Below are 56,965 nucleotides of genomic sequence, written 5' to 3' on the forward strand. Positions count from 1 at the left end.
CAGCCCGTACATGCCTTGCGGATTGTTCGGATCACCATGTGCGTGGGCAGCGATGTCCGCCGCGACCGAAGTGCCGTGGTATTCGTTCGACCTGTCGTTAGTGTCCGAAGTCGGATTGCTTGGGCTTGAGAAATTGAGTCCAGATAACAGCGAACCCTGAAGGTCCGGCTGCGTCGGGTCGACACCAGAGTCGACGACCGCAACAGTCACACCATTGCCACGCGCTTGGAACTGGCTCCGGATTTGCGTGACTTGGAACTGGCTCAGCGCCCATTCCTTGTCATACACGGGGTTCGTGGTCGCGTACGCTGGAACGGCGCTCAACCCGATGAGGCCTAGCGCACTGGCCGCCGCGAGCGCCGCAACCGTCCTACGACGCAAGCTGCGGCGCCTGTCCCGTACCATGCACAACTCCCCACGTTCGCCCAACTCAGAGCCGCTATGTACCCGTGACAGGCTACAGACAGCCGCCGGTCAATGACACCTTGGGACAGCGACCGCTACTCGATGACGCCGCCGGGAGGCGCGGCCTGCTTATCGCCATACCAATAATCCGTGTCCTGACGCAGGAAACCGGCCCGGTTTCCGCGCTCGTCACCCTTTCCGCCAGCACCTCGAGCCCCAGCGCCGCCGCCCATCATTCCCTGCTGGCCTTGCGCTCCTGCGCCTCCAGCGCCAGCTGCGCCCTCACCTGCGGCTCCAGCAGCTCCCGTGCCATATCGACCGCCGGCACCAGCCGCTCCGGCTCCACCTTCGCCGCTACCGATACCAGCGCTCTCACCTGCGCCGAGTGTCGTGCCGCCTTTCTTGGCAGAGCCGTATCCTCCAGCGCCGTATCCACCAGCAGCACCGCCACCGCCACCGAATCCTTCTTCAGCGCCGCCGCCGAATCCGCCTGCCGCACCACCACCGCCGAGACCCGCAAGGCCGGCAGCACCCAATCCAGCGCCGCCGATGCCCCCGCCCGCGCCACCGCCAGCACCACCACCGACGCCGCCGAATTCGCCAGGGACTCCGCTCGCACCGCCGGCTCCTACGCCGCCGGGACTGTACGGGTTACCGCCGCCGTAGTCGCCGCCGGTACCTCCAGCACCGCCAAGGCCCTGCGTCACTGTCGCGCCTCCAGGATCTGTGTAGGCGGGAACCTTCACGCCCGAGCCACTGCCTCCGCCTGCGGCGCTGCCTCCGCCACCGTAGCCGCCTCCATATCCACCACCCGAGCCAGCTCCGCCGCCACCCCCATAACCACCGCCGCCGTAGCCGCCGCCGGTGCCTCCCCCGCCACCGCCGCCGGTACCGCCTATCGGATAGACCGGGACCGGCATGACTGGGGGATTACCACCGTTACTGGTGCCGTTTCCGTTTCCGTTTCCGTTCGTCGGATCGTCGTGATAGCTAGTCGAGGTTGGCAATTGCTGCTGTGCGGAGGTGTACGCGCTCGCGAGCTGCGTCATCGTGCTGATGGCCTGCTGGTGCTTCTGCGCGATGTCGTGTTTCGCGATCTCCGAGGCGATGTTCGCCTCACCGCCGGTCAGCAGGCCCGCGGCCAGGCCGGTGCCCCAGCTCGAGTCGATGTTCGCCGCCTGCTGTTCCAGCCACGTCGGCGGGCTCGGCATGTTGCCGCGAGCCCAGCTCAGCGCGCTCGCCGTGTTCGTGACCGCGACGCTCGTGTTCGCCGCGTTGTCCGCGTGCGTCTGCATCTTGTTCGCGACCGTCTGCGACTGCTGGAAATACGCGTCGGCCGCCGCTCCCTGCCACTGCGACTGAATGGCCGTCAGGTTCGTCTGAAGCTGCTGCGTGGCATCCTGCAGCTGCGTCGAATGCGTCTGCCACGCCAGCGCAGTGTCGTGCATCGCGTTCGGATCGCCCGACTGCACGTAGTTGTACAGCGTCTGGTGGTCCGCGCTGTTGTAGTCGTTCATGTCCGCTCCCCCCTCGCTACGCTGCGCCGGCCGACGTGTTCGAGCCCGTAGGCGTCGGAGTCGGAGTCGGGGTGGGCGTAGCTGTCGGTGCAGGCGTGGTCGTAGGTGTTGGCGTAGGTGTCGGTGTCGTCGTACCCGAATTCGTACCCGAATTTGTATTCGTAGTAGTAGTCGTACCAGTGCCGTTGTTCGGCATCGCGTACGTGCTCGTACCGCTGCTCTGCGGGTAATACGTCGTACTAGTGCTGCCGGTCGTCGAGGCCGGTGACGTCGGGGTGTCGCCGTACTGCTGCAGGATCGAGTTGAACTTGTTCGTGATGTCCTGCTCGGTCTGCTTGTACTTGTTCGCGCTCGTGCCGACCACGTTGATCATCGTGTTGACCAACTGGGTGACCTCGTTGAAGGAGTTGATGAGGTCTTGCTTGGTCTGCTCATATGCCGTAGAGAACGCTTGCGCCTCGGGGAAGTCACCGAAGCTGTTCGTGCCGTCGTTCATGCTCATGACGCTGTTGTCCTGCTCCAGGCTCTGCAGGATCGAGGTCAGTTTCTGCTGGAAGGTCTCCAGCGACTCGATCTGCACCGCGTACATGGAGCCCCCGCCGCCACTGCCGTCCAGCATGGCCGTGTCACCCCGCTTTCCCGTTCGTTCGCCATCCGCGCGCTCGCCCTGCGCCGGCCCGCGCCCGCGCTCCATCTCGCCGATCGGCGTGCCGAAAGGCCTCGCGCGCGCGAGGGTTTCTCAGGGCACTCTAGCGAAAAACGGCGCCGCGCAGGAGGCTGCGCGGCGCCGTGAGGACGTCTTTCGTACGTCTTCGCCAGGGTCAGACACCCATGGCGTGCACGCCGCCGTCGACGTGGATGACCTCGCCGGTGGTCTTCGGGAACCAGTCCGACAACAGGCCGATCACACCGCGCGCGGCCGGCTCCGGGTCGTTCATGTCCCAGCCAATCGGGGCCCGCTCGTCCCAGACCCCTTCGAACAGCTCGAAGCCGGGGATGGATTTTGCCGCCATGGTCTTGACCGGACCAGCCGAGATCAGGTTGCTGCGGATGCCCTTTGGGCCGAGGTCGCGGGCCAGGTAGCGGCTGGTCGACTCCAGCGCGGCCTTCGCGACGCCCATCCAGTCGTAGCCGGGCCAGGCGACCTGCGCGTCGAAGTCCATGCCGACGATCGAGCCGCCGTTCTCGCCGAACAGCGGGGCGACCGCCATGGCGAGGGACTTGTACGAGAACGCCGACACGTTGACCGCGGTGGCGACCGACTCCCATGGGGTGTTGAGGAAGTTACCGCCGAGCGCGTCAATCGGACCGAAGGCGATGGAGTGCACGACGCCGTCGAGCCCGTCGACGTGCTCGCGGACGTTGTCGGGCAGGGCGGCCAGATGCTCGGCGTTGGTGACGTCGAGCTCGATGACCGGCGCCGGCTTGGGCAGTCGTGAGGCGATCCGGTTGACCAGCGAGAGCCGGCCGTAGCCGGTGAGCACGACGTCGGCGCCTTCCTCCTGCGCCAGGCGGGCGACGCTGAACGCGATCGAGGCATCGGTGATGATGCCGGTGACGAGGACGCGCTTGCCGTCCAGGATTCCCATCGGGTCAGTGCCCCATTCCCAGTCCGCCATCCACGGGGATGACGGCTCCATTGATGTACCCCGCGTCGGGCGAGGCCAAGAATTTCACGACCCCGGCGATCTCGTCCACGCTGGCGTAACGGCCCAGCGGCACCTGCGAGACGATCTCTGCCCTGCGCTCGTCGGTGAGCACGGCGGTCATCTCGGTGTCGACGAATCCCGGGGCGACCACGTTGGCGGTGATCGAACGCGAGCCCAGTTCCCGGGCCAGCGAGCGGGCCATGCCGACCAGTCCGGCCTTGGACGCGGCGTAGTTCACCTGTCCGGCTGAGCCGGACAGGCCTACGACCGAGGAGATGAAGATGATCCGGCCGCGGCGCAGCCGCAGCATGCCCTTGGCGGCGAGCTTGGCGACGCGGAAGGAGCCCTTGAGGTTGGTGTCGACGACGGCGTCGAAGTCCTCCTCGCTCATCCGCAGTACCAGGGTGTCGCGGGTGATTCCGGCGTTGGCGACCAGGATCTCCACCGGGCCGTGCGCCGCCGCGACCTCTTGGAACGCCCGCTCGACGTCCTCGGGCACCGTGATGTCGCACCGTACGGCGAGGAACGAGCCCTCGCCCTTGACCGGCACGATCGGCGGTTCGCCAGACCGGTAGGTCACGGCGACCTTGTCGCCTTGCTCGGCGAAGGCCCGGGCGATGGCCAGTCCGATCCCACGGTTGCCGCCGGTGACAAGCACCGACCTGGCCGCGCTGCTTTCCGCCACGCGTGCGTCCTTCCCTCGTCGCGATTCGCTGGTAGGTCCCCCTCGGGAACGCTATCGCTCTTGAACTTGAGCGCCCCTTGCGGGGGACTACAAAAGCGCCAGGACAGGGTCGTGGAGTTCAGCTAGGTTCGGTGACAGGTGTCGCGGAGTGGACGCGCGGCGCGGTGTGAGCCACGGGAGGGCAGTTGTGAGTCAGGAGCAGCACGGCGACGGGAGTTCCGGCGGTGCTCAGAGTGCGGAGGGCGGCGACGGCGAGCGGATCGATCCCGCGTTCCTGGCGCTGCCGCTGCGGGAAATGGCGCAAGCGGCGCTGATCCGGGCGCGGGAGCTGGGCGCGGAGCACGCGGATTTCCGCTCCGAACGCATTCGCGAGCAGATGATCCGACTGCGCGATGGTCAGCTGGACGGGGTGAATGACAACGCCGAGGCGGGGATCTCGGTGCGGGTCGTGCACGAGGGCACCTGGGGTTTCGCGGCCGGCGTCGTGCAGACCGCGCAGGCCGCGGCGCGATTGGCGGAGCAGGCGGTGCAGGTGGCTCGGGTTTCGCGGCCGGTCAACGTCGAGCCGGTGGTGCTCGCGGCGGAACCGTCCTACGGCGAGCGGTTCTGGGTGTCGGCGTATGAGATCGACCCCTTCGACGTGCCGGACGCGGAGAAGATCGCGCTGCTGACGCAGTGGTCGCGCCGTCTGCTCGACGCCGAGGGCGTGGATCACGTGGACGCCTCGCTGCACGCGGTGCGGGAGAACAAGTTCTACGCCGACACCAACGGCACGGTCACCATCCAGCAGCGGGTGCGGGTGCATCCGGTGCTCGAGGCGGTGGCGATCGACGTCGAGGGCAAGTACGGCACGCCCGGGGCGTTCGAGTCGATGCGCACGCTGGCCCCGCCGGCGGGACGCGGCTGGGAGTACCTGACCGGTACCGGTTGGGACTGGGACGCGGAGCTGGCCGAGCTGCCCGCTTTGCTGGCGGAGAAGCTGGCCGCGCCGTCGATCGAGGCGGGCGTCTACGACCTGGTGATCGCTCCCTCGAACCTGTGGCTGACGATCCATGAGTCGATCGGGCACGCGACGGAGCTGGACCGCGCGCTCGGCTACGAGGCGGCGTACGCGGGGACGTCGTTCGCGACGCTCGATCAGTTGGGGACGTTGAAGTACGGGTCCGCGGTGATGAACGTCACTGGCGACCGCGTGGTGGAGCACGGCTTGGCGACGATCGGCTTCGACGACGAGGGCGTGCAGACGCAGCGCTGGGACATCGTCAAGGACGGGATTCTGGCGGGCTATCAGCTCGACCGCAGGATCGCGCAGCTCAAGGGCCTGCACGGGTCGCGCTCGAACGGCTGCGCGTTCGCGGATTCGCCGGGTCACGTGCCGATCCAGCGGATGGCGAACGTGTCGCTGCAACCGGCTGCCGACGGTCCGTCGACCGAGGAGCTGATCGGGCGGGTCAAGCGCGGGCTGTTCATCGCCGGGGACAAGTCCTGGTCGATCGACATGCAGCGCTACAACTTCCAGTTCACCGGGCAGCGCGCGTACCTGATCGTGGACGGCAAGCTGGCCGGGCAGGTGCGCGACTTCGCGTATCAGGCCACGACGACGGACTTCTGGGGCTCGATGGAGGCGGTGGGCGGCCCGCAGACCTATGTGCTGGGCGGGGCGTTCAACTGCGGCAAGGGCCAGCCGGGGCAGGCCGCCCCGGTCTCGCACGGCGCGCCTTCGGCGCTGTTCCGGGGCGTGCGGATTCTCAACACGGTGCAGGAGGCGGGACGGTGACCGGGAACGGCGCGTCGGCGGGCTTGGCGAAGGCGCAGGAGCTCGCCGAGCGGGCACTGGAGCTTTCCCGCGCGGACGGCGCGGTGGTGCTGGTGGACGAGTCTTCGACGGCGAACCTGCGCTGGGCGAACAACACGCTGACCACGAACGGGGTCGCCGAGGGCCGCACGGTCACGGTGATTTCGACCGTCAACGGCGCGCAGGGCACGTCGGCGGCGGTGCTTTCCCGTTCGGGCGTCGATCGGGACACGCTCGAGGAGCTGGTGCGGGCCAGCGAGCAGGCCGCGCGGGACGCGGGTCCGGCGGAGGACGCGCAGCCGCTGGTCGGGCCGGAGGCGGGCGCGGACGGTTCGAGTTGGCAGGACGGCCCGGCCGGCACCTCGATCGACGTGTTCGGCTCGTTCGCTCCGGCGCTCGGGGAGGCGTTCGAGGCGGCGCGGGCGGCCGGGCGGCTGCTGTTCGGGTTCGCCGAGCATTCGATGACCAGCACCTATCTGGCGACCTCGGCCGGGTTGCGGCTCAAGCACGACCAGCCGACCGGGACGCTGGAGCTGAACGCCAAGTCGCCCGACTTCGTCCGGTCGGCGTGGGCGGGTGCTTACACGAAAGACTTCACGGACGTGGATGTGGCGGCGCTCGGCGGGGAGCTGGCGCAGCGGCTGGACTGGCAGAAGCGCCGCGTCGATCTGCCCGCGGGTCGTTACGAGACGCTGCTGCCGCCGTCCGCGGTCGCGGATCTCTACGTCTACATGAGTTACGTGACCTCAGCGCGGGACGCGGCCGACGGCCGCACCGTGTTCTCGGCGCCGCGCGGCGAGGGCTCGGCGCACGGCACGAAGGTCGGCTCGCGCATCGGCGTCGAGGGGCTGCGGCTGTGGTCCGATCCGTTCGCCCCGGGCCTTGAAGCCGCGCCGTTCAACATCGCGCGCTATTCCTCCGGCAACCAGTCGGTCTTCGACAACGGACTGCCGGTCGAGCCGGTCGACTGGGTGCGCGACGGCGTGCTGGCGCGGTTGGTGACGACGCGGCACTCCGCGAGCACGATCGGGCTGCCGCTGGCGCTGCCCGGGGACAACCTGCTCATGGAGGGCCCTGGCGACGCGGACGCGCCCGGTCTGGAGGAGATGACCAGGTCGACCGAGCGCGGGCTGCTGCTGACCTGCCTCTGGTACATCCGCGAGGTCGATCCGCAGTCTCTGCTGCTGACCGGGCTGACCCGCGACGGGGTGTACCTGGTGGAGGGCGGCGAGGTGACCGGGGTGGTCAACAACTTCCGGTTCAACGAGTCGCCGGTCGACCTGCTGGGCCGGATCGCGCAGATCGGCCGCCGCGAACAGTGCCTGCCGCGCGAGTGGAGCGACTGGTTCACCCGCACCGCGATGCCGCCGCTGCGGGTCGGGGACTTCAACATGTCCTCGGTGTCGAAGGCCAGCTGAGCGGCGGCATGGGGCCGGGCCGGCATGGCCCGGCCCTGCCTGGCGAAAGTCTGCGACCCGGCGGCCACCCGCGCGTAAACGCGCTGGCCGTTCGGTCGTAGGCTGAGAGGGTGCCGAACAGCGGGAACCGCGAGGATCACGAGCACCGTCCGCACGACGAGGACGAGGTGTACGGGATCACGACCGCCGAGACCAGTCGCACGCAGGAGATCACCCGACGGCAGAAGCAATACATCGTGACGATGCTGGTGCGCGCGGTCGCGGTCGTCGTGGTGGTCGCCGTTCCCGGGATCGCCTGGCCGATCAAGATCGGGCTTTGCCTGGCGGCGACGATCATCCCGTACGTGGCGGTAGTGCGGGCCAACGGCGGTCCGGCGCAGGAGAAGGGGCCGACGAACCTGGTGCTCGCGCCGCCGCGTGACGAACTGGGCTCCGCGCAGCGCGGGCTGCCGGGCTCCGGCGAGCAGACCGGCTTCATCAAGGGCGATTTCTTCGTCAAGGATGAGCGGACCCCGGACACGGGAGCCGGCGGAGGATCGCACGAGGACGGCGCGTCGCAGGCCTCGACGGCGAACGGGTACACCCGCCGCGCACCGCTGTCTGACGGCGCGAAAGCTCAGAACGGCCCCGCAGATCAGAACCCTGATCAGCCGTCGCCGGCGCAGGGTGGTTCGGCAGGCTGACCGCTGTGGACCGCGGGTGGGCTGGGGCCGGCGGGAACTGTTTCAACTCCTGGGATTTCGTTAGCAGGGGTTCACGAGTTCTGGTGGGCATGCCATACTTCTGATGCACGCCCTGCTCCCCCGTCAGGGCTGTGCTGGCGGGGCCGACCTTTATGGCGCCCTGCCCCGCATGCTGGGTGGCTCCCCCCGTGGCCGTCCAGGATGCCGCGTCGGCTCGCGTCCCCCCGTGCGCGAGCCGACGCCTCATTTTGCTGGGCCTTGACCCGCGCGCGAGTGTTTCCGGATGGCGTTTTCGAGGCAATGCCGCCGCGGCGACAGCGTCGCAACGGCAACCCTGCGAAGCAGTGTCGCGGGTTAGCCCTTAGCCGCCGATCGCTGACATCGGCCGGTCCGGCTGGACGAATCCGGGCTCGCCGATACCTGCCGCGGCCTTTTTGCCGAGCATCGCCGTGCGCCAGGTCTGCGCGATGGTCTCGTCATCGGCGCCCGAGCGCAGCAGGCCGCGCAGGTCGCTCTCCTCACGCGCGAACAGGCAGGTGCGTACCTGGCCGTCGGCGGTCAGCCGGGTGCGGTCGCAGGCGGCGCAGAACGGCCGGGTGACCGATCCGATGACGCCGACTCGGCCGCCGCCGGGAGCGCCGGGCCCGCCATTCACCAACCAGGTTTCCGCCGGAGCCGCGCCGCGCAGCGCCTCACCCTCTGGCTCGAGGTGGAACTCGGCGCCCAGTCGCTCCAGGATCTCCTGCGCGGTGACCATCTGCGCGCGGTCCCAGCCGTGCTGCGCGTCGAGCGGCATCTGCTCGATGAACCGCAGCTCGTAGCCGCGCTCCAAGCACCAGCGCAGCAACGCCGGGGCCTCGTGGTCGTTGACCCCGCGCATCAGCACCGAGTTGATCTTCACCGGGCGCAGTCCGGCGCGGTCGGCCGCTTCGATGCCGGCCACGACGCGGGCGTGCTTGTCGCGGCGGGTGAGCGTCTTGAACGTCTGCGGGTCGAGGGTGTCGAGTGAGACGTTGACCCGGTCGAGCCCGGCCACTGCCAGCGGCCCGGCCAGTCGTTCGAGCGCGGTGGCGTTCGTGGTGACCGAAAGGGAGGGGCGCGGGTTGAGTGCGGCCAGGCGCGCCACGATGTTGGCGATGCCGGGCCGGATGAGCGGTTCGCCGCCGGTCAGCCGCACCTCACGCACGCCGAGGCGAGTGACCGCGATCGCGACGAGCCGCACGATCTCGTCGTCGGTGAGCAGCTCGGGGCGCGGCAGCCAGGGCAGGCCCTCGGCCGGCATGCAATAGGTGCAGCGCAGGTCGCATCGATCGGTGAGGGACAGCCGCAGATCTGTGGCTGTCCGGCCGAAGTGGTCCGTCAGCGCCGTGCCCATGCACTGAGCCTAACGCTTACCCACCGACACGAAGTCGCGGTCCGAGGGCTGGAAGTAGCGATCCTTGGGCTGGGTGAAATCCCACAGCTTGGTTATCGTCGGGTTTGCCGGATCGCCGCCGTAGCTCATGAACGAGACCCAGTCGGGGTTGATGTCCAGCTCCATCGCGTCCACCGCGCCAGCCGCCTGAAGGAGCTTGGCGAGGGTGTACACCGACAAGAACTTGCCGCTGACGTACACGATGTCGCCCTTGGCGGTCATGCCGACGCCGGAGCGCGCGATGAAGTAGGAGTTCTTGATCGTGTAGCCCCACTGCGCGCTGGAGCCGTCGCCCGGGCCTACGGTGAGTTGCCCGTTGTCCACCAGCAGGCTGAGGTTCTGGCGCACCGCCTGGATGTTCGGGCCCATGGTCTCGTCCCGGCCCCACTGGCCGATCTTTATCGAGCCGTCGGTGTAAAAGACCTCGGCGGCCTTACCGTTCACCAGCGGCACGGCGCTCTTGCCGTCCATGTAGAACCCGGCGAGCGCGTCGTCCGGCTTGACCTTGAAGCCGCCGTTCCAGGTGGCCACGAGGTTGGCGCGCTGGTCGGCCGGGACGGTGTCGGGGGTCTTCCAGGTGCCGCCGGGCTGCTGGTAGCCGGGGTGCAGGGTGAAGCTGAGCGCCTTCTGGTTCATCCACACCGCGTACGCCAGGTCCGAGGTGTGCTGCGCGTCGGGGCGCAGCGCCGATTTCTCCACGATCGGGACGCCATGCGCGTCCATGGTTACCGGGTGCCACACGCCCTCGCCGGGCACGGTGCCGGAGGCGAGCGGGGTGATGTTGGCCGGCAGGTCGATGTTGGGCTTGGCCGGCGGGGCGGCGGTGGCGCCCTGCAGCTGCGCGATCTGGCTCGCGTTGAGCCCGCCGCCGGTGGGCGGCGGCTTGTAGGTGGCGTTCTCCAGCCAGGTCACAGCCCAGCCGAGGTGATGGTCGCGGCCCCACTCGGCGACGCGCGCGTTGAGCCGGTCGGTGCCGGGCGCGGTCAGGTACGGGTAGAACGTGACGCCGACGTACCCGAAGAAGATCAGGAACACGCCGAGGATGCTGCGGCGGATGATCTTGCGGCGGCGCCGGATGTGCGGTGGCACGACCTTCTTGGCCTTGCGGCGGCCAGATGTATTGCCAGGCTCGTTCGGGTCGCCGGATTCGTCGGGATCAGCCGCGCGCCGACGCCGCGACTCCGGCTGACCGGTACGCGGACCGGCGGTCGTGCTGCCCGCGAACGCCCGCGCGTCGAGCACAGTGGTCGCGCTGAGTCGCTCCGTCGCGCGCGGGCGTGCCGTGCCGTATGCGCGGGTTTCCTGCGGTGCGCGGCCGTCGCCGTACTCATAGCCGTTCTCGCCGTATGCATTGGCGCCGTTGTACGGGTCCCGGCCGCGGCCTTGGTTACCGGACCCATTGGCCGCGTAACCCGCCCGCTCGCGGCCGTACGCATCGCCGCCGTAGCTGCGTCCATCGCCGCCGTGTCGGCCGCGGCCCTGCCCGGTGGCCTGCCCGCCGTCGCGGCGACGTCGCTCGGCCTGCTCATCGTGCGCACGCGTCTGGAACGGGTCGTACGGCTCAGGCCGGCCGTTCGCGCGCTGCTGCGGGCGCTGCTGCGGGCGCTGCTGGGCCTCGCCGCCGCCGTAGTAGGACTCCTGGTCGAAGAACTCGCTGCGCTCCGAACGGCCTGCACGCTGAGACTCGCCCTGCCCGCCGGTGTACGGGTCAGGCGCCTGTCCCTGATACCGGCCGGGCTCGGGATACTGCCCCGGACGCTGCGGGGGCGGCGTCGGACGACCGTAGTCTGGGTAGTCCGAGCCGTCGGATCCGTGTGTCATCGTGCGACAGTCCCCAAGGTCGTTGCGTGGGCGGCCCGTCCGCCGTCTCATTCGGTTTGCACTGCGTGTCGAGCGGTGTGTCGATCTCTTCATGAAAGACGCCGCCTCGCGTGGAGCAGTTGCGAGCGGGCGGCGGGTCTTTCCTAAGAAAAGTGCTGTCTTCAGCTATCGCTCAGCCCAGTCTAGTAGGGCGCGCGATCGCATGCCCGGTGACACGTACGCGTGTGCGAGCGGGTTCACTCGATACCGCGACGCCACACGGCTTGCGCCACGGCGGACACATTCAGCCCTCCTGCGCGGTCGGGCGGACCATGAGCTCGTTGATCGCGACGTGCCGGGGCCGGGTGACCATGTACTCGATCGCGTCCGCGATGTCCTGCGCTTCGAGCACCTTCACCCCGGCGAACCGCTGCGTCTGCGCTTGGCGGATTTCGGGGCGCAGGTGGTCACGCAGCTCGGTGTCCACGGCGCCGGGCTCGATGAGCGAGACCCGCAGGTGGCGGCTGGCGAACTCCTGCCGCAGCGACTCGCTGAACGCGCCGACGCCGAACTTGGTGGCGTTGTAGACGTTGCTGCCTAGTCGCGCGACCCGGCCAGCGATCGAGCTGACGTTGACCAGGTCGGCTACCTGGCGCGGCCCGCTCTCCGCGGCGCGCAGCAGGTGCGGGAGGGCGGCGTGGGTCGCTGTGAGCAGCGCGGTCAGGTTCAGGTCGACCATGTGCCGCCAGTCCTCGAGCGAGGCGGTGGCGGCAGGGCCGAGCAGCATGATGCCGGCGTTGTTGACCAGGATGTCGATGCGGTCGTGGCCGAATGCGCCCGCGGCGGTCTCGATGGCCTCACGCAGCCGGTCGGCGTCGGTGACGTCCGCCGCGAGCGCGAGCGCGCTACCGCCGTCCGCGGCGATCTCCTTGACCAGGGCGTCGAGCCGGTCCGCCCGGCGGGCGATCGCCACCACGCTCGCGCCACGCGCGGCCAGTGCCCGAGCGGTCGCCTCGCCGATGCCGCTGGATGCACCGGTGATCACGGCCGTGGTGCCCTCCAGGCGGCGACCGGCGCTCGCGCCCGTGCCGCCGATGCCTGTCGCGGTGCTCTGCGTCGTGCTGTCGTCGTTTGCAGCGCCGTCGGTCATCAGATCACCTCTCGGTCAGGCGGAAGACGAGCAGTTCGCGATTCTGCGCTCGTTTCGCGTAGGCATCGAAGTGCGGCCACACGCGCAGCAGCAGCGCCAAGGCGGCGTCGCGCTCGGCGCCCTGAAGCAGGCGCGCGGTGACGTCCGTGCGGCGGCCTCGGATCTCGGTGGTGGCTTGCGGATTGGCGCGCAGGTTCAGCGCCCAGCCCGGGTGCCGTTCCTGGCCCCAGTTCGAACCGATGACGAGCAGGTCCCCGCCGTCTTCGGCGTAGGTAACCGGAGTCACTCGCGGTTCGCCGGTGCGCCGGCCCGTGGTGGTGAGCAGCATCAGCGGCATGCCTACGGTGCCGGACAACGAGAGGCGGCCGCGGGTGGCCCGCTGCACGGCCAGGTCGGCGCGCGGGAAGACCCGTTTGCCGACCGACGCGAAGGCTGAGCTTCCCAGGACCGGCACGGCGCGCAGGCGCCCGGCGAACGACATGCTCCGCATCGTAGATCATGGCTGACCACGCGGCCATGGGCGCAAACGTTCAGCGCCCGCTGCGTGCGCGAATGCGCCGCCGCACGCGGTTCAACCGGTCCCGGTGGCCTTCCACCGCCGTCGCAGCTCGTCAAGCGCCGCCGGTGTCAGCGCTCCGAACGCCCGAAGTCGCGCGACACCCCCGTCGGGGTAGATGTCGAGCCGCAGGTGTGTCGCAGGCTTCGCATGCCGAATCAGGAATCGGTGAGCGGTGTCGGGCTGGAGCTTTGTTTTGGGCAGCAGCACCGTCCAGTCGGTCTCGGCCGGCGGCCGGTCATCGTCGGTGTGCGCCGCAGACAGCTTCGCCTTGTGCGGCGCGTTGCCCTTGTAGTGCGTCGTGTCGATCTCCAACACGCGCACGATTCCCTCGCCGAGCAGCCGGATCTCGGCCCAGTCGTTGCCGTCGTCGCGGCGTCGTGCGTTCTCCCAACCCTCCCCCATGGAGCGAGCGAGCCCCGGCATCAGCATGTTGTCGGCGCGGCCGAAGTACATGTCGCTGCATCCTGATACGCTTGCGCCGTCGACCAGCGAGGCGAGATTCACGGTGACGCCATCGAGAAAGCCAGGGTCGGCCAGCGGTTCGCCGTGCACGCGCAGCCTCGCGACGCCGCCATCTGGCAGAAGATTGAGACGCACGTAATTGAACCGCCGTCCGAGGTCGCCCACCGCAACGTGATGCTCCTGGCCGCCACCAAGCGCGTACGGCGGCACTATCTCAGTCCACTGCGCCTTCAACAGCCGCTTCGGTGACGGGTATCCGTCGCACCATGTGGCTTCGACCGAGCACCGCGGCGGGTAGTTGCCGAGGAAGTGGGCGGTGTCGATGACAACGCCGCGGATCAGGCCGGGCGCCCCGAGCCGGATGATCGCGCTGTCGTGATCGTTGCCTGCGACACCCGGCGCGCCGGGCCTGCGCCTGCGGGTCTCCCAGCCGTCGTACTGCTGGCCTTTGGCTGTGAAGGTGGCGGGCCGGAAGAGCGGTGGCGCCGGGTCGATCAAGTTCTCCTTGTCCGCGAAGAACTCGTCATTGGCCCAGATAACGGAAGCGCCGAGTGCGCGCGACGCTAGGTCGGGCAGTGCGGTGAATGCCGCCAGCGCTCCGACCGTCGTGCCGCCTCGCGCATCGCTCACGTTCCAACCGCCTCGCGTTCCTCTGGCGCGACAGCAGCAGCCTCGCCAGGTCCGGACGGCCCTGCAGTCCGCGGCCCGCTCGTGATCCGCCGCAGCAGCTTGCCGAGCGGCTTGTCGTCGACGATCCGGCCACGCAGGTACGTGGCCTGAACCACTCCGGTGAGCGTCGCGCCCTGATATGGCGTCAGCGGATGGCGATGCGCGAGAGCCGAGCCGTCAACCGTGAACTGCGCGTCGGGATCGAACACCACCAAGTCAGCATCACAGCCCACCGCGATGCGTCCCTTGTGCGGTAGGCCGACGAAGTCCGCCGGGCGCAACGACATCAGCTCAGCCACGCGCTTGAGCGTCCAGCCGCGCCGACGGGCTTCGGTCCACACCACCGGCAGCCCGAGCTGCACCGAGGCGATCCCGCCCCACGCGATCGCGAAGTCGCCGGTCGTACGCTGCTTCAGCTCGGGTGTGCAAGGCGAGTGGTCGGAGACCACGAAGTCGATCAGGCCGCTGTCGAGGGCGGTCCACAGCCGCTCCCGGTTGGCGGCCGAACGGACCGGCGGGCAGCACTTGTACTCGGTGGCCGCGTCAGGAACTTCCTCGGCGGCGAAGTGCAAGTAGTGCGGGCACGTCTCCACGGACACGCGCACGCCCCCGGCCTTAGCCTCCTCGATCAGCGCAAGGCACTCGGCTGAGGACAGGTGCAGGATGTGGACTCGCGCTCCGGTCCGCCGCGCGACGGCGAGGACCTGCGCCACGGCTGCGGACTCGGCGGCGTCGGGACGTGAGGCGAGGAAAGCCGCGAACTGCGTCACCGGCGCGGCAGCGCCCCGGTTCGCGTTGTCCAGAGCGTGCTGGTCCTCGGCGTGCACGATCAGCAGGGCGCCAAGCTCAGCGGTCCGCCGCGCCGTCGCCTCGAACTCGACCGCATCGAGCGCGGGGAACTCGGGCACCCCGGAGTCGGCCAGGAAACACTTGAAGCCGAACGCGCCCGCGTCGTGCAAACCCGCGAGCTCTGACCGGTTTCCGGGCACCGCGCCGCCCCAGAACCCGACGTCTACCGAGATCCGCTCCTTCGCGGTGGCGCGCTTCTCGGCCAGTGCGTCAGGGGTCGTAGTCGGCGGGATCGAGTTGAGCGGCATGTCGATCAGCGTCGTCACGCCGCCGAGCGCGGCGGCGCGAGTCGCGCTCTCAAAGCCCTCCCACTCGGTTCGGCCTGGTTCGTTGATATGGACGTGCGTGTCCACGAGTCCGGGCAGCACCGCAAGCGAACCAAGTTCGACATCGCGCGCGGCGGACGCGGGAGCGTCATAGGCCAAGATCGCCGCGACGACACCGCCGGACACACACACGGCTGCGGGTTGTTCGCCGTCCGGCAGCACGACGCGCTGGGATCGCAGAACCAGGTCGAAGTGCCGACGCGGCGACATGTTCACTCCTCCGTCGAGCCGGCCGGGGCCGGATTGGCAGTGTAGGAGCGCCAGTCTGCGTGGTCTGAGATGTCCAGGTAAAGTCCGGCCGGCTCGTGGTATGAGCGGCGGCGGACCATCGAGAGGCACCCGGAGCCGTCCTCCAGCTCGATGACGCCGAGTTCCAGCTCGGCCGGTTCGGCTGGGAGCAGGGACTCGCGCAGTACCTCCCACGGCACGTCATACAGCTCCCCCGCGACCGCGACTCCCTCCCCTGGTTCGAGCCCGGCGCCCGACGCCAACCCCGCCCCCGGCTCTAGTTCACCCCTCAAATCCTGTGGGCCTGTTAATTCGACAAGCGCGGGAAACCGGTCACCAACCGAGTAGAACCGGTACTTGGGCGCAGTCCGGACCACACTCACGAACTGCGCGCCGGCCAGCAAATGGTGCAGCGGCCCGCCCCGCATCGCACCACCGTTGAGGAACATCAGGGTCATGCCGCACCCGCCGGGCCAGTCCCACGTGCCCCACCTGCCAGCCTGCTCTGCCCCTCCTGGTCGCTTCCCGCATTTCGCGGGCCCGTTAATACTCCTGCGACCCGATCCGGGGCCGCACCCTCAGCGCGCTGCCGATGCAGCGCCCCGTCCAGCTCCCGCAGCGGCCGCCCGGACCCGCCGTGCATCGCAGCCACCATCTCGGCGCAGATCGAGAGCGCGACCTCTTGCGGCGTGCTCCCGCCGAGATCCAGCCCGATCGGCGAGTGCAGTCGCGCGAGCTGATCATCATCGACCCCTGCCTCGCGCAGTCGCGCAGTGCGATCCGCGCACGTGCGCCGCGAGCCGAGCGCACCGACGTAGCCGGCCTCGGAGCGCAGCGCCTCGACAAGCGCCGGCACGTCGAACTTCGCGTCGTGCGTGAGCACGCAGATCGCGGTATGAGCGTCGACCGGCGTCGTGGCCAGGTAGCGGTGCGGCCACTCCACGATCACCTCGTCCGCGTCCGCAACACGCTCGCGTGTCGCGAAGACCGGCCGCGCATCGCACACCGTCACGCGGTAGCCCAGGAACTTGCCGGCTGTCGCGAGGGCGTCGGCGAACTGCACCGCGCCGAAGATCAGGAGCCTGGGACGCTCGTCGGCAGACTGCTCATCGATCGGCAGCGGGTCGATATGCGGGTCCACTCGCCGCACCGCGACTTCGATCGACCCACCGCACGGCAGTTGCGGCGCGAACGGCTCACCCTGGCCGTCGGGATCGAAGCGGCGGCGCACCTCAAGTCCGCTGTCCAGCACACCGAGACAAAGTTCGTACACGTCGGCATCGATACAGCCCGCTGAAATGGTGCCCGCCGCGGTTCCCTCGGCGTCGACGGCAAATGCGGGACCCAGCTCGCGCGGCGCGCTCCCGGAGATGGCGGTTACGGTCGCGAGAGCATAGGGCTCGCCGCGCGTGTGCCAACAGCGAATGGTCCGCGCTAGGTCAGACATCCGCGTTCACCTCCTGGTCGCACAGCGCGATGTGTTCGGGCCGGATGGGAACGCGGGTCAGCGCAAGGCCCGTCGCGTCGCGCACGGCGGCTGCTATCGCAGGGGTCGAAGACAGCGTTGGCGGCTCCCCGGCGCCACGCAGGCCATACGGCGAAGCCGGGTCGGGATGTTCCAAGATCCGCATGCCGAGCGGCGGCATGTCGAGGATGGTCGGGATGAGGTAGTCGGTGAACGACGGATTACGCACCTTCCCGTCGACCGTGATGATCTCCTCGAGCACGGCCAGGCCAAGCCCCTGCGCGGTACCGCCCTGGATCTGGCCTTCGAGCGCCAACCGGTTGAGTATCCGGCCGACGTCCTGGACGACATCGAGCTGCACGACGCGGATCAGGCCCAGTTCGACGTCCACATCGACCACGGCGCGGTGCACCGCGAAGGCGAACTGGACATGTGAGCTGCCCTGTCCGGTCAGCCGGTCGAGCGGCCCGGTGGCCCGGTGCCGGTACTCGCGCGTCTCCTCGATCGTCTTCTCGCCGAGTACATCGGCCAGGTCGGCGATCGGTTCACCGAGCACGGTGACGATCTTGCCGCCGAGTAACATCGAGCCCTGCGGTACCGATACGCCACGGTCGCGCGCCGCTTCGAAGACCCGGTCTCGCACCGCTTCGCAGGCCACCTTGACCGCTCCCCCGGTCATGTATGACTGCCGGGACGCGGATGAGGACCCTGACGATCCGACCCGCGTGTCCGCCCGCGCGACCGTCACCTGCTCGACGCCGAGTTCAGTGCGGGCGATCTGGCCCTGAACGGTGACCAGTCCTTGCCCGACCTCGGCGGCTGCGGTGTGCACGTGGGCGACTGGTTCGCCGCGTTCGACGGTGAGCGTGACACGAGCGGTCGCGAAGTCGTCGAAGCCCTCTGAGTAGCAGATGTTCTTGATCCCGACGCCGTAGCCGACGCCCCGGCGTACGCCCTCGCCGTGCGTCGTGTTGCCGTAGCCACCTGGCCGCAGCGCGTTCGGGTCCTGCGCCGATGGCATCGGCATTGAGCGCAGCTCGTCGAACATCTCGGCCAGCGGCGCCGGGGAGTCGATCACTTGTCCGGTCGCGATGGTCGAGCCCTGTTTCACGGCGTTGCGGGCGCGCAGATCGAGCGGGTGCATGCCGAGCTGCGCGGCCAGCGCGTCCATCTGCGCCTCGTAGGCGAAGCAGGCCTGCACGGCGCCGAATCCGCGCATCGCCCCGCACGGCGGGTTGTTCGTATAGGCGCCATAGGCATCGATCGCGACGTGTTCGACCTCGTATGGTCCGACGCCGAGCGACGACGCATTGCCGACGACGGCTTCGGTGGTTGAGGCATAGGCGCCGCCGTCGAGCAGGATCTCAGCGATGACGTAGACCAACGTGCCGTCACGCCGCGCGCCGTGGGTGTATCGCATGATCGCCGGATGGCGGTGTACGTGCCCGAAGAAGGACTCCTGCCGGTTGTACACCATGCGCACCGGCCGGCCGGTGCGCAGCGCGAGCATCGCCGCGTGGATCTGGACCGACAGGTCCTCGCGGCCGCCGAACGCTCCGCCGATTCCGGCCAGTGCCATGTGCACCTTCGATTCCGGCAGCCCGAGGCAGGGCGCGACCTGTTCGAGGTCGGCGTGCAGCCACTGTGTGGCGACGTGTAGTTCCACGCCACCGTCGGCCGCAGGGTAGGCGAGCCCTGCTTCCGGACCGAGGAACGCCTGATCTTGCATGCCGACCTGGTATTCGCGGGTGACCGTGACGTCGGCGCGCGCCTGGACCGCGGGATCGAGCGGGTCGCCGCGGCGGATCGGCTGGTGGCGCACGAGATTGCCGCCGGGATGCACGCGTGGGCTGGCCGGATCGAACAGCGCGCTGCGCAGGTCGGTAACCGGCGGAAGGATTTCGTACTCGACGACGATCGTCTCCGCAGCGCGCCGGGCCGTCTCCGCGTCGTCGGCCGCGACGATCGCGACCGGTTCACCGTGGTAGCGCACCTGGTCGATGGCGAGGACCGGGCAATCGCGCACGATCAGGCCGTAGTACTTGCTGCCGGGCACGTCCTGGTGCGTGAGCACCGCACGCACTCCCGGCAGCGCGAGGGCCGGCTTGGTGTCAATACGTTTGATTAGAGCTCTGACATGCGGGCTGCGCAGTGTCGCGCCGTAGAGCATGCCCTCGGCCGTCAGATCTGAGGCGTACTCGAAGGTCCCGAGCACTTTGGCAGCCGCGTCGGGTCTCAGGGGACTGTCGCCCACGCCGCCGGGGCGGTGCTGGCGGCCATTGCCGTTCATCGCCTGCCGCTCCTTCCTCAGCCCGGTCCGTTAACCGCGATCCTTCATCCGGTCGCTCGCGCGCCGGGCCGCGCGTGCCAGCTGCGCCGTGTCGGCCGTGAGCAGTTGCGCGTCCTCGACGATTGGGCGGCCGTGCACGGTGAGCAGCTTGAGCGGGGCCGGGGATCCGAATACGAGAGCCGCGACCGGGTCGGCGATGCCGGCGTGCGCGAGACCGTCGAGCCGCCACAGCGCCAGGTCGGCGCATTTTCCCGGTTCAAGCGAGCCGATCTCGTGCGCGCGGCCGAGCACTCGTGCGCCGCCGATGGTGCCGAGGCGCAGCGCGGCGCGGGCGTCCAGGGCGACCTCCGGGTCCGGTCCGCCGGCGCGCAGCCTGGAAACGTAGAGCGCCGAGCGCAGTTCCTCGACGAGCATTCCGGCTTCCTGGGAGGCCGGGCCGTCGACGCCAAGGCCTACGGACACCCCGGCATCGATCAGTGCCTTGATGGGAGCGTGCCCCGAACCGAGCCGGGCGTTCGAACTCGGGCAGTGCGCGACGCCGGTTCCGGTGGCGGCTAGGCGTTTGACGGCCGCGTCGGAGAGATGCACGCAGTGCGCGAGCCACACGTCGGGACCGAGCCAGCCGAGGGATTCGGCGTATTCGGCGGGCGTGCAGCCGTGCCGCGCGACGCAGAACTCTTCTTCATCCGCGGTCTCGGCGAGGTGGGTGTGCAGCCGCACGCCGCTTTCACGGGCGAGTTGCGCGGTCCGGATCATCAGCTCGCTGCTGGCGGAGAACGGTGAGCAGGGCGCGAGGCCGATACGCGTGAGCGAGCCGGGGCGCGGGTCGTGGTAGCGGCCGATGGCGTCCTGGCTGGCGTCGAGGATCGCGTCGAGTTCCTCGACCACTTCGTCTGGGGGCAGCCCACCGGCTGAGACGCCGCGGTCCATCGAACCGCGGGTCGGATCGAAGCGCAGGCCGATCTCGCGTGCCGCGATGATCGTCGTGCCGAGGAGGTCGCCGCGGCCGCGTGGGAAGAGGTAGTGGTGATCGCTCGTCGTGGTGCATCCGGTCAGCGCCAGCCAGCCGAGTGCGGCCTGCGCCGCGGCGAATACGGCCTCTTCATCGATGCGAGCCCAGCGCGGGTAGAGCTGCGTGAGCCAGCCGAAGAGAGGCGAATCCTGGGCAAGGCCGCGAAAAATCCACTGGTAGAGGTGGTGGTGGGTGTTGACGAGGCCGGGCGTGAGCAGGCAACCGGAGCCGTCGATCACGCGCGGGGCCGGACCGGAGCCGCAGCCGGCTTTCGCTTCGCGGGGAGCCGGTCCCGGGCCGATGGCTCTGAGCACGCCGTTGGAAACGATCACGTGCCCGGCCGCGTATTCGGTGCCCTCGGCGTCGACGGTCGCGATGGCGCAGCCCTCGATGATGAAGGCCGAGGTGGTTTCCGTGTCGTGCGTGATCTCGCTCATCGGGCGACCACCTGCCCACGCGCGGCACGCAGTTCATCGGTCGCGAGACGAACCGCCTCGATGATCTTCTCGTATCCGGTGCAGCGGCACAGGTTTCCGGCTAACGCCTCGCGGATCTGGGCCTCGTCGGGTTGACCGGCCGAATCCGTGCCCTCGTTCGCTTTGCTCAGTGTTCGATGAACGAGATCGTGCACTGCGACGATGAGGCCCGGGGTGCAGAAGCCGCATTGCACCGCGCCGCATTCGATGAACGCCCGCTGCACCGCGTCGGGCGCGGCGTCCTCGGCGAGCCCTTCGACGGTCCGCACGTCGCGGTCCCTGGCCTGCCGGGCCGCGACCAGGCACGAGCAGACCGCCTCGCCATCGAGGTAGACGGTGCAAGACCCGCATTCGCCCTGTTCGCAGGCGTTCTTCGTGCCAGGCAGGTCGAAGTGCTCGCGCAGCGCGGTGAGCAGGCTGGCTCCGGCGGGCACCGCGGCGGCGCTACGGACACTGCCGTTGATCCTCAGGCTGAGCACGCTGTTGTCCGGCGCCGCGTTCTTCGACGCGGCGTTCGTCGCTGCCGGGTTCGTCAATGCTGGCTCCGTCATGCCGGAATGGGTTCCCTGTCTCGCTCTGCGCCCCCGGTGGTGCGGATCCAGCGCAGCGCCCGGGTCGCCAGCACGGCGAGCGCGTGGCGGCGATACGCGGCGGTGCCCCGCACGTCGTCGATCGGGCTGGCCGCGTCGGCCACCAGTTCGCCGAACCGGCGCGCCGCCGAGACCGGCACGGTCAGGTTCGTCCAGTCCAGCGCCCCGGCGAGGAAGCGCTCCGCGGCCCGGGCAGCCAGCGGCGTCGGTCCGGCCGAGCCGATGCCGGTACCGACCGTGCGGCGGTCCAGGTCAACGGCGAGCGCGAAGGAGCACACGGCGATCACCATCGCGTTGCGCGAGCCCACCTTGGCGAACTGCTGCGGTCCCGCCGCGGTCGGGATGAGCACCGCGCGGATCAGCTCGTCCGACGCCAGTGCGGACCGCTTGACGCCGGTGAAGAAGCCCCCGATCGGGATGTGCCGCACGCCTCGGAACGATTCGGCCTCGACTACGGCTCCAGTGGCCAGCAGCGCGGGATGCGCGTCCCCGGCCGGTGACGCGGTGCCCAGGTTCCCGCCGACCGTGGCTCGGTTGCGGATCTGCGGCGAGCCGACGGTGCGCGCGGCCATCGCCAGCGCGGGGAGCCGGTCGGCGAGGTCGGAGATGATCCGCGCGTAGGGGACGGCGGCGCCGAGGTGCACCGTTCCGCCGACGACGTCCCACTCCTTCAGTTCCCTGATGCGGCCGAGGTCGAGCAGCGCGCTGGGCCGGCGCAGGTCGAAGTTCAGCTCGACCATCACGTCGGTGCCGCCGGCGATCGGCACGGCGTCGGGGCGCGCGGCCTTGGTCTCCAGGGCCTCGGCCCAGCTGGTGGGGGCGAAGAACTCCATCGGTAGCGCCGCTCCTCGCTCTCTCTTCGTCATGCCTGCCGCTCTCGCTGCCTCGTGGCAGCTGCCGCTGCGCCGCTCGGCTCCGGTCACTCCCAGGCGCCGGGGTCGGCAGGCGCGTCCCCGCGGGCGAGGGTGCCTTCGATCAGGCCGTATGGCCGGTCGGCGGCGTAGAAGACCTCGTTATCGTTGCTGAGTCCGAACGGCGCGAGGTCCACCGCGAAGTGGTGCCGGTTGGGCAGGGTGAGTCTGACCTCTGCGATCCGCTCGTCCTGCGTGAGCAGCCGCTCCCCCATCGCATAGAGGGTTTGCTGGAGGGAGAGGCTGTGCGTGTCTGCGAAAGCGGTCATCAGCGCGGCTCGGGCGCGCGCGTACGACTTGTCCCAGTCGACGTCCGGCGTCGCCTCGGTGTGACGCCAGCGGGCGTCGACCGCGGTGGCCAGGACGCGGTCGGTGGTCTCCGCGAGCGTGGTGTATTCGTCCTTGTAGAAGCCGTGGAACTCGGAGCCAGCCGTGTTGAGCACGACGAGGTCGGTCAGGCCGCTGACTATGGTGCGCCGGCCGTCGACGTCGGCGTGGACGAGCACGGTACGCACCTCGCGGCCGCCGCGCACGAAGGAGTGCCTGCTTTCGGCGCCCGGGATGCGATCCCAGGCGTACTCCTCGACGGCGATCCGCGCGTGGCTGATGTAAGGGCACGTAGTGAGGAAATGCCGGGTGAGCAGCACCGCGAACTCTTCGGCCGTGGCGACGCCGTGTTGCCTGGCGAGGGCGTAGACGGCGTTCTTCTGCGCGTCGGTGGTCAAAACCTTGGCGTTGTCGCCGGTCAGGTGGGTTTCGGCCTGGTCGCCGCAGAGCGCGACGCTGACGGTCAGGTCCTTGAGCGCGTGCTCGGCCCCGTTTCTGGAGACGTGCACCATCCGCACCTCGGCCTTGCCGTAACGGGTCGGGCCGAGAACGACGGAACTCGAGCGCTGATACAGCACGTCAGCTTCCCCGGTAGGTGGAGTAGGAGAAGGGGCTCAGCAGCAGCGGGACGTGGTAATGCGCTTCCGCGTCGATGACCGCGAAGCAGACCGCCACCTCCGGGTAGAAGAACTCTTTGACGCCGCGCCCGGTGAAGTAGCCCGCGGTGTCGAAGACCAGCCGATACGTCCCGCCCGCGCCGCCGTTCTGCGCTGCCGCCACAGCGAGATCAACGCCGGCGAATGCCTCACGCACGCGACCGTCTGCGTCGGTGCGGGTCTCGGCCAGGGTGCTCCAGCCGTGCGCCGTGGCGGTGTCGAGGCGAACGGACAGCCCGGCGGCCGGCTGTCCGAGCGCGGCGTCGAGTACGTGTGTGGACAGGCTCACCATTGCGGCCGGGTCCCCTCCGCGAGGCCGATCAGCAGCTTGTCGAGCCGCAGCCGTACGATCTGATTCAGTTCATCGCGCACCACCGCCTGTTCGGTCGGTTCGTCGTGTTCGAGGCGGCCGAGCGCGGCGGCGAGCAGCTGCGGCGCGGTGCGTCCGGTCGCGCGGATGAGGTAGACATGACCGAATTTGGCCTCGTAGGCGGCGTTGGCCGCGGCGAGCGCGGCGGCGGTGCGCGCGTCTGCGTCCGCGACGCCGGACTGCTCGGCGCGTGACCACGTCGCGTCACGTCCGGTGCCCGCGGCCCGTTCACCGATGCGGGGATGCGCCGCTAGGGCTTCCTGGATGTCGGACCAGTCGAGCGCGGCGAGTTGAGCGGCCGAGAATCGGCGCAGTCCGGCGTCGTCATCGAAAGGGCGAGCAGCCGTGACGGCGGCGACCCAGCGCCGGGACGCACAACAGGAGCCGAGCGCGGCCGCGGCGTCACCGTCCGGCAGCGCGTTGAAACGGGTCAGCCCGACGCGCACGGGTACGGGCGCGCCCACATTCGCGCCCGTACCCGCCTCCCGCGCCGCCACGTCCACCGGCCACTTCCGTCCGATCCAGTCCATCTAGCGCCTCAGTCAATCCGGTGCTGACCTCGGCATCCATGGGCCGATGGCACGAACCGGCTCAGCGCGGCGGCCCGCTGGCGTTGGAGGTTCCTACGAGAAGCCCAGGCGGCTAGGGTGACTGGTAAGGCCGCGACATCCAACGGTGAGAGACGGTCTGCCCGCCGACAAGGGGATTGCTCGGATGCGCTTACGGGACCTGGTCGAGTCGTCGCCGCTCGGGCTGACGCCGGTCACCGGCGCGCCCGGGCTCGAGCGTGAGCTCGGTTCGGTGATGGTGACCGACCTGCCGGACCCGAGCCGGTATCTGCGCGGCGGCGAGCTGGTGGTCTCCGGCCTGGTGTGGCTCGCCGACCAGCGCAAATCGGCGAGCGAGCACTGTGAGTTGTTCGTCGGCGCGATCGCCAGGGCGGGCTGCGCGGGGCTGGCGGCCGGGGACACGACGGACGCGCCGCTGCCGCGCGAACTGCTGGCCTCCTGCGCGCGGCACAGCGTGCCGCTGCTGCACGTTCCGGCGAAGGTGGCTTTCGCTGAGCTGACCGAGTGGATTTCCCGGCGCATCTCGGCGGAACGGGCGGCAGACGCGGGCGAATTGCTGGCGCGGCACCGCCGCCTGGTGGCCGCGGAAGCGCAGCAGGGCATGTCCGGGATCGTGCGGCTGATCGCCCAGGAGACCGGCATGGCCTGCGGCGTGATCACCGCATCCGGGGAGCTGGTCGCGGCGTATGACGGGCAGCAGCCGAGCCCGGCGGCGCGCGCGGCAATCGCGCGGGAGTCGCTGCGGACGGCGGCGCAGCCGGAGCGGCTGGTCGAATACCGCGGCCGGGCCTACTCGGTGTACACGGTGCACGGCCGGCCCGGCACGCCGATCACCGACTGGTACGCCGCGTTCGAGGGTGATTGGCGGACGTGGCCGCGGCAGCGCCGGGAGGCCGCGCGCGGTGCGGCTCGGCTGATCGGCGCCGAGCGGGCTCGGCTGGCGGAGGGGCAGCGGGCACTGCGCCGGGTCGGCCGGGAGCTGGTCACCTTGGCCGCCGCGGCCGGGCCGACCGCGGAGATAGGGGCGCGGCTGACGGTCGCCGGCCTCGATCCGGCCGCGGGGCTGCGCGCGATCGCCGTGGCCGTCACGGTGGCGGGCGCGAACGGCTCGGGCGGCGGGAGCGCCGCCGCCGAATCCGGTGGCGCGGGCGGCCCGCACGTCGGGAGGCTCGCGCGGGTACTGGTCGAGGCGGCGGAAGCGGACACGCCGGTGCCGATCGCGGTCTTCGGTCCGCACGCGGGCGTGGCGGCGGGCGAGCAGGAGGACAGCGGGGCGAACGGTGATCCATGGCTCGGCGCGACGTATGCGGTGGTGCTCAGCGCGGATCCGCTGCTGCCGGCGGCAGAGGCCGAGACCGGTGCGCGCGGCGATACTCCCGCCGGCACGGCGAACGGTGGCACGGCGGGCGCCGCAGCGCCAGGCATCACGCCACCGGCTTCGGCAGCGACGTCGAGAGTTTCCGGACAGACCCCGTCTACGACGGCGCTGACCCTGCGCGCCCGGCTCACGGCCCTGTCCCCCGGCCTTGGCCGCGGCCGTGTCGCGGTGGGCCTCAGTGACCGGTTTACCCAGGCCGCCGATCTCGCCGGCGCGATCGAGGAAGCGCGGCTGGCGATGCGGCTGGCGATGCGCCGCCCCGGTCGGCTGGAGCTGACCGAGCACGACGAGCTGGCCTCGCACCTGGTGCTGCTCGCGCATGTGCCCGACGAGCTGCGGCGCGGGTATCGCGACCGGCTGCTCGGCCCGCTGCGCGCGTACGACACCCGGCACCATTCGCAGCTGGAGGAGACGCTCGACCGGTTCCTCGGCTGCTCGGCGTCGTGGAGCCGGTGCGCGCACGAGATGCACATTCACGTCAATACGCTGCGATACCGGATCGAGAAGATCAACCAGCTGACGGGCCGGGATCTGGCCAGGCTCGATCATCAGGTCGACTTCTACCTAGCCCTGCGCGCGCGATGACGGCAGAGGACGAGGGCGTCGACAAAGAAGCTGGCACAGGAGTCGCCGCGCTGATCCTGGCGGCCGGCGCCGGAACACGGATGGGCGGGCCGAAGGCGCTGCTGGAGTTCCGTGGACGGTTGCTGATCGAGCGCGCGATCGACTCGGCCCGCGCGGGCGGCTGCGGGCAGGTCATGGCAGTGCTCGGTGCGGCGGCCGGGGAGGTGCAGCGGCGTGCTGATCTTCGCGGGGCTCGAGTCGTGGTCAATCAAGGCTGGAATGAAGGCATCGGTTCGTCACTGCGCGCCGGATTGGCCGAGCTCACGCGCGACACAGAGGTCGACGAAACCGAGACCGCCGCGGTCGATGCGTCGCTCGTCCTTCTCGTCGATCAACCACTGGTCGGCGCGGACGCGGTACGTGCGGTGCTTGGCGCGTGGCGCGCTGGTGCACGGCTGGCAGCGGCTTCGTACGGCGGCCGGCGCGGCCATCCGGTGCTGCTCGGCCGCGAGCACTGGTCCGCGGCGGCGCGAGAGGCGGCCGGGGACGTCGGGGCGCGGGCTTTCCTCGCCGCGCACGCCGCGCAGCTCGTCTTCGTCCCCTGCGACGCCATCGCCGATCCGCGTGACCTCGACGTTCCAGCGGACCTCAATCTGTAGCCCCGCGTCCGGATACCGATACTGTCTTCCTCCGATGAGCTTGATTCCTCTGTTGCTGCTGGCCGACAGCCGCCTGCCCGGCGGGATGCACGCGCATTCCGGCGGGCTTGAGGCCGCGGTCGCGGCGGGCCGGGTGTATGACGCCGAGTCCTTGCACGCCTTCCTGCTCGGCCGGCTGACCAGCGTCGGACTGACCAACGCCGCGTTCGCCGCGGCCGCGGCGCTGGAGCTGAGCGGCGGAGTCGTGGTCGGTGAGGACGGATTTCAGGCCCGCGAGGCCGCGGCGCTGGACGAGGAGTACGACGCGCGCACTCCTTCCGCGGCGCAGCGCGAGACCTCGCGCGCACTCGGCCGGCATGTGCTGCGCGCGGCGCGGGCCGGATGGCCAAGTGTCCTTCTCGACGCGGTCGCTTCACTGCATCCGGACGGTCCGCACGAGCCGATCGCCTTCGGTGCGGCCGCGGCCGTCGCAGGGCTCGATCCCGGCGGCGCGGCCTCGATCGCGGCGCTTGGGTCGATCACCGGCCCGGCGCACGCGGCGACGCGGCTGCTCGGACTCGATCCGGACGCGGTGACCGGCGTTCTGGCCTCGCTGTCCGGACAGGTGGAGCAGGTGGCGGCCGCGGCGGCCAAGGCGGCGCGCGGCCCGGTCGAGGACCTGCCCGCGGTCTGCGCCCCGCTGCTAGCCATCGGCGCGGAGCACCGGCAGACCTGGGAGGTGCGTCTCTTTGCCTCGTGAGCTTGCGCAGAGCGCGCGCCAGGACCGCGCCACGCTACGTGTGGGCATCGGCGGGCCGGTCGGCTCCGGCAAGACGACCCTCATCGCAGGACTCTGTTCCGCTTTGCACGCCGAGCTGTCCTTGGCGGTGGTCCTGAACGACCCTGACATGCGGGCGGACACTGACTCGCTGCTACGAAAAGGCTGCCTTGAACCGGACCGGATCGCCGTCGTGCAGACCGGTTGCGCGCCACAGGCCGCGATCCGCGACGACGTCCGGGCCAACGCCGACGCCGCCGAGGCGCTGGAGGCAGCACTCACCCCGGACTTGCTGCTGATCGAGAGCGGTGGCACCGATCTCGGCGCGACGTTCAGCAGAGGCCTGATCGACCGGGCCGTCTTCGTGCTCGATGTCGCGGCCGGGGACCACACGCCGCGCAAAGCGGGTCCGGGCGTCACCAACGCCGATCTGCTGGTGGTCAACAAGACGGACCTCGCCGAGTCGGTGCACGCCGACCTCGATGTGATGCGTCGCGACGCGGCCGGGAGACGAGGCGATGCGCCTACGGTGTTCGTTTCGCTCGCCGAGCACCCTGGCGCGCCCGCGATCTGCGACTGGATCAGGAAGCTGCTGGCCGAGCGCAGGCTGACGGCGGCCGCCGCGGCGGCGACAGGCCGAACCACCGGTACCAGCGGTGAGGCGGGCGACCCATGAGGGCATCCGCACGCATCGTCGCCCGGCGCCAGCCCGATGGCACGACCCGGCTGACCACTCTCGCGGGAGAAGCGCCACTGCTGCTACGACGCACGACAAGGCGTGACGGCGGCTCGGGCTTTGGCGGCTCGGGAACCGGTTTCGACGGCATGCACGGACCGGATCTGCTCGACGGAGCCCGCGGCGGCGACACCGTTTCCGTCCCGGCTCAGGTGTGCCTGGCCGGTGGTTCGGCCGGTCCGCTCGGCGGCGACGCGCTGCGTTGTTCGGTCGATCTTGGCCCCGGTGCCCGGCTTGAGGTGCACGGCGTGGCGGCGTCGGTCGCGCTGCCCGGTCCGAACGGCCGCGAGTCGAGCCTGGAGATCCACGCGCGGGTCGGCGAGGGCGGCGCGCTGCTGTGGTCACCGCAGCCGCTCATCGCGGCGCGCGGCGCGCGTCACCGCACCTTCGCCAAGGTGGAACTGGCCGCCGACGCCCGGCTCGTGTGGCGCGACGAACTGATCCTCGGCCGCGACGGCGAGGAGCCCGGCTCGGTCTCGACGCGGCTGCGGGTGGTGCGGGCCGGGCGGGTGTTGCTGGACCGCGAGGTCGCGATGGGGCCGCGCCATCCCGGCTCGCTCGGACCGGCCGGCGCCGGCGGGCATCGCGCGCTCGGCACCGTGCTGATCGTCGACCCCGCGTGGGCGCACGAGCCGCCGGCGCATTGCGCCTTCGCCGGGATCGCGGCGCAGGACGACCCGGGCGTCGCGGTCGCGACCATGCGCCTGTCCGGTCCCGCGGTGTTGATCAGCGCCGCGGCCTCGGACGGCGCCGCGCTCTCCCGGGTCCTGGACCGCGCGCTCTAGCAGTGCCGCACTGGGGTTCTTTCGAGTTAGTCGGCGCGGGATAAGCGGGGAATGCGCCGGGCCGTGGGTATGTTTCTTCGACGAAGGCGAACGCGCGACAGGGAGATTGTGATGGCGACGGTCGAGTTGACCACGGAGAATTTCGAGCAGACCTTGTCGGGCGACGGCATCACCCTGGTTGATTTCTGGGCGTCCTGGTGCGGTCCCTGCCGGATGTTCGCGCCGATCTACGACCGTGCGTCGCAGCGGCACGAAGACATTACGTTCGGCAAGGTGGACACCGAGGCGCAGCCTGAGCTGGCCGGCGCGTTCAGCATCTCCGCGATCCCGACGCTGATGATCGCGCGGGACGGGATCGTGGTGTATTCGCAGGCCGGCGCGCTGCCGGAACCGGCGCTCGAGGAGCTGATCGGCAAGGCGCGCGAGCTGGACATGGACGAGGTGCGCAGGCAGATCGCGGCGCAGTCGGCCGAGAACGAGTCGGCCGGGAACGAGTCGGCGCAGAGCCAGTCCGCCGGAAGCCAGGGCGCCTGAGCCGCGAGGCGCAGCCAAACGGTGTGTCTCGGAACGCACTAGTTGCGCGCGTTCCGGGGCGCACCGCTGTCCGCGGTTGCGCCGTCCGCCGGAAGTCTGGCCCGGTGCCTGGTGGTCGGCGCTTGACCTTCGCTACCTTGAAGGTGCCGGGAGCCTGAGCGGACGGGCTTTCCAGGCTGTGTGCGACCACAAGGGCGTGGAGGTGGCGCCCATGCAGCGGCTGGAGATCGCTGTATCGACGCAAGGCGGTTGCCGGATCGTGGACGTAGCCGGCGAGGTTGACCTGGCGACCTGCCGGCAGCTGGCCGCCGCGCTCGATCGTGGCCGGGAACCGGGTGTACCGCTCATCGCGGACCTGGCGGACGTGACGTTCTTCGATGCGAGCGGGCTGCACGCGCTGCTCGCGGCTCATGACAGCAGTGCGAAGTGGGGCGCGCCGCTGCGGGTCGTGCCCTCCGGCGCAGTAGGCCTCGTCATCCACGTCGCGCGCGCGCACTACACGCTGGCGGTGTTCCCGGACCGCCGCCGGGCACTGGAGGGCGGAGCAGCGATGACCGGACCGGGCGCGACCGTCTGACCGACGCGACCGTGCTGCGGGCCTGGTGCCGAATGGCAGCCGGAAGCCCCGCGATTAGCGCATGTGCGGGTAGGTGTAGTCGGTCGGCGGTACGAAGGTCTCCTTGATCGACCGCGTACTGGTCCAGCGCAACAGGTTCTGCGCGGAGCCGGCCTTGTCGTTGGTGCCCGAGGCGCGGCCGCCGCCGAACGGCTGCTGCCCGACGACGGCGCCGGTCGGTTTGTCGTTGACGTAGAAGTTGCCTGCCGCGAAGCGCAGCCGGTCGGCCGCCTCGGCGATGACCGCGCGGTCGCTCGCCATGATCGAGCCGGTCAGCGCGTAGGACGAGGAGCTGTCGATCTGGTCGATGACCTTGCCGAAGTCGGGCTCGTCATAGACGAAGACGGACAGGATCGGGCCGAAGTACTCGGTGCTGAAGATCTCGTCGGCGGGGTCGGTTCCGGTCAGGATGGTCGGGCGGACGAAGTAGCCGGTCGCGTCGCTGTACTCGCCGCCGGCCTCGATGGTGATGCCTTCGGTGGCGCGCGCCCGCTCGAGCGCGGCCTTGTGCTTGTCGAACGCCCGCCGGTCGATCACCGCGCCCATGAAGTTCGACAGGTCGGTGACTGGGCCCATCGACAGAGCGTTGACTTCGGCGACCAGGTCGTTACGCAGCTGGTTCCACATGGCGCGCGGCAGGTAGGCGCGTGATGCGGCCGAGCACTTCTGGCCCTGGTACTCGAACGCGCCGCGGGTGAGCGCGGTCTTGACGGTGGCGGGGTCGGCCGAGGGGTGTACGAGTACGAAGTCCTTGCCGCCGGTCTCGCCGACGAGGCGCGGGTAGGTGCGGTAGGAGGCGATGTTCTCCCCGACCGTGCGCCACAGGTGCTGGAAGGTCTTGGTCGAGCCGGTGAAGTGGATCGCGGCCAGGTCCGGGTGGCGCAAGGCGACCTCGGAGACCGGGATTCCGCTGCCGGTGACCAGGTTGATCACGCCGGGAGGCAGGCCGGCGGCCTCCAGCAGCCGCATGAGGAAGTGCGCGGAGAACTGCTGGGTGACCGAGGGCTTCCAGAGCACCGTGTTGCCCATGAGTGCGGGGGCGGTGGGCAGGTTGGCGGCGATCGCGGTGAAGTTGAACGGGGTGATCGCGTAGACGAAGCCTTCCAGCGGCCGGTGGTCGGTGCGGTTCCAGATGCCGGGGCTGGAGATGGGCTGCTCGGCGAGGATCTGCCGGGCGAAGTGCACGTTGAAGCGCCAGAAGTCGGCCAGTTCGCAGGCGGCGTCGATCTCGGCCTGCTGCGCGGTCTTGGACTGGCCGAGCATGGTCGCCGCGTTGAGGGTGGCCCGCCAGGGGCCGGAGAGCAGATCGGCGGCCTTGAGGAAGATCGCGGCGCGGTCGTCGAAGGACAGGGCGCGCCAGTCGCGCGCGGCCCCCGCGGCGGCGTCGATCGCGCTGCGCGCGTCCTCCTCCGTGGCTTCGGCGAGGGTGCCGAGTACGGAGCGATGGTGGTGCGGCTGGACCACGTCGAGTTTGCCGCCACCGCCCATCCGCTGCACGCCGCCGATGGTCATCGTCAGGTCGACCGGGTGATCGGCGAGGTCACCCAAGGCGCGCACCAGCTTCTCGCGCTCCGGGCTGCCGGGGGCGTAGCCGAGCACCGGCTCGTTGACGGGGGCGGGGACCTGGGTGACGGCGTCCATGGTGCTCCTTGGGTGAATGCTCTGGTGGCGGGCGGCGGGCGGATGCGTAGCAGCGGGTCTGTGCGCGGGCTGTGGCTTATCGACCGAGCAGGGCGCGCAGGAAGAAGGCGACGTTGGCGGGGCGTTCGGCGAGCCGGCGCATGAAGTACCCGTACCAATCCGTACCAAAAGGCACGTAGACCCGCACCCGCTCGCCCTTGCGCGCGAGTTCGCGCTGCAGATCGGTGCGGATGCCGTAAAGCATCTGGAACTCGTACTCGCCGGGCTCACGTCGCGCGTCGCGGGCCGCCCACTTGCCTGCCGCGATCATGCGGGAGTCATGGCTGGCGATCATCGGATAACCACCCCCGGCCATCAGGATCTCGACGCACTGGACGTACGCGGCGTCGACGTCCGCCTTGCGCGCGTGCGCAACCTCCGGCGGCTCGGCGTATGCACCCTTGACCAGCCTCACGCGCGAGCCGGGGTAGGCGAGGTCGCGGCAGTCCTGCTCGGTCCGCAGCAACATCGACTGGAGCACTCCGCCGACCCACGGGAAGTCCTGGCGCAGTTCGCGCAGGATGTGCAGCGTGGAGTCGATGGTGGTGTGGTCCTCCATGTCGAGGGTGACTGTCGTCCCTGCGGCGGCTGCGGCCTCGCAGATCGCGCGCGCGTTCTCCAGCGCCAGTTTCTCGCCGATATCGGGCAGCGCCTGGCCGAGCGCGGAGAGCTTGACCGAGACCTCGGCCGCGTCGGCCAGCCCGTTGCGGTGCAGCACGATCAGCAACTCGATGTAAGCGTCCCGGATCGCGGTGGCCTGGGCGGCGTCGCGGGTGTCCTCGCCGAGGTGATCGAGTGTCACGTTCAGGCCATCCGCGCGCAGGGCGCGCACGGCACGGACCGCCGATTCGATGCTCTCCCCCGCCACGAAGCGCTCGACTACGCGCCGGGTCACGGGGAAGCCGACGATCGCGCTGCGCACACGCGGGCTGCGCGAGGCTTTGAGCAAGAAGGACGAGAGCACGGGCACTGCTTGCCTCCTGCGGACGGGAACACGGCCGGTTACTAGGGACACAGCGGCTACAGGCCAACGGTACGAACGCCGACCTGACTCGACGAGATACCCATGTCGCGGCGAAAGCATGAATTTCTCATACACTTGTATGAGGCAGTGCGATGTGCTTCGGACAACCGCTCAGCAATGGAGTGAGGGCAACACCGTGATCGGCCCGGACTTGCAGGACCTCGTCGATGGCGCGGCGCTGATCTCCGGCGCCCCGGTGACGTTGGAGGATCGCGAGTTCAATCTGGTCGCGGTGAGTGCGCATCAACGGCCTGGCGATACCGTGCGCCAGGACTCGATCATGCATCGGCGTGCGACGCCAGAGGTGCGCAAGTACTTCGAGTCCTTTGGCATCGCGCACGCGCCCGGCCCGGTGACAATCCCACCGGACCCGGAGCGTGGGCTGCTCGGCCGGCTGTGCATCCCGGTGCGCTGGCAGTCCGTCACCTACGGCTACCTGTGGCTGTTGGAGGATCCCGAGACGGGAACCGCGGACGCCCACGCGATGCCGCTGCCGGAACTCGTCGCGGCCGCCGCGCGGGCCGGCGGCGAGATGGCGCGGCGTTCGCGGCTGCGCGAAGACCTGGGCTGGAAGGTCGGCGACCTGCTGTCTACCTACCCTGAGACGCGGGCGCGGGCGGCTGAGGAGATCGCTGAGTCCTGGTCGATGCCGCCGGGGACGCCGGTGGCTGCGGTAGCGGTGCGCTCGGCGGGCAAGGGCGACCCGGTGTTCGTGAACGCCTGGCGGCTGCCGCGCACCATCCTGGTCGGGTCTGGAGAACACGCGTCCACGTTCATCGTTCCGCTATCCGCGCCGGGCGACCTGTCCGCCGCGCGCGGCATCATGCGTTCCGCCTTCGCCGCGCTGACCGCTTCGATCGCGGGAACGACCGTGCCGACGCCGGCGGCGGGAATCGGCGGAGCGGTCGGCGGCCTGGTGCAGGCGCGCGAAAGCTGGCTACAGGCACGGATCGCGGCGCGCGTCGCGGCGAGCCGGAACGCTTCTGCTCCGCTGGTGTTGGAGTGGCCGGAACTGGGCGTGCATCGGCTGCTCGGTGTGGGCACGGACGCCGCCTTGCGCGACGCGGTGCTCACGTCCGGCGTGACGACGCTGCTGGCGGAGGGCGGCGCGGAGCTGGTGCGTACAGCCAAGGCGTATCTGGACGAAGCGGGCAGCGCTCAACGCACCGCGCAGGCGCTGACCATCCATCGGCAGACCCTTTACCACCGGCTGGAGCGGATCGAGCGGATCACCGGCCTGAGTCTGGATTCCGGGCCCGACCGTCTGCAGCTGCATCTCGCGCTGACCCTGCTTCCCGGGCTGGAACACTAGGGTTTGTTCGGTCGACGAGGGCAGCGTCCGGCGCGCCTGGACCACTCGCCGGACGTCCTGGGCATTACGGCGCCGGCACCTCGAACAGGGTGAGCATGGTGCACACCGTGTGGTAGAGGCCCATCACGGCGGCGATGTCGAACAGGCCCTTCGCCCCGAACGCCGACTCGGCCTCCTGATACAGCTCGTCGTCGATGCGGTGACGCGTCGCCATTGCACGGGTAAGCCGTGCAGCGAGCTTCTCATGCTCGCCCAGGCCATCCGGGATGTCTCCGCTGGAGAGAGCGACGACGTGGTCGTCGGCCAGTCCGACGGCGCGCGCCACGAACTTGTGCGCGTACAGCTCGTAGTCCGCGTCGTACACGGAGCCGAGCACGATGATCACCACTTCGCGCACGCTCGGCGACAGGCTGGTGTTCGTCGACTCGGCGACCTGCAACTCCAAAAGCTTCGCCGTCACCTCGGGATGCAGCAGGAACGCGTTGAACGGGCCGATCAGCCGGCCATCCTCGGTCGTCGACCGGCCGCCCAGCTTGTCGGTGTACACCACCCAGGTGCCGATCAGCTGGTCGTAGAGCTCGCGCTGAGCCGGGGCGAGCGTCGCCGGGTCGGCCAGCGGCAGCCGTCCGCCGAGCGGACGGGTGGACTCGGTCATCGTCTCATCCCCTTTACACTCCGAACTCGAGAATCCGGTTGCGACCCCGAAGGCGAAACCGGTCCTCGCGTGGAATCAGATGTCATCGTCGTCTAGCCCTTTCGAGATTCCCCGCCATAGTACGAGGCTGATGCGGGACCTCTCGGATCAGGCCGCTTATCTGAACGGCGCGGTGTCCTGCTGGGCCTGTCCAGTCCAGCAGGACACCGCGCCGCCTATTCAGTCCTCTGCAGATGAACCAGATGAATCGGAACCCTCGGATGCCGACGGGCCGGCCGGCGCCAGTGCCACGGTGCCCGTCGTGCGTATCGCGCCGTTGCGCCGGCCCCTGCTCCAGCGCACCAGGCGGCGCACCGGCCACCACAACACCGCCACGACCACCGCGTACGGCACTAGCCACCCGATCGTCGCCAGCAGGCCGCGCACGACGGCGAGGAAGCCGTGCCAGCCGACCGTCAGGCCTCGCATGAAGCCGGTGCGGACCGGAGGCGGCGAGGCGGGCTTGCCCTGCGCGAAGTAGCCGACCGTGATCGTTGCGAACTGGACCTGATCGGCCAGCGCCTTCTGCTGCGCCTGCAGCGATTCGAGGTCGGATTCGCGCTGCGCGAGCGCCTGCTCGAGAGAGATCAGGTCGTTCATCGAAGCGGCCTTGTCGATCAGGGTCCGCAGTTCCGCGATGGCGGCCTGCGCGGAGGTCACCCGGCTGGCCACGTCGGCGACCTGGCCGGTCACGTCGGTCGCGCTGCGGCTTTGATAGGTGACGGTGCCCTTCCCGGCCAGCGCGGTGAGTACCGAGTCGACGCTCTGCGGCGGAACGCGCAGGACCAGCATCGCCTGCGTCGAGTCGGCGGCGTCGTCGACCGTCGGCAGCGTAGCCGGCGGCGGCGCCGTGCTGCTGTCCGCCGAGCCGGACGACGGCGCAGCACCCGGAGTCACCACCTGCTGGCCGGAGCCGACCGACTCGTTCGCCACGTAGCCGCCCACGCCTTGGACGATGATCTGCGCCTTGGCCGCGGCCGCCGATACATCAGAGGTCTTCACCTGGAGGCCGACGGTGATGACTAGATCCCGGCTCGGCAGCTTCACCGCCGTGTTCGACGTGCCCGACCCCGCAGCGCCACTCCCGTTCAAAGCGGCCGTGCCGCCAGTCGCGTCCTGCTTCGAGGATTCGGGCGCCTGCGCAGATCCCGCTGCCGCGCGCCCCTGGTCGGGCGCCGACGAGGAAGCGTTCGACCCGCTGTTGCCGCCGCTGCACGCCGTCAGCGCCACCGGGCCGGCGATGAGCAGCGCGAGCAACCCCGCAGCCACACCGGCCCGCGGCTTTCCGCTCCGCATGAGTTCCACAATTCGTGCCCCGCCCTCTGCTGTCCTGACCCGGCCCCATGCCGCGTCAGCGCCTCTTGGACGGGACGGGAGGCGGCCCTGTTCCGCCGCCGAATCACCGTTCGGTATCGGTTCGGCCGCGGCGGGGTTCACCGGCGCCGCGAAAAACCTGAACCTGTGGTCACATTTTACGTCGCGCCTCTTTCCAAGGGCCCGGCGCGGCTCCTACGCTGCCCCTCCATGGAGGGCGGCAATGTGAGCGGTATGGACCTGAACCTGCGGCGGTCGCGCGGCGCGCTGTTCGTCGCGTTCGGCGCGCAGGGCTTCTCGCTGATCGCGCTCACCAGCGAGATCCCGACGCTGGAGAAGCAGCTGCACATCGGCGACTCGACCGTGTCCGCGGTCATGGCCGCGGTGCTGGTGGTCGCGGCGCTCGGCTCGCTGGTGGCCGGGGCGCTGGTCGGCCGGTTCGGCTCGCGGATCGTGCTGCGCATCTCGCAGCTGCTGGTCCTGGCCGCGATCATCGGCGTCGGGGCGGCGCACTCGCTCGGCGCGGCCCTGCCGTTCCTGTTGCTGATCGGCGGCGCAATCGGCGCGGTGGACGCCACGACGAACATGCAGGCGGTCGCGTTGCAGCGGCGCTATGGCCGCTCGATCATCCTCTCCTTCCACGGCGTGTGGGCCTTCGGCGCGGCGATCGGCTCGGTCTCGGCCACGCTGGCCACCAACACGCACACTTCACTGCTGGTCTTCTACGCCTCGGCGAGCGCGCCGCTGGCCGTGCTGCTGCTCGCGGTCGGCCGGTTCCTGCTGGCCGGGGTGAAGGACGAGACGATCGCCCTGGACGCGGACACCGGCAAGCCGCCCGCGATCGCGTGGCGGCCGATGCTGGCCGTGTGCGCCGTGATGGCTCTTGCCTACTTCGCGGACTCGACCGTCTCCAGCGCGGGCGGCCTGTACATCCAGGACGGTCTGCACGGGCACGGCTGGCAGATCACCATCGTGTACTTCGCTTACGCGGTGCCGTTCATGGCCGGGCGGTTCGCGGGTGACCGGCTCACTGAGCGGTTCGGCGGCGTGCAAGTCGGGCGGGTCGGCGCGGCGATCGCCGCGGTCGGCTTCGTGATCGCGGTCGCGGCGCCGGGCCCGCTGGTGGCGCTGCTCGGCTTCGGCGTCGTCGGGCTGGGCATCTCGGTGATGGCGCCGCTGTGCTTCTCGGCCGCGGGCCGGCTCGACCCGGCCGAGACCGGCGTCGCCGTGGCCCGGCTCAACATCTTCAACTATGTCGGCTTCCTGTTCGGCTCGGCGCTGGTGACCGGGTTGTGGGGCGCGGGCGTGCCGCATCGGGCCGGTCTGGTGGTGCCGCTGGTCGGGGCGGGCGCGATCGCGGCGTTCGCGTTCGGGTTCAGCGAGCAGCGCACGGCGAGGTACTTCGCGAGTCAGGGCACGAAGAGCGGCGGCGCGGGCGAGGACGGGGGCGGGTTCAGTTTGAGCGAAGCCGCGTCCACACCGAACGCAGGCTGAGCATCGGATCCCAGGAGCTGGCGCGGGCGCGGGTGAGCGGGTAGCAGGCGAGGCCGAGCAGCAGCGCGGTGAAGTGCCCGAGGTCGGTGAAGTCCGTATCGCCGAACAGCGACATGCCGTAGTAGAGGACCAGCGCGGCGGCGTAGAAGTAGCGCCACGGCGCGGCGATCAGATAGGTCAGCACGCCCTCAGCTCCGGCCAGCGCGTAGCTGACGCCGATGTCCGGGACGAAGGCGTCGGAGGCGGGCGCGCTGCCGTGACTGATGTTGAAGTAGACGACGCTCTGGCTCAGGTATGTCGCGCCGACGTGCGAGATGACCACGACCAGCAGCCAGCGCGCGGAGCCGAGCCAGCGTTCGACGGGGGCGTGAAAGAGGCTGTAGAGGATCAGGTACGGCCACCAGTGTCCGCCGTCGAGCCAGAGGGCGCTGCTGATCAACACGCGGATCGGATCGTGCGACAGTTCGCGCAGGTTGGTGGAGTGGTGCAGCACGAAGTGGTAGCGGAACCGGGGGTCGAAGTGGTCCATGATGATCGTGTTGACCAGCAGGATGGCGAGCCAGGCGTAGGTCCCGGGGGCGCTGCGCACGTAGGCGAGGACGGTCTCGGCCAGGGTTTGCAGGCGCCGCACGACCGGATGGGACATGAATCCATCATGACGGTCGTTCGGGCCCGGCGCTGACGGCCCGAGACCCCCATCAGCCGAAATCCCCGAGCGGGCCATGAGATCCGCGGCGCGGCGCGATACGCGAGACTGGGCACCATGTACACGCACCTCTACAGCCTGCCGTCCGCCGTCGAGACACCGGAGGATGAGCTGGACGCTCCAGTGCCGCCGATCGAGGCGGTGCTGTTCGACTTCGCCAACACCCTGTTCCGCATGGTCCCGACCGACGTCTTCCTGCGGCGGGTGTGGCAGAACGCCGGACGGGACATTGCGCAGCTGGATATCGATTCGGTACTGCGCGAGGTGCAGACCGCCGGGCAGTTGCCACACGTGCAGGCCGCTCAGGTGGGCCGGGACTTGACTGTGGAACTGCACTGGGAGGCGACGCGAGTCTGGTTCCGCGAGGTCCCGCAGCTGGCCGACATCTTCGATCTGGTGTACGAGGCCATCCTCGCCCAGGAGAACTGGTTCGCGTACACGGACACGGCGCCGGTGCTGCGGGAGCTGGCCCGGCGCGGCATACCGGTGGGCGTGGTCAGCAACATCGTGTGGGATGTGCGGCGCGAGATCGAGGCGGCGGGAGTCGGCGACGCGGTGGGGGCGTACGCGTTGTCATACCAGATGAATTGCGAGAAGCCGGACCCGAGGATCTTCCTCAAGGCGTGCGCCGACCTCGGCGCAGACCCGCGGCGAACGTTGATGGTCGGGGACAATCCGGTACAGGACGGGGGCGCTGTCACGTGCGGGCTTCGTGCCCTGATCCTGCCTTCCGAGCCACGGGCCGGGGACCGTGGCCTCGATAGTGTCCTGCGGCTGCTGGGCTGACGGACCGTCGGAAGTGAGCGAGCCCGCGGCTCCCAGCTGGCTGCGATCGCCTTCGCCAAGAGCCGCGAAGTGGCACTCGGAGCTCGGAGCGACCGTGTGTGCCAACCCGCGTGTCGGTGCCCACAGCTCACTGGCCTGCGGCTTTAGCGGCGCACTAGGCGCATTTCAACGGAGCACCGAGGGCGCACTTTCTTCTGGCTTCGACACGCGTTAGAATGTTCAATATTGAGGCACTGCCCGCTCCCCCCGTGGCGGGCTGTGCTCCAGACGCGGTCTGATCAACTGCGTCCTGGCGGCTTCGCGCTTCCCCCGTGGCGCGAAGCCGCCCTTTCTTTTGCGGCCGCTTCGCGCGCTCCTGCTGGCGTTCCCGCCCTGCCTTCCCGCTACACCTCCGACTCGGCTGCGGGCTCTGCTTCCGCAATGCCACGCCGCCCCGACGCGGACTCGACGCTCACGAGGGCGCGACTTGAGCGGCCCTTTATGCGGTGGCGGTTGAGTGGTTGCGGGCCTGAAGTGGTTTCCGCACTGTTTCCGGGTCGTTTCCGTGCCCCAACCGGGTGACTGCCGGGCGCGCCCTGACCGCGCGCCCGCGCCGGTACCCGCACCCTGGAGCGACCCAGGAGGGTGCTGAAGCTCCGGACCGACCAGTCGAAAGGCCGATCTCGATGCGCCGCTATCCCCCCATCGCCGAGCATGGCATGATCGGCGACCTGCAGACCTGCGCCCTGGTCTCCTCTGATGGAGTGCTCGACTTCTTCTGCGCGCCGCGCTTCGACTCACCCTCGGTCTTCGCGTCCCTGCTCGACCACGACCACGGCGGCTACCTGCGGCTCGCTGCCGACGACGCCGACGTGCAGTGCAACTCCCGGCAGCTCTACCTGCCCGACACCGCGATCCTGATCACCCGGTTCCTCTCCCACCACGGCGTCGGCGAGGTCGTCGACTTCATGCCGCTGAACCGGCCGGAGCAGGCCAGCGGCCGGCGGCGCATCGTGCGGATCCTGCGCGTGGTGCGCGGCACCGTGAAGTTCGTGCTCGAATGCCGGCCCCGCTTCGACTACGGCCGGGCCGGGCACGAGCTGACCCTCGTGAGCGACAGCGCGGCGGTCTTCCGCGGCCCCGACCTCGACCTGCAGGTGCAGACCACCTTCCCCTTCCACCGGGAGGGCGACGACATCGTCGGCAGCGTGACCCTGCGGCTCGGCGAGACCGCGGCGCTGGTGCTGACCACCGGGATCGAGGAGCCGAGCCGGCCGATCACCGTCGCGCAGCTGGAGGACGAGCACGAGGCGACCACCCGGTTCTGGCACTCCTGGCTGCGCGGCTCGGCCTTTCGCGGCCGCTGGCAGACGATGGTGCACCGGTCCGCGATCACTCTCAAGATGCTGACGTACGCCCCGACCGGCGGGATGATCGCGTCAGCTACCTTCGGGCTGCCTGAGCAGATCGGCGGCGAGCGGAACTGGGACTACCGCTACACCTGGATCCGTGACGGCGCGCTGGCGGCGCGCGCGCTCGCAGAGCTCGGATTCGTCGAAGAGGCTGACGCGTTCCGCCGCTGGGTGACTGAGCGCCTGCGCGATACGCGGCACGCGTGCGGCGAGCCGTTGCAAATCATGTACTGCGTAGACGGCGACCCGTACCTGGTCGAGGAGGAGCTGCCCCACCTAGAGGGCTACGAGAAGTCCGGTCCGGTGCGCATCGGCAACGCGGCCGCGGGCCAGCTGCAACTCGACATCTACGGCGAGGCGGTGTGGGCGCTGACCCAGTCACGTGAGCTGGCCGAAGTCTCCGGCTATCAGGGCTGGCAGACGCTGTCCGCGATGCTGGACTGGCTCAAGACCACCTGGGACCGGCCAGACGAGGGGATCTGGGAGACCCGCGGCGGGCGGCGCGACTTCACCTTCAGCAGGCTGATGTGCTGGGTGGCGTTCGACCGGGGCGTGCGCCTGGCCCGCGAGTACGCGCGCCCGGCGGACCTCGACGGCTGGACCACCACGCGCGACGCGATCCTCAAGCAGGTGATAGAGCGCGGCTGGTCCGAGCGGCGCGGCGCGTTCGTGCAGCACTACGGCGGGGACGTGCTGGACGCGTCGCTGCTGATAATGCCGATCGTGGGCTTCATCTCGCCCAAGGACCCGGCGTGGCTCTCGACGCTCTGCGCGATCGAGCAGGATCTCGTGACGGACTCGCTGGTCTACCGCTACGACCCTTCGGCGGCGCCGGACGGTCTGCGCGGCAGCGAGGGCACGTTCAATCTGTGCAGCTTCCTCTACGTCGACGCGCTCGCGCGGGCCGGGCAGCTCGACAAGGCACGCTACGCGTTCGACAAGATGCTGACATACGCGAACCATGTCGGCCTGTTCGGCGAGGAGATCGGGCCGACCGGGGAGCAGCTGGGCAACTTTCCGCAGGCCTTCACGCACCTGGCGCTGATCTTCGCGGCGACGACGCTCGGCAGCGAACTGGAACGGCGCAGCGAGCGCGGCACGCGGCCGCACGGAAGGCCGTGGTGACCGTAGCGCAGCATCGTCGGCACCGCCGGTAATCTGGTCGCTCGCTATCGGAGGCCTTGGTACGTTGACGCTTTGACGTGCGGTGACGCGAAGAAGCGCAGGGAGCGAGGGGCCCGTGGTTTTCGAGAGCCTGAGCAAGCGCGGCGTGGACAGGCCGACGCTGGCCGCGCTGATCAGCACCGCCTTCGGGCCGCAAACCGGTATCGTCGCGGCGACGGAGATCAACGAAGGGTTCTTCAACGCCGCGTTCCGCCTCACGCTGACGGATGGCCGCGAGGTGATACTCAAGGCGTCACCGGAACCGCAGATCCCGGTGCTGACCTACGAGCGGGACATCATGCGCGGTGAAGCAGAGTTCTTCCGCGCGGCGGCCGGCAGCGCGGCCGTGGTGCCCGAGGTGCTGTGCGCGAACTTCGAGCGCGAGGTTATCGACGGCGACTTCATCGTGATGACGGTGATTGACGGCGTCACCTGGTTCTCGGTCGAGCAACAGCTGCGCGAGCAGGCCAAAGCCGAACTGAAGCGGCAACTCGGCGGCATCGCGGCGCACCTGCACCGGGTGACGCATCCCCGCGGCCGATTCGGCTATCCGGCGGTCGGCGAACTATCGGGCTCGACATGGCCCGACGCGTTCTCGGCGATGATCGGCGCGATCCTCGACGACGCCGACCGGTTCAATGCTCCACTGCCGCTGCCCTCTGCGGAAATACGCAAGGTCGCGCAGCGCCATGCCGACGCGCTCGCGGCTGTGGACACGCCGGCGCTGGTGCACTTCGATCTGTGGCCGGGCAACGTGATGATCACCGGACACGAAGCAGCTGACCAGGACGAGGACGGAGCGGCGTCACCCCGCGTCAGCGGCCTGATCGACGGCGAACGCATGATCTGGGGCGATCCGCTCATGGAGTTCGTGGGTATGGAGGTGTTCGGCCGCGCGGACCGGGACGAGCACGTGCGCGCCGGATACCTGGCCGCGGGCGGGACGATCGACACAGCAGAAGCTGCCGAGCGCCGCATGACGCTCTATCACTTGTACATGCAGGTGCTGTTGCTCACCGAAATGGGTCCGCGCGGATACACGGACCCTCAGTACCTCGGGTACTTCGGCAGCGAGTGCCCGAAGCGGATCTTCGAAGCCGTCGACAAGCTCCGGTGACCCGTCGCGATTTCTGCGTCAGACGAAGGAGAGGGCCGGGAAGGAACCGCCGAGGACTGACGCCGGGTCCGCGCCGAGCACGCGTTGCAGTACCGTCGCGTAGACCGAGCGGAAGTCGGTGTGGAACTTCAGGTCGCCGTTGTCGAGATCGCTGAGTGAAGGCTGCTGCCCGATGAAGCCGCCGTGCACCGACTCGCCGGCGACAAAGACCGGGCCCGCGGTGCCGTGGTCGGTGCCATCGTTGGCGTTCGCGGCCACCCGTCGCCCGAACTCCGAGTAGGCGACCAGCACGACGTCCTTCGCCCGCGCGCTGGCGGCGATGCGCTGCTGGAAGGCGCCGATCGCGTCGGAGACCTGCTTGAGCAGCGCGCTTTGCGTTCCTTTCTCCGCCGAGTGAGTGTCGAAGCCGCCGAGGCTGACGGCGTATACGCGTGTCGGGACGGACGACTCGATGCAGGACGCGACGATGTCGAGCTGCTGGGCGAGCGCGCTGGTGCCCGCGGTGGCCCCCTTCGCCTTGCCGCCGGCCGATTGCTTGAGCTTCGCAGACCCCTTAGCTGCCCCGGCGCCCTTACTCGACGCCGCGGCCGCGTTGTTGAGCGTCGGGCCGAACGCCGCCGAAACCGTGAACAGGTCTGCCGTGTCGCGAGCTGCGTAGGCGGCGTACGGGCAGTCCTGCGCCGAGGTCGAGCCGAGCGCCTTGAGCGCTTCTCCCGGCGAACCACTCGGCAGGGCGAAGCGGCCGAGCGGAAGCGCGGAACCGGCGGTTTTCGTTCCCGCGAGCAGCGGCGGCAGCACTCCCCCGAGCGAGACCGCACGCAGGGCGCGCAACTGGTCGTCCGGTTGGCCGTCGAGCCAGCGGCCGAGCCAGCCTGAGTTGCCCGGCTCGGCCGGTGAGGCGGTCTGCCAGATGTCCATGGAGACGAAGTGGCTGTGGTTGGGCTGCGGATAGCCGACGCCGCGCACGATCGCGAGCTTGCCGTTCTGCCAGAGTCCGTGCAGCGCCGTCATGGCCGGGTTGAGCCCGAGTCCGTCGCCGAGGTCGAGCACCTCGTGCGGCTGATAAGCCAGGTCTGGACGCGCCTTCTGGTACGCCGGATCAGCGGCCGGCACGAGCGTATTCAGTCCGTCGTTGCCACCATAGAGAGTAAGCAACACGAGAATGCCCTGGCCCGGGGGCAGCGGATCGGTGGCCGCAGCCGAGTGCAGTTCGCGCAGGCCGAGCACGGTGCCGCCGCCGGCGAGCGCGGCCGCGCCGGTCACTGCGGACGCGAGGAGGAACTTGCGGCGGGTGAGCGTATCCATGGCTTCGGTGGCTCCTCAGTTGACCACGTACTCGGGGCTCAGCAGGGCGAGTTCGACCAGCGCCACCGGATCCCCGGCGACGTCGGCGAGCGCGCCGCGGGTCCGATCGCTGAACACGTCGATGCCGAGCAGGTGAGCGGCCGCGTCGAGGCGACCGCTCGGTGCGGCGTCGGCGACCTGGGAGATGTCACCGACCGACGCGGCCCAGTGCGCAAAGGTGATGCGGGTCTGGGTCGCGGCAGTGGTCAGCCAGAGCGTTCCAGCGGGCCAGCCACCGACGTTCGGGGGCGCGAAGGGTAGTTGCCCGAGCCCGTTGAGGGCCGCGCGCAAGAGGACCGAATCCTTTGCCGAGCCGTCGGTCGGCGGATTGATCTTCAGGGCGCGCAGGGTGCCGACGACGTACTCGACGGGCTGCTTGACGAGCGCGTATCGGGCGGAGGGCGCGGATGACGAAGTCGCGGATGAAGGCGCTGACGGCGCGGTGAATGCCGGATCCGTGAAGACGGCGCGGGCAAGCGCAGTGAGGTCGTGGTTTTGGCCGTAGGCCGATATCAGGCGGCTGAGCGTGTCTGCCGGGACCGGATCGCCGGAACCGAGCCGGAACCACAGGCGCGAGGCGACAAACCGCGCGTTAGCCGGCTGAGCCATGAGCAGATCGGTGAAGGCGTCGACATCGAAGGACCCGGTGCGCCCGAGGATGGTCTGCGGTGCGGTGGCGTGAGCGTTCGCGGCGAAGACGGCCTTGCGAGAGCCGCGGTCCAGCCGCCAGCCGGTGAGCGCGAGGGCGGCCTGTCGCACATCGGTCTCGGTGTAGTTCCCGACGCCGAGCGAGAATAGTTCCATCGACTCGCGCGCGAGGTTCTCATTGGGCGCCTTCGCGGTGCTGCCGGCCGCGTCGAGCCAGATCATCATCGCCGGGTCGGTGAGCATGGCGCGCATCAGGGCACGGAAATCCCCGCCACCCAGTGCACGCTGCGTCTGGTTCTGCTGAAGCATGAGCGCGGCGCTGCGCACCTTCTGCACGGAGGTGGCGAAATGCCCGTGCCAGAAGAAGGTCCGCTTCTCGGCCCACGGCCGGTGCGCCGCGACCATCCGCGCGATCCACCAGGCGATCAGCTCATAGGCGGCCTGTGCGCGTTCGGCGTTCGCCGCCTTCTTCTGCGCGGGCGTCGCTTTGCCACCAGGCAAGGGGTCCGCCAGATCGGTCGGCGGCGGGGTCGTATCGACGCCGGGATCAGAGCCAGGCGCGAACAAGCCGTCGACGAGCGCCTGATATCCGGTCGCCGCGGCGGCGTCGATTTCCGCTCCGCTCGCGCCGAAGCCGCTGCGCCGCAACAGGTGCCCGATCAGCGCACGATCCTGTTGACTGTCCGTCACACGGACAGTGTTGCGAACGGCGGATAAAGACACGATAAGCGCGACAGCCAGAGCAGAGCAGGGAGAAACGGCTTCAGGATCGGTGGCTCCGGCCGACGCGGGCAAGGCGCGCGTACAGCAGCGCGGCGGCGGACACGACTACTGCCCAAGCGAGGTAGACGCCGGTTGCCGCCAGGATCAGCGCCACGGCGGCGAGCGCGATGATCGCGGCCGCGCGGCCCTTACTGCGGCGCGGCAGCAGCCGGAGCGCCGCGACGACGCCGATCGCGTACACGACCACGATCAGCCCGGCGGTCAACGAGACGAGCGTGCGCGTCTGCACGTGAAAGGCGGCGGTGGCGACCAGGCCGGGGATGGTCAGCGCGGAGACGAAAGTGAGGCTGCGCCGCGGAACCTCTCCGGCCGTGCTGCCGCGCGCCAGCCAGCCGGGCAGCGCGCCGTCCCGGCCAAGGGCGGCGCCGAGCTTGGCGACACCGGCGTAGTAGGCGTTCATCGTGCCGAGCGTGAGCAGCACCGCGGCGCCGGCGGCCAGCAGCCGCGCGTTGCCGCCGAGCCCACGGGCCATCAGATCGCCGAGCGGCGCGGCCGAGTCGGCGGCGCTCGGGCCGAGCACTGTGACGACGGCGAAGGCGACCGCGAGGTACAGCACGCCGACCACGGCGAGCGCCGCTGCGGTGGCGCGCGGCAGGTCGCGCGCCGGACGGCGGAACTCGGCGGCCAGGTGCGTGATCGCCTCCCAGCCGGCGAAGCTCCAGACCAACAGCGCGGCGGCCGGGGCGAGGGAGAACCAGCCGTGTGGCGCGAACGGCGTGAGATTGCTAAAGCGCGCGTGCGGGAGGGCCAGCCCGACCGCGAGTAACAGAAGCAGCGCCAAAAGTCCGGCCAGCGCGAGTTGCACGCGGCCGGTCACGCGCAGCCCCGCGGCGTTCGTCGCGGTGACGATGACCATCAGCGCCGCGGCCGTGATCGTCGCGGTCGTGGTTCCGCCGCCGAGAGCCGCCGCCACATACTGGCCCCCGAACAGGGCTGCCGGGGCCGAGCCGGTGGGCACGGTGAAGAAGAAGCACCAGCCGACAACCACCGCGGTGCGTTCGCCAAAGGCGAGGCGGGCGTAGGTCGAGACGCCCCCGGCGTCAGGATGGCGGGCCGCCAGCGCGGCGAAGGTCGCGGCCAGCGGGACGGAAAGGAGCACGAGGGCGCACCAGGCGAGGAGCGACGCGGGACCGGCCACCTGCGCGGCAAGCGCGGGCAGCGCGATCACGCCGGTGCCGAGTACCGCGCCGACGTACAGGGCGGTGCCTTGCAGCGTGCTCAAGCCGGTAGCGGGCAGGGCCGCGTCGCGTGCGTCGCTCGATCTGGTCAGCTCGGTCAGTTCGCTCACGGCATCAGCCTGCCGGGTAATTTCGACCCGAACCATCGGCAGAAATGCCGTGATGCGCTAAATTTCTGCCATGAGCAGACACGTCGTGGCCGTCGCGGTGACCGACGGCGCTCCGGTCTTCGAACTCGCGGTGCCGTGCGAGGTGTTCGGGATCGACCGCAGCGACCTGGTCGACCCGTGGTACGAGCTGCGCCTGTGCGCCGCCGAGCCCGGCCCGGTGCGGGTGGCGAGCGGACTGCAGGTCCCGGCGCCGCACTCGTTGGACGAGTTGGTCGCCGCGGACACCGTGATCGTGGGCGCCTGCTCGCGCCAGATTCGGCTGGCGCCACCTGCTGACCTCGTCGATGCGGTACGCGCCGCGTACGAGAAGGGCCGGCGAATCGTCGCGCTGTGCACAGGCGCTTATATCCTCGCCGCCGCCGGGCTGCTGGACGGCCGCCGCGCGACGCTGCACTGGATGAACAGCGCGGATGTCGCCGGGCGCTTCCCGGGCGTCGAGTTCGACACCCGCGCGCTGTACATCGACGACGGCGACATCCTCACCTCGGCCGGCACCGGCGCCACGATCGACCTGTGCCTGCATGTCGTACGGTCCGATCACGGCGCCGCCGTCGCCAACGAGGTCGCGCGCCGGATGGTGGTGCCGCCGCATCGCGAGGGCGGGCAGACGCAGTACACGACCCCGCTCCCCCGGCCCCGGCTCGCGTCCGAGCGGATCGACAGCCTCGCTCCCATACTCGAGTGGGCTCGGGCGCGGCTGCACGAGCCGCTGACCGTTCCACGGCTGGCCCGGCGCGCGCACCTGAGCGAACGCACGTTCGCCCGGCGTTTCCACGACCATCTCGGTACGACGCCGTTGCAGTGGCTGCTTCAGGAGCGGGTCCGGCTCGCCCAAGAACTGCTGGAAACCACGGAGGAGACGGTGGAGAGCATCGCGGCGCGGGCCGGTTTCGGCACCGGCGCGAACCTGCGTCACCACTTTCGGCGCGTCACCAGCGTCTCGCCGCACAACTACCGGCAGGCGTTTCGCCGCCGCGAGCCGTCGATCGGAGGTGTCGAGAGAGGGAACGAAACAGCGAATGCGCAGATTCAGCGGTAGGTTCGACCCGAGTGGCCGGGATGTGCAGCGGGCTCTCGGCGATGGCGTTATGCGAAGCACTGCGGCCCCCGGCCGCGCCGAGTGAGTCGCGGTGGACGGAAGGGCGTAGGCCGTGGTGGCGGACGCGAGGGACGCGCACACGCCGGGGATGGACGCACTCCCGGCCGACTTGGCTGCCGCTGTCGCACTAGGTGGCGAGGTGGGCGCGTATTTCGCGGGCTTCGACTGGGCCAGCCATCCACTCGGAGCGCCCGCGACCTGGCCGCCGGAGTGGCGCTCGGCCGTGGCCGTCGCGCTGGCATCACGATTTCCCGTCATAGTGTGGCTCGGACCGCAGCTGAATATCGTCTACAACGACGGTTACGCCCCGTTCCTCGACCGCAAGCATCCGGCGGCGCTGGGCAAGGCCGGGCGCCAGGTGTGGGTGGAAATCTGGGACCAGATCAGCCCGATGCTGGCCGGGGTGATGGCCACCGGCAAGGCGACCTGGTCCGACGATCTGATGCTCGCCCTGGTTACCGACGGCGTTCCCCGCGAGCGTTATTTCACCTTCACCTACAGCCCGATCTTCGCAGAAAACGGAACGGTCAGCGGCATCTTCTGCCCGGTTTCCGAGACCACCGAACGAGTTCTCGGCGAACGCCGACTGCGGTTGCTGACCACCGTGGCCGCAGAACTCTTACACACCCGGACCGTGGCGCAGGCCGTGGACGGGGTGGCGCAAGTGTGTGACGGTACGCATCCCGACCTGCCGTTCATCGCGATGTATGTAAGCAGCGACGGCAAACCGGCGACACTTGCTGGAGCCAGCGCTCCGGTACGCCACCGGCTACCGCGATCACTTGCCGCATTGCTGCCCCAGAACACGGAACTCGGCGCCGGGCAGACACTGATGCTCGACGTGCGGGACCGGCTGGAGTCGTTGGCCGCGGACATCGAGACCGGAGGTCCGACGCAGGCGCTCTTGCTGCCGCTGGCCGCCGGGCAGGCGGGTGCCCGTGACGGCGCGCTGCTGTTCGGGCTCAACCCGGATCGTCCGCTGGACGACCAGTACCAGGGCTTTTGCCGGCTGCTCGCGGACCAGATCGCGGCGGCGTTCGCCAGCGCGGGCTCCTTCGAGCTGGAGCGGCGGCGCGCTGACGCGCTGGCCCAGCTGGACCATGCCAAGACAGTGTTCCTGACGAACGTCAGCCACGAGTTCCGCACCCCGCTGACCCTGCTGCTCGGCCCGCTGGAGGACGCGATCGCCGCCGAGAACGCGGCGCCGCAGCGCGAGCGCCTGGAAACCGCGCGGCGCAACGCCGCCCGGCTGCTGCGCCTGGTCAACTCGCTGCTGGAGTTCGCGCGTACCGAGGCCGGCCGGGCCGACCCCAAGCCGGTGCGCACCGATCTCGGGGCGCTGACCGCGCAGATCGCCTCCTGCTTCGCCGAGCTGTGCGAGCGCGCCGGGATCGAGCTCGTGCTCGACTGCGCTCCGGCTCCGGCCGAGGTTGACCCGCAGATGTGGGAGACGATCGTGCTCAATCTGCTGTCCAACGCGGTCAAGTTCACCTTCAGCGGCTCGATCACGGTACGCGTGGACTGCCCGGATCAGGACACGATCGACGTCAGCGTGTCGGACACCGGGACCGGCATCGCGGCCGAGGACCAGGAGCACCTGTTCGAGCGCTTCTATCAGGCTCGCAATCCACGCGCCCGCAGCATGGAGGGCAGCGGCATCGGGTTGTCGCTGGTGCGCAGCCTGGTGGAGTTGCACGGCGGCACGATCTCGCTCGAGAGCGTCATGGAGCGCGGCACTTGCGTGCACATCCGACTGCCGTCGGCCCGTCAAGTCGCCGAGCGCGCGCCGCAACAGCCCTCGCGGGACGCCGCGTCTGGCGCGTCCGACCCGCGGACCGCAACCAGCCCGCTCTCACCGGTCGCGACGGCCTACGTGGCCGAGGCGATGCAATGGCTTGATTCGGCGCCGGCATCAGACGACGACCAAGATCGCGATCACGACGCGCCAGCGCACCAGCCGCTCGTCCTGATCGTCGACGACAACGCCGACATGCGCCGCCACCTCGAGCGAGTCTGTTCGGCGCGCTGGCGAGTGGCGTCGGCGAGTGACGGGGAGAGCGCGCTGCAGGCAATGCGCAAGCGGCGTCCGGACGTCGTGGTCACCGACGTGATGATGCCGACGCTCGACGGGCTCGGCCTGGTCGCCGCGATGCGCAAGGACCCGCGACTTGCCGCTGTACCAGTTCTGATGCTCTCCGCTCGCGCGGGCGTCGAGGCTGCCGGCGCCGGCCTGGCCGCGGGCGCAGACGACTATCTGCCGAAACCGTTCAGTTCGATCGACCTGGTGAACCGGATCGCCGCGCGCCTGAACGCCGACGCCCGCGAGCACGAGCGGCGGGAACTCGATCGGGCTCGGGCGCGCCGTGCCGCGGCGCTGGCCGAGTTCGCCGCGGCGGTGAGCGCCGCCGGCTCGGTCGCCCAGCTGGTCGAGGCGCTGCTGGCCAGCCCGGCCGGCCTGGGCGCCTCGGTGGCGGCGCTGGGAGTGCTGGATCCCGATTCCGGTGCGATCCGAAACGCATTCGAGGGCGACATCCCGCCCGAGCTGCGTGAGCGCTACCACGTCATCGCCGCGGACTCCCCAGTCCCACTCGCCACCGTGATCCGATCGGCTCAGCCGATGATCATCACGGACACGCATGAACTCGACACGCAGTTCGCCGAGGTGGTACGCGACAGCGAACTGTTCACCCGCGCGGCACTGGTCTACCCGCTGCGCGATCGGGTCGGCTCGGTGATCGGGTCGATGTTCCTGGCGTGGCCGCAGCCGCGCGACTTCACGCCCGAGGAGCTTGATCTGGTCGAGCGGGCGGTGGTCGGCGCGGGACAGGCGCTGGAACGCATCGACGCGGCGGAACGGGAGCATCGCATCGCCGCCGGGTTCCAGGAGCACCAACTCGACCTCGACCGCCGCTCGCGGGCGGGTGTGCTCGGCGCGGTTTACCAGCCTGCCGCGGAGATGATGCGGGTGGGCGGCGACTGGTATCTGGTCGCGCCGCTGCTGGACGAGCACCGGCTCGCCGTCTCGGTCGGCGACGCGGTCGGCCACGGGTTGCCGGCGGCGACGGTGATGAGCCGGCTGCGCAGTGCCGCTGCGGCGGCGACGCTCACCGAGCCGGCCCCCGATTTCGTGCTCGATCTGCTGGAACGGTACGCGGCCAGTGTCCCGGGAGCGGAGTGCACGACTGTCGCTTACGCCGTGGTCGACAGCGAAGCCGGAGTGATCGATTATGCGTGCGCCGGGCACCCGTACCCGCTGCTGGTGACCGAATCCGGCGAGGCTCGCTACCTCGTCGACGGTCGTCGGCCGCCCCTCACGGTCGGGCGCGGCGACGCGGCGAGGGCGCTGGGACGAGATGAGCTTCCGCCCGGCTCTTTGCTGCTGCTGTACACCGACGGCCTGATCGAACGGCCCGGTGAAAGCCTCGACGAAGGGTTCGACCGCTTGCTGGCGGCCGCGACACCGCTATGCCATCAGGCAGTTGACGCGGTGTGCACGCAACTGCTGGAGGCGATGGTGCCGCCAGGCGGCTACCGCGACGACGTCGCGCTGCTGGCGCTGCGCCCTGCGGGCGTGACGCCGACCAGTTTCGTCACCGCGCAGCCCGCCGATCCCGCGGCGGTGCCTGAGCTTCGGGCCCGGCTGCGCACTTGGCTCGATGATCTGAATCTGCCCGGAACGCTGAGCCACGACGTGCTGCTCACGGTATGCGAGGCGGTGAACAACGCGATCGAGCACGGCACCCGGGCCGATCCGCGCCAGTGCGTGTCGGTGGAGGTCTTCGCCGAACCGGATTCGATCTGTGCTTCAGTCAGCGATCCGGGGCAGTGGGCCCCCGACACTACGACCGGCCGCCCGGCCGAGGGCGGTGCCGGCCTAACGCTGATCTACGGCCTGAGCGACAGCGTGGAGATCGCGCGAGCGGCGCGGGGCACCCGTGTGACGATGCATCATCGCCGCCGCCGTGCCCCGGCGGCCCGGCCGGCGGTCGGAGCACGCCGATGACCGCGGCGAATTTCACGCTCAAGACCTCGCAGGCCGACCTCGGTCCGGCGATGGTGGCCGTTACCGGCGAAGTCGACGCCACCAACGCCGCCCGTTTCACCGCCGCCGTGGAAGACGTCGCCACCGAGCAGCCGACGGTGCTAGATCTCAGTGACCTGCTTTACCTGGACAGCGCCGGTTTCGCCGCCCTGCACCGGATCGTGGCCGGTCACGCGGTCGCCATCGCGCTGCCCGCGCACAGTCCGCTGCGTAAGGCTGCTGTTTTGATGGGCCTACCGCATCATGACAACGCAGAGGATGCCGCAGCGACGCTGGATTCGGGCGCTGCGGGCGGCGGCCGGCGCAACGGCGGCTAGCGCGCTGCTGATCGATCGTCCGCGGACGCGGCCGGGGACTGCGCCGATTGCGCGGGTCCGGCCGGCCACTTCTGCGAGGCCGCGGTCGGCGGGCGCTCAATCGTCACGGCGACCGTCTTGCCGTTGGCGTGGGTCACGGTTTCCACCCGCCCCGCCAAGCCGTTGAGCACACGCAGTCCGACGCCGCCGCCCCCGAGCAGGTCGGCCGGGCGCGGGGCCGGTGTGGTGGCGCTCGTGTCGCTGACCGCGACCGTGAGACACCGCCCGTCGTCGCTCAGCGTCAGATCGAACGGTCCTGGCGCGTGGCGCACCGCGTTGGTGACCAGTTCGCTGACCGCCAGCAGCGCGTCATGCAGCACCGACTGCTCCAGCGGCGGGTTGCATCTCGCGAGGAACTCGCGGGCCAGGTCGCGCGCGTGCGTGATGCTCGCCGCGTTCCCGTCCAGGGAGTGCCGCGTTCGCGCCGCGTCGTCGTTCATCTCGCATTCACCCCGTCCACGCTAGCGGCTCCGCACTGTTTGCGGTCTCCGCCAGACTGGCCCTTTCGGGCTTGCTGCCGTGCCCGGTCCACACGGCGCGTGCCCCGTCGCCGTTCAATCTGCAATACGCCGCTAAACCGCCGCATGTCCGCACGGTGATCATCTGGTCTTCATTCAGACAGCGCCGCCTCGGTGTCGGGGAACACCTCGAGCACGCCGAGCGCGCCGGCCAATTCGATCACCCTGATCAGCGGGGCGGACGGCGCGGCCAGCCGGAACACCGCGCCCTGCGCCCGCGCGTCCCGGTTCGCCTGCAGGATCGCCAGCAGCCCGGCCGAGTCGCAGAAGGTCACCTCCGTGGCCTCCAGCACCACGGTGCCGCGCGCCACCAGCGGTAAAAGCACGGCGCGCAGCCGGTTGATCGAGGTGAAGTCCAGTTCCCCGGCGGCCTGCACGACCGTGGTGCCGTCGCGCGCGCCGCGCTGGACTCGCACGTCCAAAGGACGGGCCTCGGCCATGCCGCCTTTCCTCCTTGCCCGAGCTGCCTGGGCTCGCGGTCCATCGTAGCCAGTGACGCCACTGCGTGTGATCGCAGCGGCACCCGCTTACCCCGCAAACCCGCGCGCAGTCCTACGCTTCGAATCGTGAAAGCAGAGCAGCGATATCTGAACCTGAACGTGTACCTGCGCAACTCCGGTTATCACGAGTCCGCTTGGCGGGTATCGTCCCTCGATCCGGCAGTGGTGCTCGACCCAGGCCACTACGTCGGTCTCGCTCGCACCGCCGAGCGCGGCGTGCTGGATTCGATCTTCCTGCCGGACAGTCCGGGGGTGGCCGAGTTCCGTTCCGAATATCTGCCTGGAGCCGGTCTCGACCCGGTTCAGCTGCTCTCGGCGGTCGCCATGGCCACCGAGCAGATCGGTTTGATTTCTACGGTCTCGACGACGTACAGCTTCCCGTGGGACGTCGCACGCCGCTTGGCCACACTGGACTTCCTGAGCCACGGCCGGGCCGGGTGGAACATCGTGACCACCGTCGAGCCCGCGGCCGCCGGGAATTTCGGCGACCAGCCGCACCCGCCGACCGCGGACCGGTACCGGCGCGCCGACGAGTTCGTGGAGGTGGTGCTCAAGCTCTGGGACGCCTGGGACGACGACGCGGCGCCGATGTCGAAACAGACCGGCGTGTGGGCGGACCCGGCGAAGCTGCATCCGCCGCGGCACCAGGGCGAGCGCTTCCAGGTCTCCAGCTACCTGCCTTTCCCCCGCTCCCCGCAAGGGCATCCGTTCCTGACGCAGGCGGGCTCCTCCCCCGACGGCGTGGCGCTGGCCGCCAAGTACGCGGACGCGGTTTTCACGCCGCAGAGCGATCCGGAAAGCTCCCGCGCCTTTCGCGAGCACCTGCGCGCGCAGGCGGCGGCCGCCGGACGCGACCCCGACCACATCAGGGTGCTGCCAGGCCTGTCCTTCCTGCTCGGCAGCAGCGACGCCGAGGCCGAAGCGCTCAAGCAGCGCCTTGAGGCGGCCGCGAGCGGCGAGTTCCGCTGGCGTAATCTGGCGAATCTCGCCGGGCTGGACTACCGCGGCATCGAGCCGGACGAGCCGTTCCCGGTCAGCCTGCTCGATTCCGCGCCGAAGACCAGCTTCGGCGCGTCGATCTACCAGATGGCCGCGCAGCGCCCGCAGAGTTTCCGCGAGGTGGCGCAGCGCCTTTCCGCGCTGCCCGGCGGTCTCGATTTCACCGGGACCCCGGAGGCGATGGCCGACCTGATCACAAACTGGTGGCAGGCGGGGGCGTCGGACGGGTTCACTCTCATGCCGAACGTGCTGCCCGACCAGCTCGACCTGTTCGTCGACCACGTCGTCCCGATCCTGCAACGCCGCGGCATCGCGCGCACCGAGTACGCCGGCCGTACGTTGCGTGACCATGTGGGCCTGCCGCGCCCGGTGGCAAGGAGAGAGTGACCGCGAAACGGTCTGGTTGCATATCGGGTTCGATTCTATGCTTGCGCCTCGTGCCTTCAGAGAAGATCAAGCGCAGCGACGTCGTCCAGACGGCGGCGCCGGCGAATCCCGTGGTCGCTGGGTTCTTTCCGGACCCGAGCGTGTGCCGGGTGGGCGATGACTACTACCTGGCGTGCTCCAGCTTCGAGTACTTCCCCGGCCTGCCGATCTTCCACAGCCGGGATCTGGTGCACTGGCGGCAGATCGGCAACGTACTGGACCGGCCGAGCCAGTTGGTCCTGCCGCAGAGCACGAACTCATCCGGCGGGATCTACGCCCCGACGCTGCGGCACCACGACGGCCGGTTCCATCTGGTCGTGACGAACGTCAACGGCGGCGGCAATTTACTGGTGACCGCGACCGATCCGGCGGGCCCCTGGTCCGAGCCGACCATGCTGCCCGGGGTGCCGGGTATCGACCCGGACCTGGCTTGGGACGAGGACGGCGTCTGCTGGTGCACAGTGGCCGGGGTCGGGCAGGTGCGCCTGGACCTGGAGACCGGGAAGGTCGAGGGTGCGGCGCGCCGGATCTGGTCCGGCACGCCCGGGGCCAAGGCACCGGAGGCCCCGCACCTCTACCACATCGGCGGCTGGTGGTACCTGATGATCGCCGAGGGCGGCACGGAGCGCGGGCACGGGGTCTCGATCGCCCGTGGCCCGGCGCCGGACGGACCGTTCGAGCCCTGCCCGGCGAATCCGATCCTCAGCCACCGCAGCACCGATCATCCCATTCAGAACACCGGCCACGCGGACCTGGTGCAGGGCCCTGATGGTTCGTGGTGGATGGTGCTGCTAGGGGTGCGCCCGGGCGGCGGCACGCCGGGCTGGCACGTGCTGGGCCGCGAGACCTTCCTGGCTCCGGTCAGCTGGGTGGACGACTGGCCGGTGGTCGGCGAACTCTCCACCGAGCTGCCAGCCCTGCCCTGGCCGCTGCACCCCACTCCCGCCGAGCCGGTGCGCGACGACTTCGACGGCGCTGAGCTGCATCCGCGGTGGGTCTCGCTGCGCCACCGGCCGGCCGAGCTGTGCACGACGAGCGAGCGGCCGGGTTGGCTCACGCTTCGCGCGAGCGGCGGGTCGCTGGACGATTTGAACGTGACGTTCGTCGGCCGTCGGCAGCAGCACTTTGACTGCCGAGTGCGTGCCCTGATCGACCCCTCCGAGGGCAGCGGCGGGCTCGCGGTGCGCCTGGACGAGCAGCATCACTACGAGATCGAGACGGCTGATGGTGCGGTGCGGGTGATCGCCCGGATCGGCCCGCTGCGCAGCGTCGTGGCGCAACGGGAGGTGCCGGCCGGCCCGGTGATCCTCGGCGTCGAGCCGCAGCGGCGCGAGACGCTGCACGACTCGCGCACCGGACCGGACACCGTGTCGCTCGGCGTCGTCGAGCCCGACGGCAGTTTCACGCCGCTCGCCACGCTGGACGGCAGATACCTGTCGACCGAGGTCGCCGGCGGTTTCACCGGCCGCGTCATCGGGGTCTATGCCGCGGCCGGCACCGTGCACTTCGACTGGTTCGACTACGAGCCGGTCGAGCGCTGATCGATCAGCCTTCGACCTCGGGCCGGTCGGGTTCCGCCCACTTGGTGTGGAACGCCCCCTCGCGGTCAACACGCTGATACGTGTGCGCGCCGAAGAAGTCGCGCTGGCTCTGGATGAGGGCGGCGGGCAGGCGTTCGGAGCGCAGCGTGTCGTAGTACGCGAGCGCGGCCGTGAACGCCGGAGCCGGAATACCGCGGCGCGCCGCCGAGGCCACCACCTCCCGCCAGGGGACCTGCGCGTCGGCGATCTCGCCCGCGAAGTGTTCCTCGGCCAGCAGGCTGACCAGGCCGGGGTTGGCAGCATGGGCGGCGCGGATGCGGTCGAGGAACGCGGCACGGATGATGCAGCCGCCCCGCCAGATCTTCGCCACCGCGC

Annotated in this window: 51 protein-coding genes (1 of these 51 cut by a window edge); 20 read left to right on the forward strand and 31 right to left on the reverse strand. The window is 70.0% G+C overall.

The window, feature by feature from the left end; translation table 11 throughout:
- From VN779_RS16145 to fabG, 5 genes are all read right to left on the reverse strand, one after another.
- The coding region (locus tag VN779_RS16145; RefSeq protein WP_325724083.1) for a S8 family serine peptidase at positions 1 to 288 on the reverse strand (288 nt) is incomplete at its 3' end.
- Between the two features lie 212 nt (positions 289 to 500).
- Positions 501 to 1,922, reverse strand: a complete 1,422-nt coding sequence (locus tag VN779_RS16150) for a WXG100 family type VII secretion target (RefSeq protein WP_325724085.1) — start codon at positions 1,920 to 1,922, stop codon at positions 501 to 503.
- 16 nt (positions 1,923 to 1,938) lie between these two features.
- Positions 1,939 to 2,541, reverse strand: coding sequence for a hypothetical protein (locus VN779_RS16155; protein ID WP_325724087.1), 603 nt, complete (start codon positions 2,539 to 2,541; stop codon positions 1,939 to 1,941).
- Between the two features lie 202 nt (positions 2,542 to 2,743).
- A complete protein-coding gene (gene fabI, locus VN779_RS16160) occupies positions 2,744 to 3,511 on the reverse strand; it encodes an enoyl-ACP reductase FabI (protein ID WP_325724197.1) in 768 nt (255 codons plus the stop codon).
- Positions 3,512 to 3,515: 4 nt separating this feature from the next.
- On the reverse strand, positions 3,516 to 4,256 hold the full coding sequence (fabG, locus tag VN779_RS16165) for a 3-oxoacyl-[acyl-carrier-protein] reductase (protein ID WP_325724089.1): 741 nt from the start codon (positions 4,254 to 4,256) through the stop codon (positions 3,516 to 3,518).
- A gap of 295 nt (positions 4,257 to 4,551) precedes the next feature.
- Between fabG and VN779_RS16170 the strand changes: the two genes are divergently transcribed.
- The 3 genes from VN779_RS16170 to VN779_RS16180 all read left to right on the forward strand — a co-directional run bounded on the left by VN779_RS16170 (position 4,552) and on the right by VN779_RS16180 (position 8,152).
- Entirely contained in the window at positions 4,552 to 6,033 is a 1,482-nt protein-coding gene (locus VN779_RS16170; protein WP_349260825.1) for a TldD/PmbA family protein, read from the forward strand.
- Positions 6,030 to 7,469, forward strand: coding sequence for a metallopeptidase TldD-related protein (locus VN779_RS16175; RefSeq protein ID WP_325724093.1), 1,440 nt, complete (start codon positions 6,030 to 6,032; stop codon positions 7,467 to 7,469). The genes VN779_RS16170 and VN779_RS16175 overlap by 4 nt, the downstream gene beginning before the upstream one ends.
- A gap of 110 nt (positions 7,470 to 7,579) precedes the next feature.
- Positions 7,580 to 8,152 carry a DUF3099 domain-containing protein gene (locus VN779_RS16180; protein ID WP_325724095.1) on the forward strand — a complete coding sequence of 191 codons (573 nt, stop codon included), beginning with the start codon at positions 7,580 to 7,582 and terminating at the stop codon, positions 8,150 to 8,152.
- A 361-nt stretch (positions 8,153 to 8,513) separates the two neighbouring features.
- Here the strand turns inward: VN779_RS16180 and moaA are convergent, their stop codons facing one another.
- From moaA to uraD, 15 genes are all read right to left on the reverse strand, one after another.
- Entirely contained in the window at positions 8,514 to 9,527 is a 1,014-nt protein-coding gene (gene moaA, locus VN779_RS16185; RefSeq protein WP_325724097.1) for a GTP 3',8-cyclase MoaA, read from the reverse strand.
- A gap of 9 nt (positions 9,528 to 9,536) precedes the next feature.
- A complete protein-coding gene (locus VN779_RS16190) occupies positions 9,537 to 11,387 on the reverse strand; it encodes a phosphodiester glycosidase family protein (RefSeq protein ID WP_325724099.1) in 1,851 nt (616 codons plus the stop codon).
- Between the two features lie 283 nt (positions 11,388 to 11,670).
- Positions 11,671 to 12,516 carry an SDR family NAD(P)-dependent oxidoreductase gene (locus VN779_RS16195; RefSeq protein WP_325724101.1) on the reverse strand — a complete coding sequence of 282 codons (846 nt, stop codon included), beginning with the start codon at positions 12,514 to 12,516 and terminating at the stop codon, positions 11,671 to 11,673.
- 4 nt (positions 12,517 to 12,520) lie between these two features.
- Positions 12,521 to 12,997, reverse strand: a complete 477-nt coding sequence (locus VN779_RS16200) for a nitroreductase family deazaflavin-dependent oxidoreductase (RefSeq protein WP_325724103.1) — start codon at positions 12,995 to 12,997, stop codon at positions 12,521 to 12,523.
- Between the two features lie 90 nt (positions 12,998 to 13,087).
- Positions 13,088 to 14,167 (reverse strand): allantoicase, encoded by a 1,080-nt coding sequence (gene alc / locus VN779_RS16205; protein ID WP_325724105.1) that lies wholly within the window; start codon positions 14,165 to 14,167, stop codon positions 13,088 to 13,090.
- Entirely contained in the window at positions 14,164 to 15,591 is a 1,428-nt protein-coding gene (gene allB / locus VN779_RS16210) for an allantoinase AllB (protein ID WP_325724107.1), read from the reverse strand. Before allB ends, alc begins: the two co-directional genes overlap by 4 nt.
- A 2-nt stretch (positions 15,592 to 15,593) precedes the next feature.
- Entirely contained in the window at positions 15,594 to 16,067 is a 474-nt protein-coding gene (locus VN779_RS16215) for an allophanate hydrolase-related protein (RefSeq protein WP_325724109.1), read from the reverse strand.
- Positions 16,064 to 17,056, reverse strand: a complete 993-nt coding sequence (locus VN779_RS16220; RefSeq protein WP_325724111.1) for an XdhC/CoxI family protein — start codon at positions 17,054 to 17,056, stop codon at positions 16,064 to 16,066. The genes VN779_RS16215 and VN779_RS16220 overlap by 4 nt, the downstream gene beginning before the upstream one ends.
- Complete coding sequence (locus tag VN779_RS16225; protein ID WP_325724113.1) at positions 17,049 to 19,364, reverse strand: xanthine dehydrogenase family protein molybdopterin-binding subunit; 2,316 nt, start codon at positions 19,362 to 19,364, stop codon at positions 17,049 to 17,051. The genes VN779_RS16220 and VN779_RS16225 overlap by 8 nt, the downstream gene beginning before the upstream one ends.
- 30 nt (positions 19,365 to 19,394) lie before the next feature.
- A complete protein-coding gene (locus tag VN779_RS16230) occupies positions 19,395 to 20,813 on the reverse strand; it encodes an 8-oxoguanine deaminase (RefSeq protein ID WP_325724115.1) in 1,419 nt (472 codons plus the stop codon).
- Positions 20,810 to 21,403 carry a (2Fe-2S)-binding protein gene (locus VN779_RS16235; RefSeq protein ID WP_325724117.1) on the reverse strand — a complete coding sequence of 198 codons (594 nt, stop codon included), beginning with the start codon at positions 21,401 to 21,403 and terminating at the stop codon, positions 20,810 to 20,812. Before VN779_RS16235 ends, VN779_RS16230 begins: the two co-directional genes overlap by 4 nt.
- Entirely contained in the window at positions 21,400 to 22,275 is an 876-nt protein-coding gene (locus tag VN779_RS16240; RefSeq protein WP_325724119.1) for an FAD binding domain-containing protein, read from the reverse strand. The genes VN779_RS16235 and VN779_RS16240 overlap by 4 nt, the downstream gene beginning before the upstream one ends.
- Before the next feature lie 86 nt (positions 22,276 to 22,361).
- A complete protein-coding gene (gene pucL, locus VN779_RS16245) occupies positions 22,362 to 23,258 on the reverse strand; it encodes a factor-independent urate hydroxylase (RefSeq protein ID WP_325724121.1) in 897 nt (298 codons plus the stop codon).
- Between the two features lies 1 nt (position 23,259).
- The gene (gene uraH, locus VN779_RS16250; protein ID WP_349260824.1) at positions 23,260 to 23,628 is read right to left on the reverse strand and encodes a hydroxyisourate hydrolase; all 369 of its coding nucleotides are present in this window, start codon (positions 23,626 to 23,628) and stop codon (positions 23,260 to 23,262) included.
- Positions 23,622 to 24,236, reverse strand: a complete 615-nt coding sequence (uraD, locus tag VN779_RS16255) for a 2-oxo-4-hydroxy-4-carboxy-5-ureidoimidazoline decarboxylase (protein ID WP_325724123.1) — start codon at positions 24,234 to 24,236, stop codon at positions 23,622 to 23,624. Before uraD ends, uraH begins: the two co-directional genes overlap by 7 nt.
- A gap of 184 nt (positions 24,237 to 24,420) precedes the next feature.
- Between uraD and VN779_RS16260 the strand changes: the two genes are divergently transcribed.
- From VN779_RS16260 to VN779_RS16290, 7 genes are all read left to right on the forward strand, one after another.
- Positions 24,421 to 26,238 carry a PucR family transcriptional regulator gene (locus VN779_RS16260; RefSeq protein ID WP_325724126.1) on the forward strand — a complete coding sequence of 606 codons (1,818 nt, stop codon included), beginning with the start codon at positions 24,421 to 24,423 and terminating at the stop codon, positions 26,236 to 26,238.
- Positions 26,235 to 26,876 carry a nucleotidyltransferase family protein gene (locus VN779_RS16265; protein ID WP_325724129.1) on the forward strand — a complete coding sequence of 214 codons (642 nt, stop codon included), beginning with the start codon at positions 26,235 to 26,237 and terminating at the stop codon, positions 26,874 to 26,876. Before VN779_RS16260 ends, VN779_RS16265 begins: the two co-directional genes overlap by 4 nt.
- 34 nt (positions 26,877 to 26,910) lie before the next feature.
- The gene (locus VN779_RS16270; protein ID WP_325724131.1) at positions 26,911 to 27,615 is read left to right on the forward strand and encodes an urease accessory protein UreF; all 705 of its coding nucleotides are present in this window, start codon (positions 26,911 to 26,913) and stop codon (positions 27,613 to 27,615) included.
- Positions 27,605 to 28,309: a GTP-binding protein gene (locus tag VN779_RS16275; RefSeq protein WP_325724133.1), complete on the forward strand. Its 705-nt coding sequence runs from the start codon at positions 27,605 to 27,607 to the stop codon at positions 28,307 to 28,309. The genes VN779_RS16270 and VN779_RS16275 overlap by 11 nt, the downstream gene beginning before the upstream one ends.
- On the forward strand, positions 28,306 to 29,154 hold the full coding sequence (locus VN779_RS16280) for an urease accessory protein UreD (RefSeq protein ID WP_325724135.1): 849 nt from the start codon (positions 28,306 to 28,308) through the stop codon (positions 29,152 to 29,154). Before VN779_RS16275 ends, VN779_RS16280 begins: the two co-directional genes overlap by 4 nt.
- 111 nt (positions 29,155 to 29,265) lie before the next feature.
- Positions 29,266 to 29,688, forward strand: a complete 423-nt coding sequence (trxA, locus tag VN779_RS16285) for a thioredoxin (protein WP_325724137.1) — start codon at positions 29,266 to 29,268, stop codon at positions 29,686 to 29,688.
- Between the two features lie 211 nt (positions 29,689 to 29,899).
- The gene (locus VN779_RS16290) at positions 29,900 to 30,265 is read left to right on the forward strand and encodes an STAS domain-containing protein (RefSeq protein WP_325724139.1); all 366 of its coding nucleotides are present in this window, start codon (positions 29,900 to 29,902) and stop codon (positions 30,263 to 30,265) included.
- Positions 30,266 to 30,319: 54 nt separating this feature from the next.
- On the opposite strand, the gene pruA is transcribed toward VN779_RS16290, so the two are convergent.
- Together pruA and VN779_RS16300 are read right to left on the reverse strand one after the other, a co-directional pair.
- The gene (gene pruA / locus VN779_RS16295; RefSeq protein WP_325724140.1) at positions 30,320 to 31,945 is read right to left on the reverse strand and encodes an L-glutamate gamma-semialdehyde dehydrogenase; all 1,626 of its coding nucleotides are present in this window, start codon (positions 31,943 to 31,945) and stop codon (positions 30,320 to 30,322) included.
- 76 nt (positions 31,946 to 32,021) lie between these two features.
- Positions 32,022 to 32,948, reverse strand: a complete 927-nt coding sequence (locus tag VN779_RS16300; RefSeq protein WP_349260826.1) for a proline dehydrogenase family protein — start codon at positions 32,946 to 32,948, stop codon at positions 32,022 to 32,024.
- A gap of 154 nt (positions 32,949 to 33,102) precedes the next feature.
- Between VN779_RS16300 and VN779_RS16305 the strand changes: the two genes are divergently transcribed.
- Positions 33,103 to 34,320 (forward strand): PucR family transcriptional regulator, encoded by a 1,218-nt coding sequence (locus VN779_RS16305; protein WP_325724145.1) that lies wholly within the window; start codon positions 33,103 to 33,105, stop codon positions 34,318 to 34,320.
- Positions 34,321 to 34,384: 64 nt separating this feature from the next.
- Here the strand turns inward: VN779_RS16305 and VN779_RS16310 are convergent, their stop codons facing one another.
- Positions 34,385 to 34,975 (reverse strand): hypothetical protein, encoded by a 591-nt coding sequence (locus tag VN779_RS16310; protein WP_325724147.1) that lies wholly within the window; start codon positions 34,973 to 34,975, stop codon positions 34,385 to 34,387.
- A gap of 219 nt (positions 34,976 to 35,194) precedes the next feature.
- The gene (locus tag VN779_RS16315) at positions 35,195 to 36,310 is read right to left on the reverse strand and encodes a DUF4349 domain-containing protein (protein ID WP_325724148.1); all 1,116 of its coding nucleotides are present in this window, start codon (positions 36,308 to 36,310) and stop codon (positions 35,195 to 35,197) included.
- Between the two features lie 228 nt (positions 36,311 to 36,538).
- Between VN779_RS16315 and VN779_RS16320 the strand changes: the two genes are divergently transcribed.
- Positions 36,539 to 37,822, forward strand: a complete 1,284-nt coding sequence (locus tag VN779_RS16320; RefSeq protein WP_325724150.1) for an MFS transporter — start codon at positions 36,539 to 36,541, stop codon at positions 37,820 to 37,822.
- On the opposite strand, the gene VN779_RS16325 is transcribed toward VN779_RS16320, so the two are convergent.
- On the reverse strand, positions 37,782 to 38,468 hold the full coding sequence (locus VN779_RS16325) for a rhomboid-like protein (protein WP_325724154.1): 687 nt from the start codon (positions 38,466 to 38,468) through the stop codon (positions 37,782 to 37,784). The genes VN779_RS16320 and VN779_RS16325 overlap by 41 nt on opposite strands.
- 117 nt (positions 38,469 to 38,585) lie before the next feature.
- Here VN779_RS16325 and VN779_RS16330 point away from each other — a divergent pair, with 117 nt between their 5' ends.
- The 3 genes from VN779_RS16330 (at position 38,586) to VN779_RS16340 (ending at position 42,986) form a co-directional block, all read left to right on the forward strand.
- Entirely contained in the window at positions 38,586 to 39,314 is a 729-nt protein-coding gene (locus VN779_RS16330) for an HAD-IA family hydrolase (RefSeq protein ID WP_325724156.1), read from the forward strand.
- 665 nt (positions 39,315 to 39,979) lie between these two features.
- Positions 39,980 to 41,830 (forward strand): glycoside hydrolase family 15 protein, encoded by a 1,851-nt coding sequence (locus VN779_RS16335; protein WP_325724158.1) that lies wholly within the window; start codon positions 39,980 to 39,982, stop codon positions 41,828 to 41,830.
- 115 nt (positions 41,831 to 41,945) lie between these two features.
- On the forward strand, positions 41,946 to 42,986 hold the full coding sequence (locus tag VN779_RS16340) for an aminoglycoside phosphotransferase family protein (RefSeq protein ID WP_325724160.1): 1,041 nt from the start codon (positions 41,946 to 41,948) through the stop codon (positions 42,984 to 42,986).
- Positions 42,987 to 43,004: 18 nt separating this feature from the next.
- Here VN779_RS16340 and VN779_RS16345 read toward each other — a convergent pair whose 3' ends face one another.
- The 3 genes from VN779_RS16345 to VN779_RS16355 form a co-directional block, all read right to left on the reverse strand.
- Entirely contained in the window at positions 43,005 to 44,291 is a 1,287-nt protein-coding gene (locus VN779_RS16345; protein ID WP_325724162.1) for a DUF1501 domain-containing protein, read from the reverse strand.
- Between the two features lie 15 nt (positions 44,292 to 44,306).
- Complete coding sequence (locus VN779_RS16350; protein ID WP_325724164.1) at positions 44,307 to 45,668, reverse strand: DUF1800 domain-containing protein; 1,362 nt, start codon at positions 45,666 to 45,668, stop codon at positions 44,307 to 44,309.
- Between the two features lie 73 nt (positions 45,669 to 45,741).
- Positions 45,742 to 47,085 carry an APC family permease gene (locus VN779_RS16355; protein ID WP_414639684.1) on the reverse strand — a complete coding sequence of 448 codons (1,344 nt, stop codon included), beginning with the start codon at positions 47,083 to 47,085 and terminating at the stop codon, positions 45,742 to 45,744.
- A gap of 34 nt (positions 47,086 to 47,119) precedes the next feature.
- Between VN779_RS16355 and VN779_RS16360 the strand changes: the two genes are divergently transcribed.
- The 3 genes from VN779_RS16360 (at position 47,120) to VN779_RS16370 (ending at position 52,567) form a co-directional block, all read left to right on the forward strand.
- Complete coding sequence (locus VN779_RS16360) at positions 47,120 to 48,148, forward strand: GlxA family transcriptional regulator (RefSeq protein ID WP_325724169.1); 1,029 nt, start codon at positions 47,120 to 47,122, stop codon at positions 48,146 to 48,148.
- A gap of 115 nt (positions 48,149 to 48,263) precedes the next feature.
- Positions 48,264 to 52,211, forward strand: a complete 3,948-nt coding sequence (locus VN779_RS16365; RefSeq protein WP_325724170.1) for a SpoIIE family protein phosphatase — start codon at positions 48,264 to 48,266, stop codon at positions 52,209 to 52,211.
- Positions 52,208 to 52,567, forward strand: a complete 360-nt coding sequence (locus tag VN779_RS16370) for an STAS domain-containing protein (protein WP_325724172.1) — start codon at positions 52,208 to 52,210, stop codon at positions 52,565 to 52,567. The genes VN779_RS16365 and VN779_RS16370 overlap by 4 nt, the downstream gene beginning before the upstream one ends.
- Here the strand turns inward: VN779_RS16370 and VN779_RS16375 are convergent.
- Together VN779_RS16375 and VN779_RS16380 are read right to left on the reverse strand one after the other, a co-directional pair.
- The gene (locus VN779_RS16375; RefSeq protein WP_325724174.1) at positions 52,564 to 53,046 is read right to left on the reverse strand and encodes an ATP-binding protein; all 483 of its coding nucleotides are present in this window, start codon (positions 53,044 to 53,046) and stop codon (positions 52,564 to 52,566) included. The two genes, VN779_RS16370 and VN779_RS16375, sit on opposite strands and share 4 nt — an antisense overlap.
- A gap of 170 nt (positions 53,047 to 53,216) precedes the next feature.
- Positions 53,217 to 53,564: an STAS domain-containing protein gene (locus VN779_RS16380; protein ID WP_325724175.1), complete on the reverse strand. Its 348-nt coding sequence runs from the start codon at positions 53,562 to 53,564 to the stop codon at positions 53,217 to 53,219.
- 126 nt (positions 53,565 to 53,690) lie between these two features.
- On the opposite strand from VN779_RS16380, the gene VN779_RS16385 reads away from it, so the two are divergent.
- Both VN779_RS16385 and VN779_RS16390 read left to right on the forward strand, forming a co-directional pair.
- Positions 53,691 to 55,010, forward strand: a complete 1,320-nt coding sequence (locus VN779_RS16385; RefSeq protein WP_325724176.1) for an NtaA/DmoA family FMN-dependent monooxygenase — start codon at positions 53,691 to 53,693, stop codon at positions 55,008 to 55,010.
- 50 nt (positions 55,011 to 55,060) lie between these two features.
- Positions 55,061 to 56,590 carry a glycoside hydrolase family 43 protein gene (locus tag VN779_RS16390; protein ID WP_325724177.1) on the forward strand — a complete coding sequence of 510 codons (1,530 nt, stop codon included), beginning with the start codon at positions 55,061 to 55,063 and terminating at the stop codon, positions 56,588 to 56,590.
- 4 nt (positions 56,591 to 56,594) lie between these two features.
- Here the strand turns inward: VN779_RS16390 and gndA are convergent, their stop codons facing one another.
- Positions 56,595 to 56,965, reverse strand: the 3' end of a protein-coding gene (gndA, locus tag VN779_RS16395; protein ID WP_325724179.1) for an NADP-dependent phosphogluconate dehydrogenase. 1,069 nt of this gene lie beyond the right edge of the window; 371 of the gene's 1,440 nt are visible here — the last part of the coding sequence; its start codon lies beyond the right edge, outside the window — the gene reads right to left on this strand; its stop codon occupies positions 56,595 to 56,597.

This window comes from Actinocrinis sp. (genome assembly GCF_035605935.1).
In the GTDB taxonomy this organism is placed as follows: Bacteria; Actinomycetota; Actinomycetes; order Streptomycetales; family Catenulisporaceae; genus Actinocrinis.

Excerpts from the sequence above, each read along its gene's own strand:
- VN779_RS16155 (WP_325724087.1), bottom strand. The coding sequence starts at position 2,541 with ATGCTGGACGGCAGTGGCGGCGGGGGCTCCATGTACGCGGTGCAGATC.
- moaA (WP_325724097.1), bottom strand. The coding sequence starts at position 9,527 with ATGGGCACGGCGCTGACGGACCACTTCGGCCGGACAGCCACAGATCTG.
- VN779_RS16190 (WP_325724099.1), bottom strand. The coding sequence starts at position 11,387 with ATGACACACGGATCCGACGGCTCGGACTACCCAGACTACGGTCGTCCG.
- fabI (WP_325724197.1), bottom strand. The coding sequence starts at position 3,511 with ATGGGAATCCTGGACGGCAAGCGCGTCCTCGTCACCGGCATCATCACC.
- VN779_RS16280 (WP_325724135.1), top strand. The coding sequence starts at position 28,306 with ATGAGGGCATCCGCACGCATCGTCGCCCGGCGCCAGCCCGATGGCACG.
- VN779_RS16320 (WP_325724150.1), top strand. The coding sequence starts at position 36,539 with ATGGAGGGCGGCAATGTGAGCGGTATGGACCTGAACCTGCGGCGGTCG.
- VN779_RS16240 (WP_325724119.1), bottom strand. The coding sequence starts at position 22,275 with ATGGAGTTCTTCGCCCCCACCAGCTGGGCCGAGGCCCTGGAGACCAAG.
- VN779_RS16345 (WP_325724162.1), bottom strand. The coding sequence starts at position 44,291 with ATGGATACGCTCACCCGCCGCAAGTTCCTCCTCGCGTCCGCAGTGACC.
- VN779_RS16355 (WP_414639684.1), bottom strand. The coding sequence starts at position 47,085 with ATGGTTCGGGTCGAAATTACCCGGCAGGCTGATGCCGTGAGCGAACTG.
- VN779_RS16310 (WP_325724147.1), bottom strand. The coding sequence starts at position 34,975 with ATGACCGAGTCCACCCGTCCGCTCGGCGGACGGCTGCCGCTGGCCGAC.
- VN779_RS16270 (WP_325724131.1), top strand. The coding sequence starts at position 26,911 with ATGAGCTTGATTCCTCTGTTGCTGCTGGCCGACAGCCGCCTGCCCGGC.
- VN779_RS16290 (WP_325724139.1), top strand. The coding sequence starts at position 29,900 with ATGCAGCGGCTGGAGATCGCTGTATCGACGCAAGGCGGTTGCCGGATC.
- VN779_RS16235 (WP_325724117.1), bottom strand. The coding sequence starts at position 21,403 with ATGACGGAGCCAGCATTGACGAACCCGGCAGCGACGAACGCCGCGTCG.
- VN779_RS16315 (WP_325724148.1), bottom strand. The coding sequence starts at position 36,310 with ATGCGGAGCGGAAAGCCGCGGGCCGGTGTGGCTGCGGGGTTGCTCGCG.
- VN779_RS16360 (WP_325724169.1), top strand. The coding sequence starts at position 47,120 with ATGAGCAGACACGTCGTGGCCGTCGCGGTGACCGACGGCGCTCCGGTC.
- pruA (WP_325724140.1), bottom strand. The coding sequence starts at position 31,945 with ATGGACGCCGTCACCCAGGTCCCCGCCCCCGTCAACGAGCCGGTGCTC.
- VN779_RS16195 (WP_325724101.1), bottom strand. The coding sequence starts at position 12,516 with ATGACCGACGGCGCTGCAAACGACGACAGCACGACGCAGAGCACCGCG.
- VN779_RS16265 (WP_325724129.1), top strand. The coding sequence starts at position 26,235 with ATGACGGCAGAGGACGAGGGCGTCGACAAAGAAGCTGGCACAGGAGTC.
- VN779_RS16380 (WP_325724175.1), bottom strand. The coding sequence starts at position 53,564 with ATGGCCGAGGCCCGTCCTTTGGACGTGCGAGTCCAGCGCGGCGCGCGC.
- VN779_RS16230 (WP_325724115.1), bottom strand. The coding sequence starts at position 20,813 with ATGAGCGAGATCACGCACGACACGGAAACCACCTCGGCCTTCATCATC.
- trxA (WP_325724137.1), top strand. The coding sequence starts at position 29,266 with ATGGCGACGGTCGAGTTGACCACGGAGAATTTCGAGCAGACCTTGTCG.
- VN779_RS16170 (WP_349260825.1), top strand. The coding sequence starts at position 4,552 with ATGGCGCAAGCGGCGCTGATCCGGGCGCGGGAGCTGGGCGCGGAGCAC.
- uraH (WP_349260824.1), bottom strand. The coding sequence starts at position 23,628 with ATGGTGAGCCTGTCCACACACGTACTCGACGCCGCGCTCGGACAGCCG.
- VN779_RS16260 (WP_325724126.1), top strand. The coding sequence starts at position 24,421 with ATGCGCTTACGGGACCTGGTCGAGTCGTCGCCGCTCGGGCTGACGCCG.
- VN779_RS16220 (WP_325724111.1), bottom strand. The coding sequence starts at position 17,056 with ATGTCTGACCTAGCGCGGACCATTCGCTGTTGGCACACGCGCGGCGAG.
- VN779_RS16215 (WP_325724109.1), bottom strand. The coding sequence starts at position 16,067 with ATGACCCTGATGTTCCTCAACGGTGGTGCGATGCGGGGCGGGCCGCTG.
- VN779_RS16325 (WP_325724154.1), bottom strand. The coding sequence starts at position 38,468 with ATGTCCCATCCGGTCGTGCGGCGCCTGCAAACCCTGGCCGAGACCGTC.
- allB (WP_325724107.1), bottom strand. The coding sequence starts at position 15,591 with ATGTCGCCGCGTCGGCACTTCGACCTGGTTCTGCGATCCCAGCGCGTC.
- VN779_RS16370 (WP_325724172.1), top strand. The coding sequence starts at position 52,208 with ATGACCGCGGCGAATTTCACGCTCAAGACCTCGCAGGCCGACCTCGGT.
- VN779_RS16200 (WP_325724103.1), bottom strand. The coding sequence starts at position 12,997 with ATGTCGTTCGCCGGGCGCCTGCGCGCCGTGCCGGTCCTGGGAAGCTCA.
- VN779_RS16150 (WP_325724085.1), bottom strand. The coding sequence starts at position 1,922 with ATGAACGACTACAACAGCGCGGACCACCAGACGCTGTACAACTACGTG.
- VN779_RS16225 (WP_325724113.1), bottom strand. The coding sequence starts at position 19,364 with ATGAACGGCAATGGCCGCCAGCACCGCCCCGGCGGCGTGGGCGACAGT.
- VN779_RS16330 (WP_325724156.1), top strand. The coding sequence starts at position 38,586 with ATGTACACGCACCTCTACAGCCTGCCGTCCGCCGTCGAGACACCGGAG.
- VN779_RS16375 (WP_325724174.1), bottom strand. The coding sequence starts at position 53,046 with ATGAACGACGACGCGGCGCGAACGCGGCACTCCCTGGACGGGAACGCG.
- VN779_RS16335 (WP_325724158.1), top strand. The coding sequence starts at position 39,980 with ATGCGCCGCTATCCCCCCATCGCCGAGCATGGCATGATCGGCGACCTG.
- uraD (WP_325724123.1), bottom strand. The coding sequence starts at position 24,236 with ATGGACTGGATCGGACGGAAGTGGCCGGTGGACGTGGCGGCGCGGGAG.